This is a genomic window from Pseudomonas sp. TE12234, assembly GCF_054061835.1.
Genome location: NZ_JBSSEP010000002.1, coordinates 461,205 through 517,558, shown reverse-complemented (window position 1 = coordinate 517,558; position 56,354 = coordinate 461,205). Strand labels below are relative to the sequence as shown.

Below are 56,354 nucleotides of genomic sequence, written 5' to 3'. Positions count from 1 at the left end.
GGCTTGCCAAGATCGCCCAGGCCGTAAGCGTTGTAGTCGACCCGGTGCAGTTCGACGAACTTGTCGATGAAACTCTTGCACAAGGCTTCGGTTTTCGCCGAATCCAGGCCCAGCTCCGGCGGCAGCTCGGAGCGCAGGATGATCCCCTTGACCCGTTCCATCACATAGAACTCGGCACCGATCACCGATTCATCGGTGCAGTGCACGTAAGCCTTGGGGCAGTAGGGAAAACCCTCGCGAAGCTGGTTGAGAATGCGAAACTCGCGACCCATGTCATGGGCGGACTTGGCTTTGTGGCCGAAGGGCGGGCGACGCAGGACGAACTCCTGTTCGGGGTATTCCAGCAGGTAGGTGAGGTTCGAGGCACCGCCAGGGAACTGGCTGATCTGCGGCAAGCCGCTGAGGCCCGGAATGTGCGCCTTGAGGTATGGATCGATCAGGCTGGCATCGAGTTCTTCGCCGGTGCGGATACGAGTGGACTGGTCAGTAAGCGCCATGCTTATCCCTTCTGCTTATTCTGGAGGCCTGAAACTATTGGCTAATCTAATGCGCTCACCCGGCCCCCACAACCACGAACCGCCCTTATTGGTGAGCGTGTTGCCGGGCAATCATTGAGTTTGATACACCTGTTTGAATTGTCCTACAGGACCGCATTGCTGAGGCGGCTCGGCAGTTCAACCGGGGTGAGCACCGGTTGCCCGGAAAAGAACGCCACGAGGTTGCGGCCCACCAGTTCGACGGTGCCCTGGGTCGCTTCCGGGGACAATCCGGCGACGTGCGGGGTCAGCACCACATTGGTCAGCGACTTCAGTGCATCCGGCACTTGAGGCTCGGCATCGAAGACATCCAGTGCCGCGCCGGCGATGCGGCGTTGTTCCAGGGCACTGATCAGATCGGCGGTGACCACCACGCTGGCGCGGGCAATGTTGACGACGAACCCCTTGGGGCCAAGGGCGTCGAGCACCTGGCGGTTGATCAGGTGTTTGGTGGCCAGGCCTCCGGGGGTGGCGATGATCAAAAAGTCCGAGGCGCGCGCCAGTTCGGTGGGGGTGGAGCAGAAGCTGTAGGGCACGTCGCTGCGATGTTGCCGGTTGTGGTAGCTCACGCTCATGTCGAAGCCGTTGGCGGCGCGTTTGGCGATGGCCATGCCGACGGCGCCGAGGCCGAGGATGCCCAGGCGCTTGCCGGCCAGGGAAGGGCGCATGATTTTCGGCCACTCGCCCCGACGCACAGCGGCGTCGCAGCGCGGGATGTCGCGCACCAGTGACAGCAGCAAGGCCATGGCATGGTCCGCCACTGAAGAGGCGTTGACCCCGGCGCCATTGGTGACGGTGATGCCGCGGTCGGCCGCCGCTTGCAGGTCGACGTGCTCATAACCGGCGCCGATCACGCAAATGATCTTCAGATTGGGCAGGGCGGCGATTTCATCGGCATACAGGCCTAAGGGGCCGCGGGTCAGGACCGCGTTGATCTGGCCGCTGTGCCGGGTGATGGCCTCGGCGCGTTCGGCAGGCGTAGGCGCCAATATCAGGTGAAAGCCCTGATGTTCGAGGATGGGCAGATAATCATTGATGGTTTCGACCAGTACCAGAACGGTTGCAGGCATGCTTGGCTCCCTGTGGGCATCGGAATATCGGGCTCGAACATCGGTTGAGATGGCTGGTTGCCGGACGTCCTGGCAACAAGCAACATCGGTGCCGCGTCACTCAGTGTAGGAGCTGGCGCGGCAAGCGAGGGTTTTCTGTGGGGAAGCAGCATTCAGCGTGGGGCAGGGGATGCGGGCGCCGCGCCGAGAAAGCCCTTGGCCGCCTCCAGTATTTCATCCGACAGGGCGTCGCCACGGGTGGCGCGGGCCAGCGTCAAGGCACCGACCATCAGCGAATACTGCACCAGCGCCTGTTGGCGGTTGCTCGCCGCGTCGCTTGAGTCCATCAGGTTGGCCAGGGTATCGAACAACCGGTTCAGACCGCCGATGAAGGTCTCGCGCAGGGCGCTGTCGGCGGACTCGTGGCACATGTCGCCGGCAAACGCCACCACCGGGCAGCTGTCCCCCGGGTTGTCGCGGCTGGTGGTCGACAGGTAGGGCTCGATCAAGGCGCGGCGTGCGGCGGCGTGGTCCTCGGCCGCCACAATCCACTCCCGCCAGCGGCCGGCGGCTTGTTCGAAAGCCCGGCCACTGGCTTCAACGGCCAGTGCCTCCTTCGATTCAAAATGACCATAGAACCCGCCATGGGTCAGCCCCGCCGCGCCCATCACATCGACGACGCTGATCCCGTGCAGGCCGCGCTCGCGAAACAGCCGCGTGGCCGCCTCGACGATGATTTCGCGGTTCAGGTCGGCTTGCTTGCGGGAGACTCGGGGCATGGGATGCTCACAGAAATTGAATTGCAAAAATCAGAGGGCGTACTGGGCAACGCCGTTGCCAAACGACCAGTTTTCTTTCTTCACTTCCACCAGATTAATGAAAACGTCTTCCAGGCGCACCGCCAGTTCCGCGTTCAGGCTCTCGGCGATGGTTTTGTAGAGCAGTTTTTTCTGCTCGACGGTGCGGCCTTCGCTCAGGGTGATCTGAATGATGACCAGCTTGTCGCTGCGCGGGATGCCCAGGTATCCGGGATCAAAGATGAAGTGCTGTTCGTCGTGTTCGGCGAGGATCTGGAAGTTATCGTCCTCCGGCACGCCAATGCTGCTGCGCATGGCGGCGTAGATCAGTTGGCCGATACGTTTGGCGTAGCTGGGGTCCTGCTGCTTTTTGATGTCGACGCGAACCAGTGGCATGGGAAGGCTCCGGGAGAGGAACAGGTTTGATCATAAATACATGATGGCGGACCTTTATCAAGCGGGGATTGTGCTTTGGCGATGAAACGCCGATGTACAAACCCTGTGGGAGCGAGCCTGCTCGCGATAGCGATCGAACATACAGAAAGGGTGGTGTCTGAGGCACCGCCATCGCGAGCAGGCTGGCTCCCACACGGGGGAATATATTGTGCAATCTCACCCAGTTGGTACCACCGTTCCTCACCTAAGTCTTTGCTTCTGTTCACTAATCCCGGACAATCGCGCCCCTGTTTCGGCCAGGGCGCTGCCTGTCGGGTACTCCGACGCGTTCTGACCGGGTGGCAAGTGACCGGAATGTGGAGATCCCACCGGATGAATGATCAGGCCAATAGCGTTAACGAACGCTATGTAGACGCGACACCAGCGACCCTTTCGAGCTGGAATCGCCAAGACACCACCTGGATGCTTGGCCTGTTTGGCACGGCGATTGGTGCAGGTACCCTGTTTTTACCAATCAACGCGGGCCTGGGCGGCTTCTGGCCGTTGCTGGTGCTGGCACTGCTGGCATTCCCGATGACTTTCTATGCGCACCGTGGCCTGACCCGTTTCGTGCTGTCCGGGCGTGAAGGCGCGGACATCACCGAAGTGGTAGAGCAGCATTTCGGCATCAAGGCCGGCGCGTTGATTACCCTGCTGTACTTCTTCGCGATTTTCCCGATCCTGCTGATCTACAGCGTGGCGCTGACCAACACCGTAGGCAGCTTCCTGGAGCATCAACTGCACATCATGCCGCCACCGCGGGCGGTGCTGTCGCTGGTGCTGATCCTCGGCCTGCTGGCGGTTGTGCGCTGTGGCGAGCAGATGATCGTCAAGGCCATGAGCCTGATGGTGTATCCGTTCATCGTCGCCTTGCTGTTTTTGGCGGTGTTCCTGATTCCACACTGGAACGGCGGCATCCTGACCACGGCCAGCACCCTGCCTGCGCCGTCGGCGTTGCTGCACACCCTGTGGCTGGCGATTCCGGTGATGGTGTTTTCGTTCAACCACTCGCCGATCATCTCGGCGTTCGCGGTCGATCAGAAGCGTCGTTACGGTGAACACGCCGAAGAGCGCAGCTCGCAGATCCTCTCCCGCGCCCACGCCTTGATGGTGGTGATGGTGCTGTTCTTCGTCTTCAGCTGCGTGCTGACCCTGTCCCCGGCGCAACTGGCCGAGGCCAAGGCGCAGAACCTGTCGATCCTGTCGTACCTGGCCAACCACTTCAGCAACCCGACCATCGCCTTCGCGGCACCGTTGATTGCCTTCGTGGCCATTTCCAAGTCGTTTCTGGGCCACTACATCGGCGCCAGCGAAGGCTTAAAAGGCCTGATCGTCAAGAGCGGCAAACGCCCGGGCGCCAAGGCGCTGGACCGCATCGTCGCGGCGTTCATGCTGGTGGTGTGCTGGATCGTCGCCACCCTCAACCCGAGCATCCTCGGCATGATCGAAACCCTCGGCGGCCCGGTCATCGCGGCAATCCTGTTCCTGATGCCGATGTACGCAATCCGCAAGGTACCGGCCATGGCGCGCTATCGCGGCCAGGCGTCCAACGTATTCGTGGTGGCGGTGGGGCTGGTGGCAATTACGGCTCTCATCTACTCACTGATGGCGTGATTTAAAGATCAAGAGATCGCAGCCTTGGGCAGCTTCCGGAGAAACGGTGTTTTCTCCCGGACACTGTCAGAGGCTGCGATTTTTGCTTCTGATTAAAGCAGGGAAGTGAAAATCCGCTGTCACCTGACCCACCGAAACCCCTCGCCAAAACCGCTTCATCCTTCTACTTACAGTCCTCGTTGCACTTGAGCAAAAATCTCGGTGATGGGCCGTCGCGGCTGGCGCTTTTGCAACTGCCGCACCTGTTCACTCAGCCGCAGCAACTCTTCACTCGGCTTGGCCCATTGCTCTTGCGGCAGCGGCTCCGACCATTCGCGCATGACGTCGGGCAGGGCCTGTTTGCCGATTTGTTCGAGGCGGCGCACTTCCCATTCGACGAGACGGTTGGGAATCGTCCACAAGGTCATCACGTGGTACAGGTACCAGAAGAAGCCGGATGTTCGACTGCGCGAGCCGTCGCGGATCTGTTGGTGCATGCGCGCGCGGGCGTTGCGGAAGGTGTGCAGGCCTTCGTGGGGCGGGTCGTCGGGGCCTTGCAGGTCTTGCAGGTCCTGGATGGATTTGAGGTCGTTGACTTGGTATACCATGTAGCCGCGAATGGCTTCCCAATGGCTGATGGCCAGGGGCAGGCCGGCGCACTGGAATTCGAGGCTGGTAAGGGTTTCGCCGTGGTGGAAACCGATGCCCATGCCGTACTGGCGGTGGATGCCGTACTGGGTGGCGCCCTGGGCTTCGATAACCCAGGCGGAGAGGGATTCCCAGGGGACGAAGACGGGCTCGGTCGTCCCTTCAGGCATGAAGCAGACTTCGCGGCGTTGGCGGTTGAAGCGGGTGGGGATGAGGGTGGAGCGTTTTTTGTGGTTGTGGTGCCAGACTCCCAGGCCGATGAGCAGAATAGGAAAACCAGTCTCCAATGCGAGCCCTTTAGTTTCCTCGAAGATCTCTTCTACGTAGATCCAACTGGTTTCCCAACCATCTCCAAACATTAACCCAAGAAAGCCGCCTAACAGGGGAAAGAGAAAGGCAACTGAGCAAGCGATGCTTAATGGCCCTCCCAATATTACTTGCCATGAAAACACTTGCGGCGAACCTAACCCAAAATCCATGTAAACGTCATTCAGCTCGCCGATATGCGGGCCGTAGGGTGGAAATGGTGTCGGCAACGGTAGCGGTGCCAGATAGGTCATTTTCCCGCTGGGAAACGGTTCGATGTCTCCCGCTTTTTTGGGCTGTTGATGCTGCGCAGCGCCGACTGGCTTGTCGTGATTATTCGGCATGTTTGGTTTGCTCCAGAAACTCGGTTTCGATGTGCAAAACCGGACGTCCTTGTTCTTTCTGGTGGGCAGCAAACCCGCTGAGCACCTCTGAAAAACCACTCATGCGCGACGTTTTCCGGTGGAGGGCGAGCGCTGTACTTCGGCAAAAATCTCGGTGATGGGCCGTCGCGGCTGGCGCTTTTGCAGCTGCCGCACCTGTTCACTCAGCCGCAACAATTCCTCACTCGGCTTGGCCCATTGATTTTCCGGCAGCGGTTCTGACCATTCACGCATGGCGTCGGGCAGGGCCTGTTTGCCGATTGCTTCGAGGCGGCGCACTTCCCATTCGACGAGACGGTTGGGAATCGTCCACAAGGTCATCACGTGGTACAGGTACCAGAAGAAGCCGGATGTTCGACTGCGCGAGCCGTCGCGGATCTGCTGGTGCATGCGCGCGCGGGCGTTGCGGAAGGTGTGCAGGCCTTCGTGGGGCGGGTCGTCGGGGCCTTGCAGGTCTTGCAGGTCCTGGATCGATTTGAGGTCGTTGACTTGGTATTCCATGTAGCCGCGAATGGCTTCCCAATGGCTGATGGCGAGCGGCAGGCCGGCGCACTGGAATTCGAGGCTGGTGAGGGTTTCACCGTGGTAGTAGCCGATGCCCATGCCGTATTGGCGGTGGATGCCGTACTGGGTGGCGCCCTGGGCTTCGATGATCCAGGCGGAGAGTGATTCCCAGGGGACGAAGACAGGGTCGGTGGCGCCTTCGGGCATGAAGCAGACTTCACGGCGTTGGCGGTTGAAGCGGGTGGGGATGAGGGTGGAGCGTTTTTTGTGGTTGTGGTGCCAGACGGCTAGACCGATCGTCAGACTAAAAAAAGCACCGAGATTACCGTATGGATAGATGACAATAAAAAAATCAATTACAAACTCCCACGTATATGCAACGCCGTAGCCAAAAATTAAACCAAGACAACCAATGAAAGCAGGACAAAGAAACGCAATCATTAAGGCGCCACTCAAAGGCCCTCCCAAAATGACTTGCCATGAAAACACTTGCGGCGATCCCAAACCAAAGTCCATGTAAACGTCATTCAGCTCGCCAATATGTGGGCCGTAGGGTGGCACGGGTGTCGGTAAGGGTAGCGGTGCCAGATAGGTCATTTTTCCGCTTGGAAACGGTTCGATGTCTCCCGCTTTTTTGGGCTGTTGAAGCTGCGGCACGCCGACTGGCTTGTCGTGATTATTCGGCATGGTCGGCTTGCTCCAGAAACTCGGTTTCGACATGCAAGACCGGTGGCTTTTCTTTGACTAGCTGGGAAGCAACCACCGAGAAATGCCCTTCACCACGGGGATCTATGTGGATGACCGGTGTTCGCGACGTCCACTCGCCCTTGGCGTTCAACGTCTGAATACAGACGGCCAGTTCCAGTGTTTCTTTCGCTGGCGTGTACTCGGCGCCAGGATTCACCGGATAGCGAAGACAGAGCACCAGGCCTTCGGGGGTTGATTTGACGATGCGCAGGCTGCTTACGACCTCGTCGCTGATTACCTCCTTGCGTTCCCGTGGCGCTCCCTGGCTATGCAGGGGCAGGGAAATACGGTGGGCACCGATACCCAGTCGATGGGTCGGCTTGCCGCCAAAGGGAGGCAGAAGGGTTTCCAGCGTCACTCTTGGCAGCACCAGATGGATATCGCTGGGTCTGGCTTTGAACAGCAGGTTTTTCAGCCAGGAGTCGTAGGGGTTCGGGCCCAGTTGCGCGTAAGGCGCGTGGATCAGGAAAGCCAGATAACTTTGATATTCATCCAGTGAGTGGTCGCCGCGCATTTCGGCATCCCGGCTCCAGGGGGTGGTTTTCAGCCATTTGTCGTGGGCGCTGAGGTTGTAGCGGTTGAACAGCCAAGAGCCACTCAGTTCAAGCACGGTGAACAGTGCGCCTGCCAGATTAAAGCGGAAGAACACGGTGGAAAGGCGCGTGCCGGCGGCGGCCCAGGCGGCTTTTCGTGCGGCACTGTTTGGTGCAGTCAATACCTTGATTCCGGCGTGGAATGTATTGCTCAAGCCATAGGCGTTAGCCGTGACCATGCTGCTTGCACCCAATGTGGCTAGGGCAGCAGCGGCTTGTGCAGGGCGATTGCCGCTTCGAGCCGCCTGTTCCCAGTTTTTTCTTTGGGTGTGAAGGCTGCTCATTGAGGAGACAAAGCCTGAAAAGTATGTGAGGAAGCCCAATCCCACATGCAACTTTCCCATCTGCACAAGCACATTCTGCAGAGCATGGTGCTGAAGACCCAATGCGAGATTTGCACTACGAGCCTTCAACGCGGTGTCGGAGAGACTTTGGGCAGCAGTGAATCCCGCTGCACCTGTGGAAAGCACCGGATTAATCAACGACGTTAACTTACGTTTATCCCGTGTTTGCCTAAAAGCTTCTCGCACGGCCCCCACCAAATTCACCACCTGCACCAACACCACCACCAACCCCATCCCTTCGGTCTTCACCAGACTGCCCGTCGACACCGCACCCAGCCCTGACCGAATATTCCCCAACAACCCCCGCAATTCCTGTTGCTGCGCCGACGGAAACATCACCGTCACGCCAGCCCGTGCCTGCGTTGCGCCGTACAGCCGTGCCGACTCATCCGGCACTTCCGGAATCGGGCTCAATGCCTTGGCCAGCCGAACTTCGATCTGCGCCAATTGCGCCCGCACCCGCACGATTTCGTGCTGCAACTCCACGGCCCGTGGGGTTTTGTGGCCCTGGCGGTTTTTGTTGCGGGTCAGTTGGTTGCGTTCGCGGTCCAGGGTTTTCAGGTAGTCGCGCTCACGGAGCAGGTCCTTGATTTCCCGTTGCAAGGCGGCCTGTTCGGCGGGGCTGGCGACGGTGAAGGTCACGCCACTGGTTCTGGCGGCATCGAGGAGCCGCAGCTTCAGGCCCTTGGGCAGGCGCTGGAACAGTTCGTCCAGGTCGGGGATTTTCTCCGCTGAAAGGTCGAAGCCTTCCAGTACGCGGCTCAGGCCCAGGTTCAGCGCGGGGCTGTAGGTGTGCTGCACGGCTTCGGCGACGGCGCGGGTGGGGTCGGGCAGGTCGTCGAGGGCCGGCAGTTGCGGTTGCTCGATGTTCCGCAGTGTAGCCAGCCACTCCGCCAGGTTGTTGAACATCGCCATGCCGGCGTTGAACAGCGTTGAATACTGCCCGGCCTGTTCGGATTGCAAACGCAGCGGCAAGGTGTAGAACAGCGCTCGGGTCAGCTCCGGGTGTTCTTCCAGGTAGCCGAGCCATTGTTCGGCGGCCGTGTCGCTGCGGCACAGGTCCTTGAGGCAGGCGTATTCGGCGGTGAACGCCTGGCCGAGTTGCGCCGGCACTTGTGCGTCGTAGTACCAGGCCGAGCGATGGTAACGGCCGGCGCACAGCAGTTGCGTGCGGTCGGCGGTGATGCGGTCGAGCAGGCGGTTCCAGCGGCCGAGGTCGTCGCGATGACGGTTCAACGCCTCGTCCATCGCCGGGCGGTCGATCAGGTCGTTGACCCCGCGCTTGCCGCTGAGCGCCGGGCCGTCGAGCACGTTGCGCATGCGCAGGTCCTGATCCTTGCCCAGCTCGACCAGCACCGAAAGGTGCCGCTCGACGAAGTCCCCGGGGGCGACCGCTTCGAAGTACTGACGGGTGTAATAGCGTCGATCCGCGTCGGCCATGGCCCGATCGTGGGCGGTGAAGTCCGGGGCGACACCGTCAAAGCGGTTCAGCTCCAGCGCGCGGTCGAGGGTCTTGTCCCGCAGTTGCTCCAGCTCCGGGGAAGCGGCGGTGTCGCTCGGCTCGACCTTGCCGCCCTTGTTCAGGTAGTCGAGCAAGGCCTGGCGGGTGTTCTCGCGATCCGGCTCGGGCAACTGCTCCAGTTCGGCAAACAGGGTTTTGGCCTGCGGCTGGCCGCTGGCCTTGGCCAGACTGTCGATGTCCTGGTCGCTGAGTTGGCTCAGGGACTCGATGTAACAGGCCAGCAGGTAATCGCGCTGGTTGTTGTCGACCTTGCTCCAGTCATCGACCCAGCCGACCACGGTGTCCTGGTAGTCGGCCAGATCGCGCATCACGCCCAGGTCATCGTTGACCAGCAGAAACAGTGTGTCGTCCTGATAAGGCGCGCGCACCCGCCCCAGAAATTCGCCGATGTGTGCCGCGCGAAAACTCCGGGGCTGCTCCCACAGATAAGGCTCGCGTTCGTGCTCGGGGGCATCGCTGACCTGCACGGCGGGCAGTTCGACCTCGCCCGTTTCCGTGGCGCTGGCCGGTTCTGCGCCGCTCGCCACTTCCGCCAGCCACTGCTGGGCCTGGGCGACGGTGAGCAAGTGTTCGCCGCCCAGCTGGCAATGCACCGGCCCGAGGTCGACCGCCTGCATGAAATGCTTGCGCTCCTTGGCGCTGTCCAGCACCTGACGGCATTTGGCGGCACTCCACTGCACCTCGGCGAAGGTCACGTACAGGGTGCTCTGGCGGGAAAAGATCAGCGCCGGACGCTCCTCAATGGCCGCGCGCTGATCCTCGGAAACCGTTTTGCCTTTGTGCAGCAGCGCGCTGACGACGCCGTCGAGTACCCGGTACTCGTACAACTCGCCGCTGGCGCTGTCGATGAGGTACAGCCAGCCATCGCGCAGCAGGCGGATGCCCAGGGGGCGGGCGGTGAGGGCGTAGGGCATCTCCAGTTTGGCGCCGGGGTCGAGGTTTTTTTCCACCAGGCCGTAACGCAACGGCAGCAGTTGCACATGGGTTTGCCGCAACGGGCAGGCAGCGGGGGCGCCGATGGGCGATTTCGAAGCGGCGGCGGCCGCGAGGTTGGCGGGGTGCTGGTTCATGACAGGCCTCGTTCAGACGCCCACTGATGGGCCAGGGCCGCAGCCAGCGCGACGCGCTCGCCGGGTGATTGCAGGGAGGGCGTGTGGAGCAAGTGGCGGATGTGCGGGTGCCGGTCGAGGTCGTCGCCCTCCAGCCAGGCCACGACATTGGCGTAATAAAACAACTCGGATTGCCCCTGGAGCCCGAGGGCAGAGGCCTGGACCTCCAGCTGTTCGAGCCTGGCCCAGCGCTGAGCCAGACTGTCGCCGGGGTGGCACTGGGGAAAATGGCTGAGTAAATGTGCGTCGAGTTCAAGCAGCGTGCGTCGATGATCCACCTGATCCAGCGCAGCGATCTGTTCCGGGCTGAGTCGATAGGGGGTGGACAACTGGGGGCATTCGGGTCGTCGAGGGCGATGGCTGTGCCAGACCGTGTTGACGCAGTCGGCCGTCACCACCCATGACATCGGGCCGAACAGACTTTGATCGGCACTGGCCAACAAGGCCCGCATCACGGCGGCATCGGCCAGCCTCAGCAGCACCGACAGGCCTTCGGACAACTCCACGGTCAGCAGTTTTTTTAAATGTTCGGCGACGACATGGGGTTGAGCCGGGCTGAACAGCAGCACACCACACTCCATGGGGGCGTGTTGCACGAAAAGCTGCATCACGGCGTCGTCAGGCTGTTCGATGGCCACCAGCAATGGCGAGACATCGCGCAGCGCGTTAAAAGGTGGCTGGTCGTACAGGGGCAGGTTGAGTGCAGCGCGATTGAGCTGTTTTATCCGCGATGGCAAGTCGCTCAGCGTCGCGCCATCGAGCAGCACAAGGGCCTGCTGCTCGCCCCATGGCAGATGTTCAGGCAAGGAAGTCGAAAGGCTCATGCTTGGGCGGCCTCGCAGATCAGGCAGCGCGAGGCGCGGGTCGACAACAATGCGTGGCGCTGCTGAACCGCATCGAACGCCACCTTCAGCAATGGCAACGCGCCCGGTACCAGGGGTTCCGCCAACAGGCCCACCGCCGGAGCGCCGCCTTCGACAATCGCCACGCTGCTGAAAATGCCTTCAGGCCCGAGCGTCAACCAATGCCCGCCGGCCTTGATCGTGACATGGGCGCCACCATCGATGACCACTTGCTGGCCGGCACCGAGGTGCACGTGCTGGCTGGCGCTGAGTCGCTGACTGGCGACACGTATATGGCGGTCGCCTTGCACCCAAAGATGATCGTCCTGCTTGAGCTCGGTCAGGCGATTGCCGTGGGTCAGGTGGTGTTCATCGCTGCGCAGGTCATGGCTGGCAATGCCGCCGACCACCACAGTGAGCTGGTTGTCGACCTGGACCCGTTGGTCGTTGAGCACATGCTGGACAAAGTCGCGTTGGGCGCGAATGGCGATTTCTTCGGCGCCTTTCCTGTCCTCGATCCGCAGCTCGTTGTAACCGCCACCGCCGGGGCTGCTTTGGCTGCGCAGGATGCTGCGCGTCTGTTCGGCCGGAAGGTCCAGCGGCACCGGGGTGACGGCATTGGGCAGGCAACCGAGGACGAACGGTTTATCGGGGTCGCCTTCAGTGAATCCCACCAGCACTTCCATGCCAACCCGTGGAATCTGCACGCTGCCATAGCGGTCGTGGGCCCAGCCCGTCGCCACCCGCAGCCAGCAACTGGCTCGTTCATTGAGTTGACCATTACGATCCCACATCATCCGGACCTTTACCCGGCCGTAGGCATCGCAGTAGATTTCTTCGCCGGGCGGGCCCGTCACCACCGCGTGCTGGTTGCCGGGGATCCGGGGTTTGGCGTGTTTCAGTGCGGGACGGAAAATCACATCCCAGGGCGTGGCGACAAAGTGGTTGCGGTAGCCCTGAATCAAGCCATCACCGTCGACGGAGGTCGCCGCCTCCTCCAGCACTTGTGGCTGTCGACCATCGTGTACTACGCGGGTCAGTAACCATAAACCGTTACAGTCGGGGCGCGGGTGTTCGCTGATTTCGACGTAGCTGCCACTGCGCATCAGGCTCTGGTCGCTGCGGCCGTTGCCCTGACGGTAATCGGCGCGATGCCGCTCCAGGGTGCGCTGGCTCAGGTGCTCGCCCCGATCGCGATGGGTGAACTGCCCGGGAAAGCCGTAATCCTCCAGCACAGGCACGCGCGCCTCGGCGGCTTCGGCCTGCAGTTGCACGTTGGGTTTTTCGAAGTGGTAGTCGCGGCGGCTGACCTGGGTGGTGCGGGTTTCCAGGCGCACATTGAAGCGGTCGATCACCGATGCGTCGGCGACCATGCCGCTATCTTGTGCGTAGGCTGTCGGTGCCTCAGGCAGGGGGAAGACGGTCTGGTCGTCACCGAAGACCAGAATGTGAGCATCGGCGTTGTGCTGGAAATGAAAGTGCAGGCCTTCCTCCTCGCATAACCGGTGGATGAAGTCCAGATCTGACTCGTTGTATTGCACGCAGTACGGGCGGGGCGGGTACTCGGCACTCACCTGGAAGCGCCAGGCGTTGGGTTGCATTCCGTGATCGCTCAGAATGCTTTCGATGATTTGCGGCACGTTCCGGTGCTGAAAGATTCGCTGGTTGTGACGATGCGCCAGATAGGCGAGATGCGGCACCAGCGTCATTTGGTAGCGGGTCAGCCGGGCGCCGGAATCGCCTTGGGCGACGCGATAAACCTGCCCATGAACACCGCTGCCGTCGGGACCGAAAGAGAGATGGGCCGACAGGTGCAAAAGCGATTCGAGATCAAGGTCTCGGCGTTCGCTGACCAGTTCAAGTTGCACCTCATACGTCTCGTTGAGCGCCTCTGTGAACTTGAACTCAAGCACTTGAAAGTCGTGGGAGAAGTCCTGGATATCGAGCCTGTAAACGACGGGTTTGCCGGCAATGAGCATTCACATTTCCCTTTGTTTTTTCAGGCACGGGACTTTGCGCGGGCCCACGGTTTGGCGCAGTCAGGCGAATCGCTTTTATGTGTAGGACGATTCCGGGATTGAGGGGCGCCGCATGGGCAGTCCCTTGGGAGTCTGCGGCGGATCCAGCGGGAACAAATCCTTTCGCCACGGGCGGTGATCGTTTGCTTTTGCGCTACAGTGGCGTTTGTGCGTATCGCACGCGCAGCGGTTTTCTTGTCTGGAGACAGTGGCTTGTCGAGTACCCCCAACCCTGTTGAACCCACCCATCGCTGGCAGGATGTGCTCGCCGGGCTGTCAATTGCCGGGCTGTTGTTGCCCGAAGCGGTCGCCTATTCGAGCATCGCCGCGTTGGCGCCGCAGGCCGGGGTCATTGCGCTGTTTGCCGGTTTGCTCTGTTACGGGCTGTTCGGCACCAGCCGGTTTGCCATTGTCTCGGCCACGTCATCGGCGGCGGCGGTGCTGGCGGCGGCGACCGCGACCATGGCCAACGGCGACCCGCAGCTGCGTTCGACCCTGGCGGTCGGGCTGGTGCTGGTTACCGGCGGGCTGTTTCTGCTGGCCGGGATCTTTCGTTTTGGCAGCGTCACTTCCTTTATTGCCAAACCGGTGTTGCGCGGGTTTGCCTTTGGCCTGGCGCTGACCATCATTCTCAAGCAGGTCGCCAGTGTGGTCGGTGTGCAATTGATCGACGCCAACCTAGTGCGTTTCGCGCCGCAATTGTTCGAACAGTTGCCGCAATGGAACTGGCCGGCCGCCGGTGTGGCGGCGGTGGCGCTGGTGTTGTTGTTATTGTTTTCGCGGTTTCCACGGGTACCCGGCGGCTTGCTCGTGGTGGTGATCGGCATCGCGGCCGGCCAGTGGCTGAACCTGTCGGCGTATGGCGTGAAGATGATCGGACTCATCGACCTGAGCCTGGAAGTGCCGAACCTGCCGGTGTTGCCGTTTGCCGATTGGCTGCGTTTGGGCGAAGTGGCGTTTGCCATGGTGATGATCCTGTACGCGGAATCCTACGGCTCGATCAGCGCCTACGCGCTCAAGCACGGTGACCGGGTGAAATCGAACCGCGACCTGCTGGCCCTCGGGGCCTCCAACCTGCTGTCCGGTCTGTTCCACGGCATGCCGGCGGGGGCGGGGTACTCGGCGACATCGGCCAACGAGGCGGCGGGCGCCACTTCACGGCTGGCCGGTGGCGTGGCGGCGCTGGTGGTGCTGCTGATTGTCATGACGGTGCTGCCGTATATCGCGTTGACCCCGGAACCGATCCTCGCTGCCATCGTCATCCATGCCTTGGCGCGCGGGTTGAGCCTGCAGCCGCTGGGGCGATATTTCATCTGGCGGCGTGACCGCGTGCTGGTGATGTGCGCAGTGGGTGCGGTGCTGGTGCTGGGGGTGCTGGACGGCTTGCTGGTGTCCGTGGCGATCAGCGTGCTGCTGATGCTCAAGCAAATGTCGGCGGCCGATATCCAGATTCTTGGCCGGATCGACGACGGGCACGACTTTGTCGATGTGCAACGTCATCCGGCGGCGAAAATAGAGCCGGGCGTCCTGATCCTGCGACCGGGCGAAGCGTTGTTCTTTGCCAATGTCGAACGGATTCTCGGTGCCGCCTTGCACTTGATCCGGCATTCACCTGCTCCGCTCCATACCGCGATCCTCAGCCTGGAGGAGTCACCGAACCTGGATGGCACCAGCATCGAGGCGCTGCAGGAGTTTTTTGTACGGGTGCATAACGAAGGCAAGAAGCTGGTCCTGGCTCGTCTTAAGGACGAGGCGCAAGGTGCGTTGGCGGTATTGCCCGAAGTCCAGGCTAACGGCGTGACGCTGAGTGGGTTGAGTGTGGATGGTGCGGTGCAACAGGCTCTCAAGGGCTTCGCGGGACCTGAATGATGGAGGGTGGCGAGGTTGAACCGACAGGCATAAAAAAACGCCGCTCATCTCACGATGGGCGGCGTTTTTCATTGCCTTGCAGCGTTAGGCTTGAACGACCGGGATGTTGGCGTTCGCAGCCGCTTCGCGGAACTCGGCGATCTGGTCGAAGGACAGGTAGCGGTAGACATCAGCCGCCATGCTGTCGATCTTGCCAGCGTATTCCATGTACTCCTCGACGGTCGGCAGGCGACCGAGGATGGAAGCCACCGACGCCAGCTCGGCCGAAGCCAGGTAGACGTTCGCGCCGTCACCCAGACGGTTCGGGAAGTTACGGGTCGAAGTCGACACGACAGTCGAGTTCGGCTCTACACGTGCCTGGTTACCCATGCACAGCGAGCAGCCCGGCATTTCCATGCGCGCGCCAGCCTTGCCGTAGATGCCGTAGTAGCCTTCTTCGGTCAGTTGGTGAGCGTCCATCTTGGTCGGCGGCGACAGCCACAGACGGGTAGGCAGCTGACCCTTGACCTGTTCCAGCAACTTGCCGGCCGCGCGGAAGTGACCGATGTTGGTCATGCACGAACCGATGAACACTTCGTCGATCTTCTCGCCAGCAACGCTGGAGAGCAGGCGAGCGTCGTCCGGGTCGTTCGGCGCGCAGAGCACAGGCTCCTTGACGTCGGCCAGGTCGATCTCGATGACTTCGGCGTACTCAGCGTCTTTGTCCGCTTCCAGCAGCTCAGGGTTGGCCAGCCAGGCTTCCATCGCTTGAGCACGACGCTCCAGGGTACGCGCATCGCCGTAGCCTTCGCCGATCATCCAGCGCAGCAGGGTGATGTTCGACTGCAGGTATTCAGCGATCGACTCTTTGGACAGCTTGATGGTGCAACCGGCAGCCGAACGTTCGGCCGAGGCGTCAGACAGTTCGAACGCTTGCTCGACGGTCAGTTTTTCCAGACCTTCGATCTCCAGGATGCGACCGGAGAAGGCGTTTTTCTTGCCTTTCTTTTCTACGGTCAGCAGGCCTTTCTGGATCGCGTAGTAAGGAATGGCGTGAACCAGGTCACGCAGGGTGACGCCTGGTTGCAGTTCGCCCTTGAAGCGAACCAGGATCGACTCAGGCATGTCCAGCGGCATGACGCCGGTGGCGGCGGCGAATGCCACCAGGCCGGAACCGGCCGGGAACGAGATGCCGATCGGGAAACGGGTGTGCGAGTCACCACCGGTACCGACGGTGTCTGGCAGCAGCATGCGGTTCAGCCACGAGTGGATGATGCCGTCGCCCGGACGCAGGGACACGCCGCCACGGGTCATGATGAAGTCAGGCAGGGTGTGGTGGGTGGTCACGTCGATCGGCTTGGGGTAAGCCGCGGTGTGGCAGAAGGACTGCATCACCAGATCGGTCGAGAAGCCCAGGCACGCCAGGTCTTTCAGTTCGTCACGGGTCATTGGACCGGTGGTGTCCTGGGAACCCACGGTGGTCATCTTCGGTTCGCAGTAGGTGCCTGGACGAATGCCAGTCACGCCGCACGCCTTACCGACCATTTTCTGCGCCAGGGTGAAGCCCTTGGTGCTTTCAGCCGGTGCTTCAGGCTTCTTGAACAGCGTCGAAGGTGGCAGACCCAGCTCGGCGCGAGCCTTCTCGGTCAGGCCACGGCCGATGATCAGCGGGATACGGCCGCCGGCGCGAACTTCGTCCAGCAGGACCGGAGTCTTCATTTCGAAGGTGGTCAGGACTTCGTCGGTGCCGTGCTTGCAGACTTTGCCAGCATGCGGGTACAGGTCGATCACGTCGCCCATGTGCATGTTGGAGACGTCGAATTCGATCGGCAGTGCGCCAGCATCTTCCATGGTGTTGTAGAAGATCGGAGCGATTTTGCTGCCGAAGCAGAAACCGCCGGCACGCTTGTTCGGCACGTAAGGAACGTCGTCGCCGAAGAACCACAGTACGGAGTTGGTCGCCGATTTACGCGAAGAACCGGTACCGACCACGTCGCCGACGTAGGCGATCGGGAAGCCGGCATTGCGCATTTCTTCGATCTGCTTCATCGGGCCGGTGACGCCTTGTGCGTCAGGCACGATGCCGTCGCGAGCCATTTTCAGCATGGCCAGGGCGTGCAGCGGGATGTCTGGACGGGACCAGGCATCAGGAGCAGGGGACAGGTCGTCGGTGTTGGTCTCGCCGGTGACCTTGAACACGCGCAGGCTGATCTTGTCGGCCAGCACCGGACGCTTCACGAACCATTCGGCGTCAGCCCAGGACTGCAGCACGCCCTTGGCGTGAACGTTACCGTTCTTGGCTTTTTCAGCGACGTCGTGGAAGGCATCGAACATCAGCAGGGTGTGCTTGAGTTCTTCGGCCGCTACTGGAGCCAGTTCGGCGTCGTCCAGCAGGTTGACCAGGGTCACGATGTTGTAGCCGCCCTGCATGGTGCCGAGCAGTTCAACAGCGCGTTTTTTGTCGATCAGAGGGGATTTGGCTTCGCCTTTGGCGATTGCGGACAGGAAGCCGGCCTTAACATAGGCTGCTTCGTCCACTCCAGGTGGAACGCGATTGGTGATCAGGTCAACGAGGAAAGCTTCTTCGCCAGCCGGGGGATTTTTCAGCAGCTCGACCAGGCCTGCAGTTTGTTCGGCGTTTAGCGGCTGGGGAACGATACCCAGTGCTGCGCGCTCTTCGATATGTTTGCGGTAGGCTTCAAGCACAGTATTACCCTCATCAGTGGTCCCAAATGGGTGTCCGGGACGCTCATCCAGGAATCGCCGTACTCATGCGCTGCATGGCGTTGTGGGCCACTTAGCCAGAATTACCGACAATTCCTTACAGAAGCTGCTTTCAAAGTTTTACGCCTGCAGAACGGGAGCTGATGAGGGTTGGCGCCGGATTTTTCCCCGCTGGAAAAACCCTTCGCCAACACCGCTCTGAAGGAACGACTGTGCTCGTGACGCTTTGAAAACAGCTTCTAACGGACATTGGCGCCTAAAAAGGCTGGCTGATTCTACGGCAAAAAAAAATTAAAGGTAAGTCGGGTGCTATTGGACTTTGGTGGTGCAGGGTTCCCGGCCTGTCGACACGCCGGTGGCGCTGAATGTTGAGGGGTGATCAATGGCGGACAAAGGGCTAACATGCCGGCCTGTTTTGCTTTTTCGCGTTTTCCCCTATGCCCAATCAGACTATCAAGACCCCTTGCGTCGGCCTCTGCTCCACTGTTTACGGTGATCTGGTGTGCCGTGGCTGCAAGCGTTTCCATCACGAAGTGATTCACTGGAACGGCTACAACGAAGAAGAAAAGCGCGCGGTATGGCTGCGTCTTGAGCAGTTGTTGTCCCAGGTGATGGCGGCCAAGGTGGAAATTTTCGATCCGGCGCTGCTCAGGAAGCAGCTGGAGCAACGCAAGATCCGCTTTGTGCCGCATCAGTCGGAATATTGCTGGGCGTATCAGCTGATTGCGCGGGGCGCGCGGGTGATCAACAACCTGGAAGCCTACGGCATGGTGCTGCTGCCGGAGTTTCGCGACTGGAACCTGCCGGAGTTGCGGGACGCCATTGATCGGGAATTCTTTTTGCTGTCAGAAGCGCATTACCAGCGCTACATCGCGCCGGGGTTTCTGAATGATGCGTTTGGCGGCTAGGAGCATCGCGGGCAAGTTCGCTCCCACAAGGTCGACGAAGAACCTGTGGGAGCGGGCTTGCCCGCGATGGCCATCTACCAGGCAGAGCAGGGCTTAATGCTTGCTCGCGATTTCATCCAGGTGATCCTCGACTTCCTGCGGCTTGAGCACCAGCACGTCGCTCTCCACCGCATCGAGCACCACTTCCGCCGTATTGCCGATCAGCGTCCCTGAAATCCCGCTGCGCGCCACGGTGCCGATCACCGTTACCGCCGCCTCCAGCTTGTGCACCATGAACGGAATCAGCACGTCCGCCGGGCCTTCGGCGATGTGCAGGTGCTCATCGTCGACGTCGAATTCGGCCTGGAACGCCTTGCACTGTTCGCGATAGCGCGCCTCGATGGTTTCGCTGAGCTGGAAGGTCGGGTCGGCCGCCGACAGCATGGGCGACGGATGGGCGCTGATGACATGCAAGTGCGCTTTGGCCAGGCTGGCGATGTCATAGCCGTAATCGATGATGGTGTTGTGCAGATGGCGGTGTTCACTGTCGATGTTGCCGACATCGACGGCCGCCAGAATCACTTTGTCCTTCCAGGAACCTGCGGTTTTCACCAGCAGCACCGGGGTCGGGCAGGTGCGCAACACTTTCCAGTCTTCCGGGGTCAGCAGGGCCTTTTTCAGCGCGCCGTCGGGGTAGTGTTGCTTGATCACCAGCCCGCAGCCTTCGGCTTGCTGCACCATGACGATGGTTTCATGCAGGCTGCCTTCCCAGGCCTGTTCGGTGGTGACGCTATAGCCATCCGCCACCAGGGCCGCCTTGAGTACGCCGAGCATGGCGCTGTGGTCGTGCTTGCGGTCGCAGACCAACAGGTGCAAATGGGCCTGGGTCACGCCGGCAATCAGCTTGGCTCGCTTGAGCGCCAGGCTTTCCGAGTGCTCGGGTTCGAGAACCACCAGAATGCTGCGAATGGCTTGCATGATCGGGATCTCCGGAACGTAAAGTTGATGGCGTGGAACAACTATAGTTGCTGGTCGCCCACTCGGGACTTGATGCATATCAACGGTAGCGACTGGTGGTCTTCGGGCAGGCCGGTATAATCGGCGCCCTTCGTTTTGAACCTTTTGTCCGTGGGCCCCATGATCCTTCCCGAAATTCACGAATTCCTTGGCTGCCGCACCCCCGATGGCTGGGTTCAAGCCGCACTGGCCGATCAGGAAACCCTGCTGATCGACCATAAAAACTGCGAATTCAAGGCCGCCAGCACGGCGCTCAGCCTGATAGCCAAGTATCACTCCCAAGTCGATCTGATCAACATGATGTCGCGCCTGGCCCGGGAAGAACTGGTGCACCACGAACAGGTCATGCGCCTGATGAAAAGACGCAAGATCGAACTGCGCCAGCTGTCCGCCGGGCGTTACGCCTCGGGGTTGCGCAAAGTGGTGCGCAGTCATGAACCGGTGAAACTGGTGGATACCCTGGTGGTCGGCGCGTTCATCGAAGCCCGCAGTTGCGAGCGTTTCGAAGCGCTGGTGCCCCATCTGGACGAGGAACTGGGCAAGTTCTATTTCGGCCTGCTCAAAAGTGAGGCCCGGCATTTCCAGGGGTACCTGAAGCTGGCCTATCAGTACGGAGATGCCAAGGATATCGCCCAGGTCATCGACAAGGTCCGCGCCGCCGAGCAGGAACTGATCGAATCGCCCGATGTGGAGTTCCGCTTCCACAGTGGTGTGCCGGCCGCGGCCTGAACAGCATTCCCCTCCGGGGGGATTTTTATGCCTGGCATTTGCCCTTCAAAACACCGCCCCCTGTAGGAGCGAGCCTGCTCGCGAAGAACTCAAAGACACCGCATTAAATCTGAACGTCCGCGTCATCGTTGGCGACCATCGCGAGCAGGCTCGCTCCTACAGGGGCATTGCGGTGGTGCAGGCTTGTCAGCCTAGCGGCTCAGGCCCAGACGCTCATGCCACTGGGCGATGGACTCTTCGGGATAGACATCGAATTGCTGATCCTTTCCATGCGCCTCGATCTCCACCCACGATGCTTTCGAGCCGAGCATCAGGTGCGTGTGCTCCGGCGGGACCGGTAGCGGGGTGTCGATGGCCGAGGCGAACGGGTGAATCAGCTCCGGCCATTCCGGGCTGAACAACCACAGGCCCGAGCCGCACAGCGAGCAGAAATGCCGCTCGGCGGTGCTGCTGTGGGCGCGTTTGTCACCCTCGTCCTTGAGACGCGCATGGTAGATCGCGATGTGCTTGCGTCCGCGTACTTTCAGGCTGGCGGCATCGCCGCCCAGGTTGATCGCGTAGCCGCCACCGCCCTGGGTCTTGCGGCAGATCGAGCAATAGCAGCGTTGATACGGGTAGGGGTGGGCGCTGGTCAGGCTGAATGACACCGCGCCGCAATGGCAGGAGCCTTCGAGTTGCATGGTGCTCTCCAGAGGACTGAATTCGTTCGTTCAGCCTAGAAGGTCCGGGGTGAACTTGCTGGCGTCTTCGCTGGCAAGCCAGCCCACAGGGGGCTTGATCGCGCGCAATATGGGAATCCTTCGATCCCTGTGGGAGCTGGCTTGCCAGCGATGAACGATAACGCGGTGCCACTGGACGGCTACCGACAGCCAAGTCAGCATGGGCAACTCTAATTCCGGACCAGGCCCGATGCGACGACTACCCTCCCTGGCAGCACTGCGAACCTTCGAATGCGCCGCGCGCCATGCCCATTTCGGCCGGGCGGCGGCAGAGTTATGCGTGACCGACAGCGCCGTCAGCCATCAGATTCGTCAGTTGGAAGAACAGCTGGGCGTGTCGTTGTTCGTCCGTGAAGGTCGGCAGATTCGTCCGACGATGGCGGCGGGGCGGCTGATGCAAAGTTTGCAGCAGGCCTTCGAACTGATCGGCGATGCCTGCGATGAATTACGCGACCCCTCGTCCCTCGCGGTGTTGCGCCTGGCGGTGACCGCCGAACTGGCGCAAAAGTGGCTGATGAGCCGCCTCACCGATTTCTATGCGCGCTATCCGCACATCACTTTGCACCTCTACGAACAACCCATCGACGCCACGGCGCCGGGGGAAGACATCGACCTGGCGATCACCTATGGCACCGGCCCGGTGGACAGCAGTGCGTATTTCGTCCGGCCATTGCCGGCGCTGCAGTTTTTTCCGGTGTGCAGCCCCGGTCTGTTCAACCAGGGCACGTTGAAAGCCCCCAGGGATCTGGCACGCCACTGCCTGCTCCACGACGATCAGGACGGCAAGACCTGGACCGCCTGGCTCACCAGCCATGCCGGCGATCAGCGCCCCGAACGGCAGTTGTATTTCGCCCACGCCGGGCTGGCGCTGGAGGCCGCGGCCCAGGGGCAGGGCGTGGCCATGGGCGATAACCTGACCGCCCAGGAAGACTTGCTCAGCGGTCGTCTGGTCCGGCCTTTTACCTCCAGCATGACGGCGTTGGGCCAATACGCCCTGGTGTGCGAACGGGTGCGCCTGGAGCGGCCGGCGGTGGCGCAGATGCTGGAATGGTTCAACGATCAACTGGTCGATTGATGAGTTCAATTCAAGTGTTCCGAAATAATCATCGTTGGCAAGGAGGCCGCCAGCGACCTTAGCCTGTGGTCATTCCAATCCCCGCTGATGAGGTTTGCCCATGGCACGTTTGCTCGATTCAACTCCCAAGCTCGACGGTTTCCGTTTGCCCGGCGAATTCGAAACCAAGTCCGGCTGCTGGCTCGGCTGGCCGGAGCGCACCGACGTCTGGCGCAACGGTGCCAAGCCTGCGCAGAAAGTCTGGGTGCAGATCGTCACCGCGATCGCCCAGAGTGAACCGGTCACCGTGTGTGCCTCCGCTGCGCAATTCGCCACCGCACGCCGCCAATTGCCGCCACACGTGCGGGTGGTCGAAATGACCTGCAACGACACCTGGTTCCGCGACAGTGGCCCGTGCTTCGTGGTCAACGACCAGAGCGGCGAAGTGCGCGGCGTCGACTTCGAATTCAACGCCTACGGCGGCCTCGACGGCGGCTTGTACTATCCGTGGGACAAGGACGACCAGATCGCGAGCAAAATCCTCGAAATCGAGCGCTTCGACCGCTATCGCGCGCCGTTGATTGCCGAACTGGGCGGTATCCAGAGTGACGGCCAGGGCAGCATCCTCACCACCGAGCAATGCCTGCTCAACCGCAATCGCAATCAGCACCTGGGCAAGGATGAAGTCACCCGGCGCCTGACCGATTACCTCGGCGCCGAGCAGGTCATCTGGCTGCCGCGCGGTTGCAAGTTCGACGAAACCGATGGCCATGTCGATGACCTGGCGTGCTTCGTGCGCCCCGGGGAAGTGGTGCTGCAATGGACCGACAACCGCGACGACCCGCAGTGGGAAATCTACCAGGAGGCCTACGACATCCTGCGCAGTACCCGCGACAGCCGAGGCCGTGAGCTGATCGTGCACAAACTGCCGCAACCGGATGTGCTGGAGTGGACCGCCGAAGAGGCCGAAGGCCTGGATCAGCAGGACAGCACCCATACCCGCCAGGCCGGCACGAAAATCTGCGCGTCGTACATCAACTACTACGCGGGTAACACGTCGATCGTGGTGCCGCTGTTTGGCGATCGCAACGACCAGGTGGCGCAGGCGACCCTGGCGGAACTGTTCCCACGGCACACAATCGTCGGCATCGAAAACTCCCGGGAAATCCTCCTCGGTGGCGGCAACGTTGCGTGCATCACCATGCCTCAGTACGCCGGCGCTGCCTGCCAGAAAAAGGGAGTGTGACCATGGGCCTGCACAAACTGACTCAAGCAATACTGCTGGTGCTTGCACCCCTGTGTGTGCAGGCCGCAGACACCCCCAAGCCGGTGGTGAATCTCTATATCTGGGGCGAGTACCTGGCCCCGGATACCCTGAGCAATTTCGAGAAGCAGACGGGTATCCATGTGGTCGCCGATCACTTTGACTCCCTGGAAACCGTCGAGACCAAACTGCTCACCGGCCGCAGCGGCTACGACCTGGTGCTGACCGCCGGCCAGCATCTGTCCCGGGCCATCCAGAGCGGCGCGATCCAGCCCGTGGACAAGCAGCTGCTGCCACACTTTGCCGGCGTCGGCGATGAGTTTCGCCAGCACATGGCGGTGTTCGATCCGGGCAATCGCTATGCCGGGATCTATGCTTGGGGCACCACGGGCGTGGGCTTTCAGGATGAGGCGGTCAAGCAGCGCCTGCCCGACGCGCCGACGGACAGTTGGGCCATGCTGTTCGACCCGGCGGTGGTGGCGAAATTCGCCGATTGCGGGGTCAGCCTGCTCAACGATCCCAACGAGGTGTTCGCGGCGGTCATGAAATACATGGGCCTGGACATCAACCGCCAGAACCTCGATGACCTGAAACGCGCCGAAGCGCAACTGGCGAAGATCCGCCCCTACATTCGCTATTTCGATAACGACCTGAACATCAGCGACCTGGCCAACGGCAACACCTGTGTGGCGATGTCGTGGAACGGCAACGTGGCCATCGCTGCTGGCCAGGCCGAAGCGGCGGGCAAGCCTTACAAGCTCGGTTACCGGATTCCGAAGGAGGGCACGTTGATCTGGTTCGACGCCATGGTCATTCCCAAGGATGCGCCGCATCCGCAGGCCGGCCTGGCCTTGATGGATTACCTGATGACGCCTGAAGTGATGGCGCCGATCACCGACACCATTCACTACGCCAACGCGATCACTGCGGCGGACAGCCTGATCGACCCGGCGATTCGCAATGACCCGGGCACCTACCCGCCGGCCGAAGTTCGCGCTTCGTTGTACAGCAAGAATGACAACGGCAAGGCGTTCAACCGGGCGCTGATCCGGGCGTTCAGCCGGTTGAAATCGGGGTTGTGACTGGCGTTGGAGAGCAAGCTCGCTTCCGAAGGATCGGCGCCGACCCTGTGGGAGCGAGCCTGCTCGCGAAGAACGATAACGCGGTCTACCGGCCCGGCACCCGCCACAAATACCAGGAAGCCACCGTCCGGTAAGGGCTCCACGCCAGGCCGATTTCGATCATCTGCCTGCGCGTCGGCTGTGCTTGCAGGCCTTTTAGTCGCCGATACCCCTCACGCACCCCGAAATCGTCGGCCGGCAGGATGTCCGGCCGTTCGAGGCTGTAGATCAGCAACATTTCCACGGTCCAGCGGCCCACCCCACGCAGGGTGATCAGGCGTTCGATCAGCGCTTCATCGTCCATGGCCAGCGCCGTGGCGTAATCCGGCACGACGCCGTCGAGGGTGGCCTGGGCGATGCCTTGAAGGGTCGCGATCTTGCTGGCGGAGAATCCGCAACCGCGCAGTTGATCGAAGTCGCTGGCCACGATCTGCTCGGGTCTGGGGAACCCGCCTGACGGGAACAGGGCCAGCAAGCGGCCGATGATCGCATCGCCGGCCCGGGCATGCAGTTGCTGATAGGCAATCGCCCGCATCAGCGATTCATAGGGATCGCGGGCGGCGTGGGGTTGGTGCAGGCAAGGGCCGACCGCCGCAATGTGCCGGCGCCAATCCTCATCGATTGACGACAGGAAATCGGTGGCGGGTTGATAGCGCTCGGGCATGGACTCAGGCATTGGCGCAGGGCTTCAACGGCGCGTTTATTTCGTCATGGGTCTTTTCGTGCAATTGCGTGTCGAGCCTGTCCATTGAGGGTCCTTATGAACAACAGTGGGTGGTCAGAAGGCGAGTGGCTGGGTGATCTGCACGGCGGCTTTTTCCAGCCTGAGCAGGAACGCCTTGCGCGGCTGTCCTCCACCATAGCCCGTCAGCGAGCCATCGGCACCGATCACTCGATGGCAGGGCACGACAATCGAAAGGCGGTTGTGCCCATTGGCCAGGCCGACCGCGCGGCTGGCGCCAGGCTTGCCCAGCCTGGCCGCGATGGCCCCGTAGGTGGTGGTCTGGCCGTAAGGGATGGTCGCCAGCACCGCCCAGACCTGACGGGAAAATTCGCTGCCGGGCAGGTGCAGCGCCACGTTGAACTCGGTCAAGTGGCCGGCGAAATACTGCGCCAGTTCCTGCTCGATGTGTTGCAGGTGGCGGTTGTGGCCTGGCGCCACGGCATAGCCGTAACGGTTCTGCAGGGCTTCTATCTCCCGGGTCAACGCCGGCCGGTCGAGGAATTCCAGCAACACCAGTCCGCGTCGTTCGGCCATGGCGATCATCGGCCCCAGCGGCGTGGTCAGGCGCGTGAACAGCAGCGGCTCACTGTTGGCCGCGCGACCGGGAGTGATGTGGAAGGATTTGCGGAAGGCATCGCGAAAACCGCTCAGGGACTCGTAGCCGGAGTCGAATGCCGCACTGTCGATGGAATCGCCCTGTTTGATACCGCCCAGCGCCATGCCCAGGCGGCGCGTGCGCAACCAGGCATGAAAGGTCATGCCGAAATGCTGCTTGAACCAGCGTCGCAGTTTCAGCGGCTCGATACCAGCGGCGAGCAACCGGGCATCGGTCCAGCGCTGCTCGGGATCGGCGTCCACCGACTTGAGCAGCGTCTGTACCCAGTCCGGGGCGATGGCCGCGGCGTCCAGGGGTTTACAGCGCAGGCAGGCGCGATAACCCGCCGACAGGCACTCATCGGCATGGGCGAAGAACTCGACATTCTCCGGCTTTGGCTTGCGTGCCGTGCAGCTGGGGCGGCAGAAAATACCGGTGGTTTTGACCGCGGTAAAAAACACCCCCTCGTAGGCGGTGTCGCGTTCGAGCATGGCGCGAACCATCTCGGCGTGGGGCGGAAGTAGCGTGCTGTGCAAGTTCATGGGGCCAGCATAGAGCGCGAATCCTGTGGTCTCCACCGGAAAATCGACAGGGAATTCCGGACCGTTTCAAGCAGCGATCCGTCAGGCCCTGCCGGTGCTCGACTAGTGCTTGTGACGATGATGGATGTCTGGAAAGTGCGCGTGACTGTGCCGCATGGGCGTGTGTTGGTGTTCATGGCTGTGGGGTTCGGTGCCGTCCCACTCAAATTCATGTTCGTGTTGGTGGTGTTCATCGTGGACGTGTCGATGTCGGTGAAGCAGTGCCTGGTGTTCATGCTCATGGGCATGGCTTTCCTTGAGATGAATCCAGACCCCCAGGCCCATCAGCAATGAGGCCGCCCAAAAACTCGCCGTCACCGATTCGCCCAGCAGCAGGATGGCTATGGCGGCGCCGAGGAACGGCGCGGTGGAAAAGTAGGCGCCCGTGCGTGCCGATCCCAGCCCGCGCAAGGCCAGCACAAACAACACCAGGCTGATACCGTAACCGAGGAAACCGACGATCAGGGTTGGGCCCAGTACCGTCATCTGTGGCAACGATGCGCCGAGTGACAGCGCCAGGGAGCAGTTCACCAACCCGGCGCACAAACCCTTTACACCCGCAATGAACAGCGCGTCGGAGGCTGAGACTTTGCGCGTCAGGTTGTTATCGATAGCCCAACAGGCACAGGCCAGGGCGACCAACAGCGGTCCGGTCCAGCCCTGGGCGTGAACCGCTCCCTGTGGCCAGGCCAGCAGCACGCCCCCTGCAACGATCGCCAGCATGCCGAGGACGATGCGTCGGTCGGCGTTCTCTTTAAACACCACCCACGCCAGCACGGCGGTCAGCACGGATTCGAGGTTCAGCATCAAGGAGGCTGTGGCGCCAGAGGTTGAGGTCAAGCCGAACATCAAGGCCACGGGGCCGAGAATCCCGCCAAAGGCAATTGCGCCGATCAGCCAGGGCCATTCCGCAGCGGTCAGCCCGCTGGGGCGCCAGCCACGGTCGCGGATCAATCGGGCGACGCTCAGTCCCAGGCCGCTGCCCATGTACAGCAGCCCGGCCAGGAGGATGGGCGAAAGGTTCAGCCCCAGCAGCTTGGCCAACGGTGTACTTGCACCAAAGAGCGCAGCGGCGGCAAGGGCATACAGAATGCTTATGTTCATTTGGGGCCTGGCTTTCACGGCAATGGCGGGATGACCTATTTAGTCACAGGCGCGGTTGCCGATCCATGCTGGCGCAGAAGGCCATGAATGAAAACGGCTCAGGCCCGACGCGCCATCAACAACACCGAAGCCGCCGCCGACAGCAGCCCCGCGCAGCAGCGGTTGAAGATGCGCTTGCCCGACGGCTTGGCGAACCAGCGACGCATGTGCAGGCCCATGTAGGCGTAGGCAGCGATGGCGATCCATTCCAGTATCAGGAACAGGGCGCCCAACACCGCGAATTGCGGGGTGATGGCGCGGGTCGAGTCAACGAACTGCGGCAAGAACGCGGTGAAGATCAGGATCGCCTTCGGGTTGCCCGCTGCCACCAGGAACTCTTGCCGGGCCAGCGCCAGCATACCCACGGGCGCGCCGGTCACTACGCTCGTAACGCCGGGGTCGGCGCGCCACAACTGCCAGGCCAGGTAGAACAGGTACGCCGCACCGAGAATCTTGATCCCGTAGAACAACAGTTCCGAGGTTTGCAGCACCACCGCCAGACCGGCCGAGGCCAGGGCGATCATCCCGGCGAACGCCAGCAGGCGGCCGACGCCGGCCAGGCACGCGGTGCGATAGCCGTAGCGGGTCGAGTTGCTCACCGACAGCAGGTTGTTCGGGCCGGGCGCCATGTTCAGGGCGAAGCAGGCCGGGAGAAAGAGGGAGAGGGTGGCGAGGTCCATGATCGGCTCCAGTGACGAGAGCGTATTTTTATCACAGCCCTCGAAGGGGCCGCCCCGTACAGTCACTGACCTAAAGTGCCGTATCAGTGGTTAACGGGCGCATTTTTTCGCCCCGGCGACGCAGAGGATCACCGCGACCGTCACCCCGAGCATGCCCAGGCTGACGTGTTCGTGCAGCAAGGTTGCCGCCAGCGTCAGGCCGAAAAACGGCTGCAGCAATTGCAGTTGGCCAACGGCGGCGATTCCACCCTGGGCGAGGCCGCGGTACCAGAACACAAAACCGATCAACATGCTGAACAGCGACACATACGCCAGGCTGAACCAGGCGGGCGCGCTGATGTTGGCAAAGGTTGCCGGCGCCCGCCACCACGTCACCAGCGCCATGACCGGCAGCGCCAACACCAGCGCCCAGCAAATCACCTGCCAGCCACCCAGCGTCCTGGACAGCTTCGCGCCTTCGGCATAGCCGAGGCCGCAAGCCAGGATCGCCAGCAGCATCAGCAAATCACCCTGGGGCGAAGCGGTCAGGCCTTGGGAGACCGCGAAGCCAACGACCAACAGGCTGCCGAGCACCGAGAACACCCAGAACACCGGTCGGGGCCGCTCGCCACCGCGCAAGACGCCGAACACCGCAGTCGCCAGCGGCAACAGGCCGACGAATACGATGGAATGGGCCGAGGTCACGTACTGCAGCGCCAGTGCCGTCAGCAAGGGAAAGCCGACCACTACACCTGACGCCACGATGGCCAAGGGCAGCAGTTGCTGGCGCGCGGGGCGTTTTTCCTTGAACAGCAGCAACAGGCACAGTGCCAGGATCGCCGCGAGGGTGGCGCGGGCGACGGTGAGGAATACCGGATCGAATTCCAGTACCGCCACCCGCGTTGCTGGCAGCGATCCGCTGAAGATCAGCACGCCGATCAGGCCATTGATCCAGCCGCTGGCATGGCTGTGCAGCGTCTGGTGTTGCAGGTTCGAAGTCCGTTCCATCGCGCTCTCGCTCAAAGTCTGGTTGCACGAAAGCCATCCTATGATCGACTATCGGTACAATCAAAAAATTGTCATGGATACAACTCGACATGCCTCGTTCCCGCTACAAATCCCTGGTAGACGCCTTTGCCGCCGACATCCGCTCCGGTCGCCTGTCGCCCGGCACGCGCTTGCCGACTCACCGGCAGCTCGCCACCGAGCAAGGCCTGGCGCTGGTCACGGCGAGCCGGGTGTACGCCGAGCTTGAGCGCATGGGTCTGGTCAGCGGCGAAACCGGGCGCGGTACCTTTGTCCGGGAGACGTCGCTGCCGCCCGGGCAAGGCATCGCCCAGTCGGTGGTCGCGGCGGGGATGATCGACCTCAACTTCAACTATCCGTCGTTGCCCGGGCAGGCCGATCTGTTGCGCAATGCCCTGCGGCAGCTGGCGTTGTCCGGTGACCTGGAAGCGCTGCTGCGTTACCAGCCCCACGCGGGGCGTCTGCACGAACGGGCCTCGGTGGCGCGGCACCTGATTGAGCGCGGGCTCAACGTGCCGGCCGAACAGGTCATGATCGTCAGTGGCGCCCAGCACGGTCTGGCGGTGACCTTGATGACCTTGCTCAAGCCCGGCGATGTGATCGCTGCTGATGCGTTGACATACCCCGGTTTCAAGACACTGGCCGAAACCCTGCATCTGGAGCTGTTGCCCATTCCGGTCACGGACAAGGGCCCTGATCTGGCTGCCCTCGAAGCCTTGTGCCGGACCCGTTCGGTTCGGGCTCTGTACACGATGCCAACGCTGCACAACCCCTTGGGCTGGGTGATGGCCGCCGACCAGCGGGAGCAGTTGGTGTCGATCGCACGCAAGCATGATCTGAAGATCATCGAAGACGCGGCCTACGCCTTTCTGGCCGAAGACGTTCCGCCACCCCTGGCGTCGATGGCGCCGGAAAGGACGGTGTACGTTTCAGGCCTGTCGAAGAATATCGCCACCGGCTTGCGCGTCGGATTCATTGCCGCGCCCGCGCCCTGGGTCGCGGCCTTCGAGCGCACGATCATGGCGACCACCTGGAACACGCCCGGCGTGATGACCGCCATCGCCTGCGCCTGGCTCGACGACGGCACCGTCCTCAAGCTCGAAGCACAGAAGCGTGCGGACGCCCAGGCCAGGCAGGCCCTGGCGCGCAGGGAGCTGGCGGGACTCAGGACCGTCACTCATCCGTCTTCCTATTTCATCTGGCTGCCACTGACCGACGATGCCCGCGCCGACCAGATCGCCATGGCCTTGATGCGCGAGCAGGTCTCGGTCTCGCCGGCCGACCCCTTTGCGATCTCGGCCCATGTACCCCACGCGATCCGCCTGGCGCTGGGCTCGGTGGACATGGACTCGCTGCGCCAGGCGCTGGTGAAAGTGAAAAGGGTGGTCGGCTTTTACGCCTAGGGCAGTTTTCTTCAATACGCACGCCAGCAGGCGCTTTACCTTGGGGCCTGGTTCAACTGACAGGAACAGGTGTGCGATGAGTCTGATGATGTCCATGGCGGCGTTTGCGTTGGCCGCTTCGATTACGCCGGGGCCGGTGAATATCGTGGCGTTGAGTTCCGGGGCGCGCTTCGGCTTTCGTGCCAGTCAGCGGCATGTGGCCGGGGCGACCCTGGGCTTTGTGTTGCTTCTGGTGTTGATGGGGCTGGGGTTGCATGAGGTGTTGCGACTGTGGCCGGCGATGACCCGGGTGGTGCAGTGGGCGGGCGTGGCGTTCCTGTTGTACATGGCGTACAAGCTCGCCGCCGACAATGGGCAGCTTGAGGCGAAGGACGCAAACCGTGCGCCGTCGATGCTGTATGGCGCCGTGATGCAATGGCTCAACCCGAAAGCCTGGCTGGCCTGCGTGGCTGGTATGGGGGCGTTTGTCGCCGATGGCGAGGCGCGGCTGGTCTGGCAATTTGCGGCGGTGTACCTGGTGATTTGCTACCTGTCCGTCGGCTGCTGGGCCTACGCCGGGACGTTTTTGCGCGGCTACCTCGACAACCCGGCGGGCATGCGCTGGTTTAACCGGGTGATGGCGTTGATGCTGGCGGTCAGTGCGGTTTACCTGATTGCCGAATGACGGGCAGGTCTGTTGTGTTGATGTGTATCTGTGGCGAGCGCCCTCGCCACAGGAAGCTCATTGCCATAGCCATAGGGCTCACCCCCGATACTGCCCCGGCGTCGCCGCCAGATGCTGTTTAAACGCCCGTTGAAAGTGCGCCTGATCGGCGAATCCTGCTTCCAGTGCGACATCGGCGATCAACTTGCCATGGCGCAGTTGGTCCCGGGCGAACTGGATGCGCCGGTTGACCAGGAAGGCGTGGGGCGTCATGCCGTAATGCTGCTTGAACGCGCGGATCAGGTAGGACGGTGACAGCTGTGCCGCTTCGCAGATGTCTTCGAGCTTGAGCATTTGCGTGCAGTGATCGCGGATGAAATCGGCGGCGCGTTCCAGTTTGAAGTTCGGTTCGCGCAGCGGTGGATCGGTCGGGTTGAGGCGCAGCTGCACGTCGCTGAAAAACTCCACGGCCGTGCTCTGCTTGCGCAGCACGTCCTGCTGCGGATCGACCAGCACCTCATACAAGGCCTTCAGCCCATCAAACAGGCTGGCGTCGGCAGTGTGGGTGAGGGCAAAGCGGCGAAACGCCAGATCGTCACTGAACCCGAGCTGGTGCTGCAAATCGGTGAGCCACTCAGTTTCGACGTACAGCATCAGGTACGACCAGGGCTGGTCGTCGATTGGATTGCAGGCATGGACATCGCCGGGGTTCATCAGCACCACGGTGCCGGTGCTGACTTCGAACTGCGATTGCTCGTGGATGTAGGTGCTGCGCCCGGCGGTGATGGCGCCGATGGAGAAGTGTTCGTGGGCATGCCGGCTGTAACAGACCTCGCGCCCGTCGGCGATGGAGCGCGCTTCGATGAAGGGCAGGGCATCGTCGCGCCAGAAGCGCGGGGCCTTGTCGCAGGCCTTGGGCGTGGTGAGCTTCATGGTCAGTCCTTGGCAGTTCAGCGTCGGAGTGTATTAGCTCTCGCCATCAAAGGCTCGTTGCAGCGCGGCAATATCGAGTTTTTTCATGTGCATCATCGCCTGCATGGCGCGCTGGGATTTTGCCGTGTCGGGGTCTTTGATCATTTCCATCATTGCCACGGGCACGATTTGCCAGGACACGCCGAACTTGTCCTTGAGCCAGCCGCATTGCTGCGCTTCGACCGGCCCGCCCGCCGACAGGCGTCCCCAGAAATGGTCGACTTCTTCCTGGGTCTGACAATTGACCTGGAACGAGACCGCTTCGTTGAATTTGAAATTCGGGCCCCCGTTGAGGCCGGTAAAGGTCTGCCCGTCGAGTTCAAAGCTGACAGTCATTACCGAACCGACTTCCCGGCCGTGGAATTCCTGGCCGGCCTTGCCGTAATGGGTGATGGCGGTGATTTTTGCATGATCGAAGATCGCACAGTAGAACTTGGCGGCTTCTTCGGCCTGGCCGTCGAACCACAGGCACGGGGTGATTTTGGGTACGTGTAGCATGGCGGGTCTCCCTGGCAGGTTTTTGTGGGCTGGACTATCAGCGTAGCCAGCCTCTGGTCGTCTGGCGGTGCCGTAGATCGACAAGTTCTTCGTGTTTTTTTGGCTGGATATAGTCAATATGACCGCTAAATGAGTCATTAGGACTATTTGGTGCGGTAGTCGGAATGACTCTTCGCGGCGCAGATGGCTGATTTGTCGGGGTTAAAGTTCTGGCACGGGACTTGATACGCCTCATGTACAACTGAATACCTTCAGGAGTACGGAAAATGTTCGACTTTTTCAGCCATCCTCAGAATGTTCTGCACCTCTCGAGCCGTGTGCTCGGCACGGGCCTGGCCATGCTGCTCGCCGGGATCTACGGCGCTTACCTCTATAACGGTCATCTGCCGATCGTTGCGCTGGTCGCCATGCACGCCATGACCATCATCGGGCCAACCCTGCTGAAAGTCGGTTACGTCATGCGCTTGCTGGCCCAGCATCGGTTGAGCAAGCCTGTGGCCAGGGCGCTGGCCTGATGGGCAATTTCGCAGCCAGGCCCGTTTTCAGTCTCGGTTTTCGCCCGTTCTTTCTGGCGGGAGCCGCGTTTGCCGCGCTGGCGGTGGCCATCTGGGGGCTGTGGCTGTACGGCCAATGGCCCGGCGTTGAACCGGTCGGCGGCATGCTCGCCTGGCATCGACACGAAATGCCGTTCGGGTTTGCCGTGGCAATCATTGCCGGCTTTCTGCTGACAGCGGTGCCGAACTGGACGGGACGCCGGGGGCTAAACGGCTGGCCGCTGATCGGGCTGGTGTTGGTGTGGCTGCTGGCGCGACTGGCGTGGCTGATGCCGATTTCTTCTTCGTTGGTCCTGGTATTTCAACCGCCGTTTCTGCCGCTGCTGGCCTGGGTGCTGGGGCGCGATTTGTTGGCGGCAGGTAAACGCGATAACTACCCGATTTTGCTGATGATCAGCTTGCTCGCCGGGTGTCAGGTGATGACGCTGTGGGGGCTGCAGACCCATGACGATGGCTTGCAACGGCGTGGTGTGCTGGCGGCACTGTGGCTGGTGGCGGCGTTGATGAGTGTGATCGGTGGGCGAGTGATCCCGTTCTTCATTCAACGCGGGCTGAATCGTCCGCCCGCGCCTGCGTCCAGCCCGTTGCCGACCCGGGTGCTGCTGGTCAGTGGCTTGCTGGCCGCCGTGAGCGTTGCCGTCGGCCTGAATGACGCGCCAAGGCCATGGTTGTCGCTGTTGTTTGTGCTGATCGGGGTGTTGCACCTGTGGCGGCTGTGGCGCTGGCATGACCGCGCAATGTGGCGGGTGCCTCTGCTGTGGTCGCTATATGTGGCCTATGCCTGGCTGGTCGTGGCGGTCGTGGCGATGGCGTTATGGCACGCCGGGCTGATGCTGCAACAGAGTCTGGCCACCCATGCGCTGGCGGTTGGCGCAATCGGCGGGCTGATTCTGGCGATGATAGCCCGGGTCAGCCTCGGCCATACCGGGCGGCCGCTGCTGCCTTCGAAGGCGATGGTCGCGGGGTTTGCCCTGGTGCTGCTGGCGGGTGTGTCGCGGGTGCTGCTGGTGCCGTTTTCCGGTGTGGGGCTGGGGTTGGCGGCGCTGCTTTGGTGTTCGGCGTTCGGCCTGTTCCTGTTGGGTTATACCGGGGTTTTGCTCAAGCCACGGGTTTAGATATCGGTTGGCGCCGGCCAGCCGGCTCCTGCAGCTCTGCGTTCTGGACGACCGATGGTCGATACGATTCAGCCTGCTGGTCAAATTGCGCTTAGCTGTAAGGATAACCCGGCGCGCGTAGATTCGCTTCACTCCCTTAAAAATCACCTTTCCCAAGACGCGCGCTCTTCAGAACACCTTGAGTCTGAGGACCATCGCAATGCTGACCCTGAACATCAATGGCAAGGACCAGGAACTGGATGTCCCCGCGGACATGCCGTTGCTCTGGGTTCTACGCGACGTTGCGCACCTGACCGGAACCAAATTCGGTTGTGGCATGGCCCAGTGCGGCGCCTGCACCGTGCACATCGACGGCGCGCCGCTGCGCTCGTGCATCACGCCCGCGACGGCCGTGGCCCACGGGCAGAAAATCCTCACCATCGAAGGCCTGTCCACCGACGGCTCGCACCCGGTGCAACAAGCCTGGGCCGAACTCGATGTGGTGCAGTGCGGTTACTGTCAGTCCGGGCAGATCATGTCGGCGGCGGCGCTGCTGGCGAAGATCCCGAAACCGACTGACAGCGACATCGATCAGGCACTGTCCGGCAACATTTGTCGTTGCGGCACCTATCCACGCATTCGCGCCGCGATCAAACGCGCCGCCGAGTTGGGTTGAGGTGGCCATGGACAGCATCACTGCGTTATCCCGTCGTGGTTTCCTCAAGGGCGCCACGGCGCTGGGCGGCGGCCTGGTGGTGGCGTTTGTCATCCCCGGCGCCCATCGGTTTGCCCGGGGCGCGGACAACCAGGGCAACGTGTTCGCACCGAATGCATTCCTGCGCATTGGCAATGACAACAGCGTCACCGTGCTGCTCGGCCATTCGGAAATGGGCCAGGGTATCTGGACCGGCCTGACCATGCTGATCGCTGAAGAGCTGGACGCCGACTGGTCGAAAATCCGCGTCGAACATTCCCCGGCCTCGGCCAAGGACTATGGCCTGGCCGGGTTTGGCGGAATGCAGATCACCGGCGGCTCGACCTCGACCTGGATGGAGTTCGACCGCTACCGCCAGGCCGGTGCCGCCGCGCGATTGATGTTGATCGAGGCCGCAGCCAAGCGTTTCAACGTGGCGCCGTCCGGGATCCGCACCGAATCGGGGATGGTCATTGCCGGTGACCAGCGCGTCAGCTACGGCGAACTGGCCGATGATGCCGGCAAACTGCCGGTGCCGGATCCGGTATCGATCAAGCTGAAGGACGCCAAGGACTGGAAATTCATCGGCAAGCCCACCAAACGCCTGGACACCCCGGAAAAAATCACCGGGCGCGCGAAGTTCGGCATGGACGTGCAATTCGATGGTTTGATGACCGCGATGGTCGCCCGGTCGCCGGTATTCGGCGGCAGCGTCAAATCCTTCGAAGGCGCCGGCGCGCTGGCGATCCCGGGGGTGCTCAAAGTGGTGCAGGTGCCGACCGGCGTGGCGGTGATTGCCGAGCATTACTGGGCGGCCAAGCTGGGGCGCGATGCGCTGACGGTCGAGTGGGACCTGGGGCCGAACACCGGTCTGGACAGTCAAAAACTGCTGGAAAGTTTCCGCAAGCTCGCCGCCACGCCGGGCCTTCCCGCCAGCCAGGCCGGCGACACCCAGGCGGCACTGGCAAAGGCGAGCAAAACCATCGATGTCGAGTACAGCGTGCCGTACCTGGCCCATGCGCCCATGGAGCCGCTGAACTGCACGGTGAAGATCACCCCCGACAAGTGCGAGATCTGGACCGGTACCCAGTTCCAGACCCTCGATCAGATGATCGCCGGGAAAATCACCGGGCTCAAACCGGAGCAGGTGCAAATCCATACCGAATTTCTGGGCGGCGGTTTTGGCCGGCGTGCCAACCCGACTTCGGACTTTGTCGCTGAAGCGGTGCAGGTGGCCAAGGCAGCGGGCGGGCCGGTGAAAACCGTGTGGGCGCGGGAGGACGACATTCGCGGCGGCTATTACCGCTCGGCGTTCCTGCATCGGGCACGTATTGGTCTGGGGGCCGACGGCCTGCCGCTGGCGTGGAAGCATGTGATGGTCGGGCAGTCGATCATGGCAGGCACCTCCCTCGAAGCCGCAATGGTCAAGAACGGCATCGACAAGACCTCGGTCGAAGGCGTGGCGGACAGTCCCTACCTCGAAGGGCTGGCCAATCATCAAGTCGAACTGCATTCGCCGCAAACCGGTATCAGTGTGCTGTGGTTGCGTTCGGTGGGGCACAGTCACACGGCGTTTGTCATGGAGTCGTTGATCGACGAACTGGCGACAGCGGCGGGCAAGGACCCGGTGGAGTATCGCCGTACCTTGCTCAAGGACCATCCGCGACACCTCGGTGTGTTGAACCTGGCGGTGGAGAAAGCCAACTGGAAGGCGCCACTGCCCCAGGGCCACGCCTTGGGTGTGGCGGTGCATGAGTCTTTCGGCAGTTACGTGGCGCAGGTTGCCGAGGTGTCCCAGGACAACCTGGCGATCCGCGTGCATCGGGTGGTGTGCGCGGTGGACTGCGGGATTGCGGTCAACCCGCAGAGCATCGCGGCGCAGATGGAATCGTGCATCACCTTTGGCCTCGGCTTTACCTTGCACAGCAAACTGACCTTCAAGGACGGGCAAGTGGTGCAGTCGAACTACCACGACTATCAGGTGTTGCGGCTCAACGAGATGCCGGTAGTGGAGGTGCATATCCTGCCCAGCAGCGATAAACCCGGTGGCATCGGCGAGGCGGGCGTGCCGCCCACGGCGCCGGCCGTGGCCAACGCGGTGTTTGCCTTGACCGGCCAGCGCCTGCGTGAATTGCCGCTGCAGTTGTCGGGGGTGTGAGATGAAACGACATCACTGGTTGCTGGGCTCGTTATTGCTGATTTGCCTTTTTATCTATGCCACCGAGCTGTTTGCCGATGATCGCGAAGCCTTGAAAGCCTTCGAAACCGTGCAGAAGGTTTTCCAGAGCCCGCGTTGCCAGAACTGCCACATTCCCGGCGATTCGCCGTTGCAGTTCGACGCCGGAAAACCCCATGGGATGAATGTGGTGCGTGGCTTGGATGGCAAGGGCGCAGCCGGGTTGCCCTGCGCGACCTGCCACGCCGAGGCCAATCCACCGCCCAGTTATGGCCCCAAGGCACCACCGGGGGCGCCCCATTGGAGCCTGCCACCGGCGGCGCACAAAATGGCCTGGATTGGCCTGCCACCCGACAAGTTGTGCGCCATGATCAAGGACCGTTCCAGCAACGGCGATCGTGATTTCGCGGCGCTGATCAAGCACGTCAGCGAGGACAAATTGGTGTTGTGGGGCTGGAATCCCGGGGGCAATCGCGAGCCCGTGCCGGTGCCCCACGATATTTTCGTCGAGCAATTCAAGGTGTGGGCGGACGCGGGAGGGCCATGTCCGCTGGGTAGCTGACCAACGGTGCCTCAACCGGGAGTCAAACCGGTTCTGTGCGACTCTAAAGTACATAGTCGCCACAGGAGCAACTTATGCTGATCCCAGGCAAGACTTACCCATCAAGCGTCTGCGCAGACCCTTTGCGCACGCCATTGCAGGAGCGCGAACTGCTTCGCGACCTGGCCCGCCAGGCTGAGCAGGAAGTGATCGGCGTGCAGATGGCGAGCATGGATGAGTTGACGCTGCTGTCCAATCGGCACGGGTTCATTGCATTGGCCCAACTGGGGCTGAACGTCTGCCAGCAACTGGGCCGGCCGGCGACCCTGCTGTTTTTCAACCTCGATGAGTTCAAGCGCATCAACTACCTGTTCGGTCGCGCCGAGGGCGACGATGCCCTGAAAACCTTTGCCGACGTGCTGCGCATTGGCTTCAGGGAAAGTGATGTGATCGGTCGACTGGAAGGCGCCACCTTCGTCGCCTTGCTGACCGGTTCCAGCGCGGTGGACATCAAGGCGATCAAGGCGCGACTCGAAGAAATGCTCGACGAGCGCAACGCCACGGTGCATCGCGGTTATGACATCCGCTTCAGCATGGGGCAGATCGAGTACGACACTGTGCAGCATGGCTCGATTGAAGAGCTTTTGGTTGAGGCGGAATCGGTGTTGGGCCGCTAGAAGTGTATTGGCTGGACTGGCCCCTTCGCGGGCAAGCCCGCTCCCACAGAGGCTTGGTGTACACCGCTCGTGTGAACGACAGAAATCACTGTGGGAGCGGGCTTGCCCGCGAAGGCGTTCTTGCTGTCACCGCTTATTTGGCAAACAACTGCCCGATATCCTTGAACGCCTTGAATTCCAGCGCATTGCCGCAGGGATCAAACAGAAACATGGTCGCCTGCTCACCCACCAGTCCCTGAAAACGAATGCCCGGTTCGATCACAAAGCGCGTCCCCAGCGACTTCAGCCGTTCGGCCAGCGCCTCCCACTCCGTCATGCCCAGTACCACGCCAAAATGCGGCACCGGCACGTCATGGCCGTCCACGGCGTTGGTGTGGGCGGCTTCCTGGGTCGCGTTTTTCGGTGCCAGGTGAATCACTAACTGGTGTCCGAAAAAATTGAAATCGACCCAGTGCTCGCTGGAGCGACCTTCTTCCAGACCGAACACGCTGCCATAGAAGTGCCGCGCGGCCGGCAGGTCATAGACGGGAATGGCGAGGTGAAACGGGGAGAGTTGCATCGGGTGGGCCTCCATCTGCTGAATTCAGGCTGAGTGTAGTCCTGTGCTTTTCGATTAAAAGACGATAGTTTTTGCGCCGAGCTCAAATTATTTCGATCAATCGGGGGCCCTATGCTGCGGGAACTGAAAACCTTTATCGCGGTGACGCGTTACGGCACGTTTGCGGCCGCGGGCCTGCATATCGGCCTGACACAGTCGGCCATCAGTGCGCAGATGCGCAATCTGGAACAGGCCCTCGGCATTCGCTTGTTCGATCGCACCGGACGTCAGGCGCTGCTCAATGCGGCGGGGCAGCGCGCGTTGCCCATGGCCCGCGAGATCCTGGACACCTTCAGCCGCATGGCGGTCAGCGACGATGTCAGCGAATACCGTGGCGAGCTGAAAATCGGCGCGGTGGCCACGGCCCAGACCGGATTGCTGCCCCAGGCGCTGCTGCGTTTGCGTCAGCAAGCGCCGTTGCTGGAGCCGAAACTGGTGCCGGGGGTGTCGCTCAATCTGCTGAGCCAGGTGGACACTGGCGAAGTCGATCTGGCGATCCTGATCAAGCCACCGTTCGACCTGCCCAAGGAACTGTCGGCACAAGTCATTCGCCGCGAGCCCTTTGTTTTGATCGTCCCGGCGGAACTTGAAGGCGACGAGCCGCTGCAGTTGCTCGCCGAGCATCCTCACGTACGCTACGACCGCAACTCGTTCGGTGGACGCCTGGTGACCCGGTTTCTGCGTGAACAGCAGATTGATGTGCAGGTGGCGCTGGAGCTGGATGAGCTGGAAGCCATCGTCAAGATGGTCGAATGCGGTTTGGGGATTTCGCTCCTTCCCGAAGCCGGTTTATGGCTCGAGCACGGGGCGAAGGTCAGGGTGGTCCGCTTGGGTGAGTTGACGTTTTATCGCGAAATTGTGCTGTTGCAGCGCTATGGCCAGCGGACTCAGCCGATTCAGCAGTTGTTTGCAGACTGCCTCATGCACAACCCCCTGTAGGAGCGAGCCTGCTCGCGATGGACTTCAGACCACCCCGTTTCATCCTAACAAAACGCATCATCGTTAACGACCATCGCGAGCAGGCTCGCTCCTACAAAGGGCGTGCCGTCCTGACATCACAGGCACAAAAAACCCGCCTGAAGAGGCGGGTCCTTTTTATCGGCTAACCGAAGATCACTCTTCGATGTTGCCCATGGCCGTGGTGTTGAAGCCACCGTCCACGTACATGATTTCACCGCTGATGCCGGACGCCAGGTCCGAGCACAGGAAGGCGCCGGCGTTGCCGACTTCTTCGATGGTGACGTTGCGACGCAGCGGGGTTTGCGCTTCGTTGGCGGCCAGCATCTTGCGGAAGTTCTTGATGCCGGAAGCGGCGAGGGTACGGATCGGGCCAGCCGATACGCAGTTGACGCGGGTGCCGTCCGGGCCCAGGGAGCCGGCCAGGTAACGTACGCCGGCTTCCAGGGAGGCCTTGGCCATGCCCATGACGTTGTAGTTCGGCATGGTGCGCTCGGCGCCCAGGTACGACAGGGTCAGCAGGCTGCCGTTGCGGCCTTTCATCATCTCGCGACCGGCCTTGGCCAGGGCCACGAAGCTGTAGGCGCTGATGTCGTGAGCGATACGGAAACCTTCACGGGTGGTGGCTTCGGTGAAGTCGCCGTCCAGTTGGTCGCCCGGGGCGAAGCCGACGGAGTGCACGATGCAATCCAGGCCGTCCCACTTCTTGCTCAGCTCTTCGAAAACCTTGGCGATTTCCGCATCGCTGGCCACGTCGCACGGGAAGCACAGCTCAGGGCTCGAACCCCAGCCTTGTGCGAACTCTTCGACACGACCTTTCAGTTTGTCGTTCTGATAAGTGAAGGCAAGCTCAGCGCCCTCGCGATGCATGGCGGCAGCGATGCCGGATGCGATGGACAGCTTGCTGGCGACACCGACGATCAGTACGCGCTTACCGGCGAGAAAACCCATGTGTTGCTCCTCTCTTTCAGGTTATTGCGCAGTGGCTGGAGCCAGGAAAGCGGCTTCCAGCAACTGCTGTGTATACGGATGTTGGGGGGCGGCAAAAATGCTTTGCGCGTCTCCCTGTTCGACCACTTGGCCATGCTTGACCACCATCAGCTGGTGGCTCAGCGCTTTGACGACAGCCAGGTCATGGCTGATAAACAGATACGTCAGGTTGTACTTGCTTTGCAGTGAACGCAAAAGCTCCACCACTTGGCGTTGCACGGTGCGGTCGAGGGCCGAAGTCGGCTCGTCCAGCAGAATCAACGCCGGTTTTAGCACTAATGCCCGGGCAATGGCGATTCTCTGCCGCTGCCCACCGGAAAATTCGTGGGGGTAGCGGTGCCGGGTTTCCGGGTCCAGACCTACCTCCTTGAGTGCCGCAATGATTGCTTGTTCCTGTTCCGCCTCGGTGCCCATCTTGTGGATCCGCAGGCCCTCGCCGACGATCTGGCTCACGCACATGCGCGGGCTCAGGCTGCCGAAGGGGTCCTGAAACACCACCTGCATCTCCCTGCGCAACGGCCGCACCTGTTGTTGCGTCAGGCAGTCTAGCTGTTTGCCTTCAAAACGGATGGCGCCTTTGCTGCCGATCAACCGCAGGATCGCCAGACCCAATGTCGATTTGCCGGAACCGCTTTCTCCCACAATCCCCAGGGTCTGCCCCTGAGGCAGGCTGAAATTGATGCCATCCACCGCCTTGACGTAATCCACCGTCTTTTTCAGCAGGCCTTTCTTGATCGGGAACCAGACTTTCAGGTCCTCGACCGTCAGCAACGGCGGGCCAACCACGTTGGTTGCCGGCGTGCCGCTGGGCTCTGCGGCCAGCAGGATGCGAGTGTACGGATGCTGCGGTGCGCGGAACAACTCTTCGCACGATGCCTGTTCGACGATGCAACCGCGCTGCATGACACATACGCGATGCGCAATTCTTTTCACCAGGTTCAAATCGTGGCTGATCAGCAGCAATGCCATGCCCAGGCGGGCCTGTAATTCCTTGAGCAATTCGAGGATTTTCAGCTGAACGGTTACGTCCAGGGCGGTGGTTGGCTCGTCGGCGATCAGCAGCTCTGGCTCGTTGGCCAGGGCCATGGCGATCATCACGCGCTGACGTTGACCGCCGGACAACTCATGGGGCAGGGCCTTGAGGCGCTTGTGCGGCTCGGGGATGCCGACCATTTCCAGCAGCTCCAGGGTACGCTTGGTCGCGACTTTACCAATCAGCCCCTTGTGGATGCCCAGTACCTCGTTGATCTGTTTCTCGATCGAGTGCAGCGGGTTGAGCGAGGTCATCGGCTCCTGGAAGATCATCGCGATCCGGTTGCCGCGGATGTGCCGGATGGTTTTTTCTTTCAGGCTCAGCAGATCCTGCCCGGAATAGGCGATGGTGCCCGATGGATGCCGCGCGAGCGGGTAGGGCAGCAGACGCAGGATCGAGTGGGCGGTCACCGATTTGCCGGACCCGCTTTCGCCCACCAGGGCCAGGGTTTCACCGCGTTTGATGTCGAAGCTGACCCCTTCGACCACGCGCTGGCAGTGGTCGCCGACGACGAATTCGACGGCGAGGTCGCGCACTTCGATCAGATTGTCCTGATTCATTTCACTTCCTCGGGTCGAAGGCATCGCGAGCGGACTCGCCGATAAACACCAGCAAACTCAACATCAAGGCCAGCACCGCAAACGCGCTCATGCCGAGCCAGGGCGCCTGCAGGTTGGATTTGCCCTGGGCCACCAGTTCACCCAGGGACGGGCTGCCCGCCGGCAGGCCGAAGCCGAGGAAATCCAGGGCGGTCAGGGTACCGATGGCGCCGGTCAGGATGAACGGCATGAAGGTCATGGTCGAGACCATGGCGTTGGGCAGGATATGGCGGAACATGATCGCACCGTTTTGCATGCCCAGGGCCCGGGCCGCGCGCACGTATTCCAGATTACGCCCGCGCAGGAATTCGGCGCGCACCACGTCCACCAGGCTCATCCAGGAAAACAGCAGCATGATGCCCAGCAACCACCAGAAATTCGGCTGGACGAAACTGGCCAGGATGATCAGCAGATAGAGCACCGGCAACCCGGACCAGATTTCCAGGAACCGCTGGCCGGCCAGATCGACCCAGCCACCGTAGAACCCCTGCAAGGCACCGGCGATGACGCCGATCAGCGAACTGAACAGGGTCAGCGTCAGGGCAAACAACACCGAAATGCGGAAGCCGTAGATCACCCGAGCCAGCACGTCACGACCCTGGTCGTCGGTGCCGAGGAGGTTATCGGTCGACGGGGGGGCCGGTGCCGGCACTTTCAGGTCGTAATTGATGCTCTGGTAGCTGTAGGGAATCGGCGCCCACAACACCCAGGCGTCCTTGGCCTTGAGCAGTTCGCGGATGTACGGGCTCTTGTAGTTGGCCTCCAGCGGGAATTCGCCACCAAAGGTGGTTTCCGGGTAGCGCTTGAGCGCCGGGAAGTACCAGTGGTTGTCGTAATGCACCACCAGGGGTTTGTCATTGGCGATCAATTCGGCGCCAAGGCTGGCACCGAACAGGATCAGAAACAGCCAAAGCGACCACCAGCCACGCTTGTTGGCCTTGAACAGCTCGAAACGGCGGCGATTGAGCGGGGACAGGTTCATCTCAATGCTCCCGGCTTTCGAAGTCGATGCGCGGATCGACAAAGGTGTAGGTGAGGTCGCCGATCAGTTTCACCACCAGCCCCAGCAGGGTGAAGATGAACAGGGTGCCAAAAACCACCGGGTAATCGCGGTTGATCGCCGCTTCAAAACTCATCAGGCCGAGGCCGTCGAGGGAGAAGATCACTTCGACCAGCAGCGAACCGGTGAAGAAGATGCCGATGAACGCCGACGGGAACCCGGCGATCACCAGCAGCATGGCGTTGCGGAACACATGGCCGTAGAGCACGCGATGGTGGGTCAGGCCCTTGGCCTTGGCGGTGACCACGTATTGCTTGTTGATTTCGTCGAGGAAGCTGTTTTTGGTCAGCAGGGTCATGGTCGCGAAGTTGCCGATCACCAGTGCGGTCACCGGCAGCGCCAGGTGCCAGAAGTAATCGAGCACCTTGCCGCCCATGCTCAGTTCATCGAAGTTGTTCGACGTGAGCCCGCGCAAGGGGAACCAGTCGAGGTAACTGCCGCCGGCAAACACCACGATCAGCAGGATGGCGAACAGGAACGCCGGGATGGCGTAGCCGACGATGATCGCCGAACTGGTCCAGACGTCGAAGTGACTGCCGTGGCGCGTCGCCTTGGCGATTCCCAGGGGAATCGACACCAGGTACATGATCAGGGTGCTCCACAGCCCCAGGGAGATCGACACCGGCATCTTTTCCTTGATCAGGTCGATGACCTTGGCGTCGCGGAAGAAGCTGTCGCCGAAATCCAGGGACGCATAGTTCTTGACCATGATCCACAAGCGTTCCGGTGCCGACTTGTCGAAGCCGTACATGTGCTCGATTTCCTTGATCAGGGCCGGGTCCAGCCCTTGGGCGCCGCGATAGGCCGAGCCGGCCACCGAGACTTCGGCACCGCCACCGGCGATGCGGCTGGTGGCGCCTTCGAAACCTTCGAGCTTGGCGATCATTTGCTCCACCGGCCCGCCAGGGGCGGCCTGGATGATCACGAAGTTGATCAGCAAAATGCCGAACAAGGTCGGGATGATCAGCAGCAGTCGCCGAAAAATATACGCCAGCATCTGATTACTCCGTGCCCGCAGGGTCGGCTTGCAATTTGGTTTCGATCTCTATTGCAGGTTTGGCATCGGGCTTGACCCACCAGGTGGCGGTGCCGATGTCGTATTTAGGCGAGACCTTGGGATGGCCGATGTGGTTCCAGTAGGCCACGCGCCAGGTCTTGATGTGCCAGTTGGGAATCACGTAATAGCCCCATTGCAACACCCGGTCCAGTGCCCGGGCATGGGCCACCAGGCTTTTGCGCGAATCGGCGTTGATCAGTTGTTCGACCAGTTGGTCCACCACCGGATCCTTGAGGCCCATGGTGTTGCGGCTGCCGGGTTTGTCGGCGGCAGCGGTCATCCAGAACTCGCGCTGTTCGTTGCCCGGTGAGTTGGACTGCGGGAAGCTGCCGACGATCATGTCGAAGTCCCGCGAGCGCACGCGGTTGATGTACTGCGAGACGTCGACCCGGCGGATCACCAGGTCGATGCCCAGGTCGCTCAGGTTGCGCTTGAACGGCAGCAGCACCCGCTCGAACTCGGTCTGGGCCAGCAGGAACTCGATCTTCACCGGTTTACCGGTGGTATCGACCATTTTGTCATCGACGATGCGCCAGCCGGCCTCTTGCAGCAGTTGATAGGCCTTGCGCTGCTGGGTGCGGATCATGCCGCTGCCATCGGTAATCGGGTTCTGGAAGGCTTCGCTGAACACCTGTTCGGGGATCTTGCCGCGGAACGGATCGAGGATCGCCAGTTGATCGGCATCGGGCAGCCCGGTGGCGGCCATTTCCGAGTTCTCGAAATAGCTGCGGGTTCGCGCGTAGGCGCCGTTGAACAATTGCTTGTTGGTCCACTCGAAGTCCAGCAACAGCGTCAGGGCCTGGCGCACTCGCACGTCCTGGAACAGCGGGCGACGCAGGTTGAACACGAAGCCTTGCATGCCGGTGGGGTTGCCGTTGGGGATCTGCTCCTTGATCAGGCGGCCCTCGGTGACCGCCGGGATGTTGTAGGCGTTGGCCCAGTTCTTGGCGGTCATTTCCAGCCAGTAGTCGAACTGCCCGGCCTTGAGCGCCTCCAGCGCGACGGTGTTGTCGCGGTAGTAGTCGGTGGTCATCACGTCGAAATTGTAGAAACCACGGTTGGCCGGCAGGTCCTTGCCCCAGTAGTCCTTGACCCGCTCATAGCGCACCGAACGCCCGGCCTTCACTTCGCTGACCCGATAGGGGCCACTGCCCAGGGGGATTTCGAGGTTGCCCTTGTTGAAATCGCGGGTCGCCCACCAATGCTTGGGCAGGACCGGCAACTGACCGAGGATCAGCGGCAGTTCGCGGTTGTTGTTGTGCTTGAACTTGAACAACACCGTGAGCGGATCTTCGGCGACCACTTCGTCGACATCGCTGTAGTAGCCGCGGTACATCGGGGCGCCATCCTTGATCAGGGTCTGGAAGCTGAACACCACATCTTCGGCGCGTATCGGATGACCATCATGGAATCGCGCTTCCGGGCGCAGGTAGAAACGCACCCAGGTATTGTCCGGTGCCTTCTCGATCTTGCCGGCGACCAGGCCGTATTCGGTGAAGGGTTCGTCCAGGCCATGTTTGGTCAGGGTGTCGTAGATCAGATTGATGTCGTCGGCGGCCACCCCCTTGCTGATGAACGGGTTGAGGCTGTCGAAGCCGCCGAACCCGGCCTGGCGGAATTTTCCTCCCTTTGGGGCGTCCGGGTTGACGTAATCGAAGTGCTTGAAATCGGCCGGGTACTTTGGCGGCTCGTTGTACAGGGTCAGGGCATGCTGCGGGGCGGCACAGGCCAGCCCGGCGAACAACAGGGCGCTGGCCTGCAGGAGCAGGGCGCTTGCAGGTTTCATTGATCTTTCTCCGAAGATTTCAGCCACCACGCGCTCAGGCCCAGGGTGTAGGGCGGTGTGGTGACGAAGGCCAGCCGGTTGCGGTAGGCCAGGCGATGATAGTTGAGGTACCAGTTGGGAATGCTGTAGTGCTGCCACAGCAGTACCCGATCCAGAGCCCGGCCGGCGGCGACTTGCTCATCGCGACTCTTGGCGGCGAGCAGTTGTTCGAGCAGATGGTCGACCACTGGATTGGCGATGCCTGCGTAATTCTTGCTGCCCTTGACCCCGGCCTGGCTGGAGTGGAAGTACTGCCACTGTTCAAGGCCCGGGCTGAGGGTCTGGTTGAGCGTCATCAGAATCATGTCGAAGTCGAACTGGTCGAGGCGCTGCTTGTACTGCGCACGATCGACCGTTCGCAGCCGCGCGTCGATGCCGATGCTGGTCAGGTTCTCGACATAGGGCTGAAGAATGCGTTCCAGGTTCGGGTTGACCAGCAGGATCTCCAGGCGCAGCGGTTGTCCGGCGGCGTTTTGCAGGCGTTGGCCGTTGAGCTTCCAGCCGGCCTCGGCGAGCAGCCCCAGGGCTCTGCGCAGGGTTTCCCGGGGAATGCCGGCACCTTGGGTCTGCGGCAGGCTGAAGGGCTCGGTGAACAGCCTGGCGGGCAACTGCTCGCGCCAGGGTTTGAGCATCAGCCATTCATGCCCGACCGGCAGCCCGGTGGCGGAGAACTCGCTGTTGGGGTAATAGCTCATGGCGCGCTGGTAGGCGCCGCTGAACAGCGTGCGGTTGGTCCATTCGAAGTCGAACATCAAGCCCAACGCTTCACGAACCTTCACGTCAGAGAACGTCGGGCGGCGGCTGTTCATGAACAGGCCCTGGCTCTGGGTCGGAATCTGGTGCGGGATCTGCGCCTTGATCACTTCACCGCGGCGGATCGCCGGGAAGTTGTAGCCGGTGTCCCAGTTCTTCGCCTGGTGCTCGATATAGATGTCGAACTCGCCGGCCTTGAACGCTTCGAATGCCACATCGCTGTCGCGGTAGAACTCGACTTCCATGCGGTCGAAATTGTACTTGCCTCGATTGACGGCCAGATCCTTGCCCCAATAGTCCTTGACCCGCTCGAAAACGATCTGCCGTCCCGGTGTCACCGACGTGATGCGATACGGTCCGCTGCCCAGCGGGGGCTCGAAGGTGGTGGCCTTGAAATCGCGACCCTTCCAGTAGTGTTGCGGCAGGACCGGCAACTCGCCCAGGCGCAGGATCAGCAGCGGATTGCCGGCGCGCTTGAAGACGAACCGTATGCGCTGCGGGTTGAGGATATCGACCCGCGACACTTCCTGCAGGTTGGTGCGGTACTGCGGATGACCTTCCTTGAGCAGCAGACGGTAGGAGAACGCCACGTCGTAGGCGGTGATCGGCGTGCCATCGTGGAAGCGCGCTTCGGGGCGCAGGTTGAACACCACCCAGCTGCGGTCCTCGTTGTACTCCACCGACTGGGCTATCAGGCCATAACTGGATGTCGGCTCGTCACCGGAGGGGGCGTACTGGCCGGTGCCGACCATCAGCGGTTCGTTGAGTTCGTTGATGCCGTATTGCAGGAAGTTCGGCGTAGTCACCGGGCTGGTGCCCTTGAAGGTGTAGGGGTTGAGCGTATCGAAGGTGCCAAATGCCATCACCCGCAACGTACCGCCCTTGGGCGCTTGCGGGTTGACCCAGTCGAAGTGGGTAAATCTGGCCGGATACTTGAGCGTGCCGAACTGCGCATAACCATGGCTTTCGCTGATCGTCGCGCTTGCGGTGGAGCTCAAGGCCAGGCTGATCAGGAGCAGGAGGAGGGGACGCTTCAAGTCAGAGATCCGATCCAGGCGGCTTGGGCTTTGTGGGCCGTACAGTAACAGCTTGTCTGGACAGGAAAAAGACAGGGGTTTAAAGCAGATCTGATCCGTTGCAGGAGTCGGCTTGCTCGCGGTGGTTTGGGAGATTACGCGTAAAACTGGAAGCGTGGCGGCGCTCTCTGGTTTTTCGCGAGCAGGCTCGCTCCTACAGAAGGGGTGAAAAAATTCGCGGACAAAAAAAGCCCCTGAATGCAGGGGCTTGTTTTTAATGCGGGTTGGCGACGATGAGCATTTGACCGGGTTTCAGCGCCTGGCCAACGCGCGGGTTCCAGCGCTTGAGGTGTTGCATTTCAACGTTGAAGCGCTTGGCCACGATGTACAGCGAGTCGCCTTGCTGAACCTTGTATTGGGTTTGTGGCTTCCTGGTCTCGCTCTTGTTCCTGGCGTTGGTCGCGACCACAGTATTGATGCGTCCGGAGCCGCGCTTGCCGGTGTCCTGAATGACCAGGGTCTGGCCAGGCTTGAGGTTCTTGCCACTGAGCTTGTTCCAGCGCTGCAGGTCCTTGATGTCGACGTTATTGGCCTTGGCGATGGAGCCCAGGTTGTCACCCCGCTTGACCCGGTAGTTGCGTTTGACACTCGCCACCCGGATGTCATCAGCGCCCTCGAAGACCGGTTTGCGCGGTTTCTTGCTGATCAGCTCTTCAGGACGCATGGTCTGCAGGCTGGTGGTCAGCAACTGCGCCTTGGAGGTCGGCACCAACAGATGCTGGGGGCCGTCGAGGGTGGTGCGCTGTTTGAACGCGGGGTTGAGCTGGAACAGTTCGTCTTCGTCGATGTTGGCGACTTCTGCGACCTTGGACAGGTCCATGCGCTGGTTGATTTCGACGACCTTGAAGTAGGGTTCGTTGGCGATCGGGTTGAGGTTCACGCCATAGGCTTCTGGCGCCAGCACCACTTGCGAGAGGGCCAGCAGCTTCGGCACATAGGCCTGGGTCTCAGCAGGCAGCGGCAGGTTCCAGTAGTCGGTGGGCAGGCCGAGCCTTTCATTGCGCTCGATGGCCCGGCTGACGGTGCCTTCGCCCGCGTTGTACGCGGCCAGGGCCAGCAGCCAGTCGCCGTTGAACATGTCGTGCAAGCGGGTCAGGTAATCCATTGCCGCAGTGGTCGAGGCAGTGATATCGCGACGACCATCATAGGAGCGGGTTTGACGCAGGTTGTAGTAACGCCCGGTGGACGGGATGAACTGCCAAAGACCCACCGCGTCGGCCCGGGAGTAGGCCATCGGGTTGTAGGCGCTTTCAATCACCGGCAACAGCGCCAGTTCCAGCGGCATGTTGCGCTCTTCGAGGCGTTCGATGATGTAGTGAATGTAAAGGCTGCCACGAGAGCCGGCGTTTTCGAGGAAGGATGGATTGCTGGCGAACCACAGACGCTGTTGCTCAATGCGCGGATTGACGCCCAGGCCGTCCTGCAGCTGGAAACCCTGGCGCATGCGTTCCCAGACGTCCTGCGCCGCCTGCGGGCTCGGCTTTTCACTGAGCCAGACAGGTTTTTGCTTGGCACGAGCGGCAATATTCGGAGTGTGTGCCGCATCGGTTTGCGGCACATGGCTTGAGCAGCCCGCCAATGTCGCGGACACAGCCACCGCTATGGCTTGAGCCAGGCGGGTCAATGCATCCGAATTGATGGCTTTGCGAATAGGTGACGACATTGGCTGGAAGTAAGTTCCGGGCAAAAATGTCGGGGGATTCTAGAAAGCGCACCCCCTGCGGTCAACCATTCAGAATTTGCGGAACCTCGGGGACTCTGTTCAGAACGTGTCTTTCCAGGCTCGCAAAACCGCAAAAACCATATCGGGCGCCGGGTTATGCGTGCCGGTCCGTTCGTCAGCTTTTTCTTTAACGGATGTTTCAGCGGTGCGCAAGAACGGGTTTGTGCGTTTTTCCAGGCCCACCGTGGACGGCAACGTAATGACGCCGGCTTCCCGTTGGCGGGTCACGGTGGCCAGGCGCTCGAGGGTGTCGGGATTGCCGGGCTCGACCGCCGCGGCGAAGCGCAGGTTGCTCAGCGTATATTCGTGGGTGCAGTACACCCGGGTGTCCTCGGGAAGGGCCGCGAGGCGTGACAGCGAGGTGTACATTTGCAGGGGGGTGCCCTCGAACAGGCGGCCGCAACCGGCCGCGAACAGGGTGTCTCCGCAAAACAGCAGGCCGCGATGATAATAGGCAATATGCCCCAGGGTATGGCCAGGCACGGCGATGACATCGAAGTCATGGCCCAGCACGCTGATACGGTCGTTATCCTTGAGGGCAATGTCCCGCGCCGGAATGTTTTCGCTGGCCGGACCGTAGACGGTGGCGTCGGTGGCTTTTTTCAGCTGCTCGACGCCACCGACATGGTCATGATGGTGGTGAGTGATCAGAATATCGCTCAACACCCATCGCGGATTGGCTGCAAGCCAGGCCTGCACGGGGGCGGCATCGCCAGGGTCGACCACTGCACAGCGCTGGGTATCGTGGTCCTGTAACAGCCAAATGTAGTTGTCGGTAAAGGCGGGCAGGGCAGTGATCTGTATCATCGTCGGATTCGCCAATTGGAAAGCAATGGCGCATCTTAGAGCTTCCTGGCGCGTTGGAGAATGCAATGACCGATAAAGCGTTCGCTCAGGCTGATCCTGACTGGCTGGCGTTGATCAGCGCGGCCCGTGAATGGCTGTCCGGCCCCATCGGGCAGTTTTTGCTGGATGAAGAACGACGCATGCTCGAAGAAGAGCTGGGTCGTTTTTTTGGTGGCTATCTGGTCCATTACGGCCCGTCTGCGCAGACGCCGCCGTCAGCGCCGCAGGTACAGCGCAATGTACGCCTGGGTGCACCGTTGCCGGGGGTCGAGATTGTCTGCGAAGAACAGGCCTGGCCGTTGAGCGAGCATGCCGCCGATGTGGTGGTCATGCAGCATGGGCTGGATTTCTGCCTGTCGCCCCATGGCTTGCTGCGCGAAGCGGCGAGCAGCGTACGCCCTGGCGGTCACCTGTTGATCATCGGGATCAATCCCTGGAGCACTTGGGGGCTGCGCCATTTGTTCGCTCACGATGCATTGCGCAAGGCTCGCTGCATTTCCCCCTCGCGTGTGACCGACTGGCTGAACCTGCTGGGCTTTGCGCTGGAGAAACGTCGTTTCGGGTGCTATCGTCCGCCGCTCGCGTCACCGGCCTGGCAGACCCGTCTGGCCGGTTGGGAGCGCATGGCCGGTCAATGGCAGTTGTCTGGCGGCGGCTTCTATTTATTGGTGGCGCGCAAGATAGTGGTGGGCCTGCGCCCATTGCGTCAGGAGCGTCGCGAACCAATGGGCAAGTTGATTCCTTTGCCCATGGCCAAGGTCAACCGTCGTCGTATCGAACCGTAATTCACCTTGTATTTCCTGGCCGGGGTTGCCCCGGTCTCGGGCGTTGTCGATCACCGATCGGCGAGCCACCGCATTTTCTGGATAGATTGGCATGAGCGATAGCGTAGAACTCTTCACCGACGGCGCCTGCAAAGGCAATCCTGGCCCTGGCGGCTGGGGTGCATTACTGGTGTGCAAGGGGGTTGAAAAGGAACTTTGGGGTGGCGAAACCAACACCACCAACAACCGCATGGAGCTGATGGGCGCGATCCGTGGCCTGGAAGAACTCAAGCGTCCCTGTGACGTGCTGCTGGTGACCGACTCCCAGTACGTGATGAAAGGCATCAACGAGTGGATGGCCAACTGGAAGAAACGCGGCTGGAAAACCGCTTCGAAAGAACCGGTCAAGAATGCCGACCTGTGGAAACTGCTCGACGAACAGGTCAATCGTCACAACGTCACCTGGAAATGGGTGCGCGGACACATTGGCCATCACGGCAACGAGCGGGCCGACCAACTGGCCAACCGCGGCGTGGATGAAGTGCGCGGGTTCAAGCAGGCCTGATGACCGGGTCGTCGCCATCGCGAGCAGGCTCGCTCCCACAGGAAACTTACGAACCATGAAGATCCAGCGTGGAGCCTGCTCGCGATGGGGGCAACACGGCGTACCTGAAAGACCTTGGCGAGCGTGTTAACATCGCCGCTTTTGCACGATTGACCGATTGAGAGCTGAGCATCAGATGGCCACCAGATCCGTTGTACTCGACACCGAAACCACCGGCATGCCGGTGACCGACGGCCACCGGATTATCGAAATCGGTTGCGTCGAGTTGATCGGTCGGCGCCTGACCGGGCGGCATTTCCACGTCTACCTGCAACCGGATCGCGAAAGTGATGAAGGCGCCATCGGCGTCCACGGCATCACCAACGAATTTCTGGTGGGCAAGCCGCGTTTTGCCGAAGTGGCCGAAGAATTCTTCGAATTCATCAAGGGCGCGCAGCTGATCATCCATAATGCGGCGTTCGACGTTGGCTTCATCAACAACGAATTCGCACTGATGGGCCAGCACGACCGTGCGGACATCACGCAGCACTGCTCGATCCTCGACACCCTGCTCATGGCCCGGGAACGTCACCCTGGCCAGCGCAACAGCCTCGATGCCCTGTGCAAACGCTACGGCGTCGACAACTCCGGCCGTGAACTGCACGGCGCCTTGCTCGACTCCGAGATTCTTGCCGACGTTTACCTGACCATGACCGGCGGCCAGACCAGCCTGTCGCTGGCCGGCAATGCGTCCGATGGCAATGGTTCCGGCGAAGGCGCGGACAACTCCGCCACGGAAATCCGCCGTCTGCCCGCCGACCGCCAGCCGACCCGTATCATTCGCGCCAGCGAAGACGATCTGGCCCGGCATGTGGCACGCATGGAAGCCATCGCCAAGTCGGCCGGTGCGCCGGCGCTGTGGGTGCAGTTGGCCGAGGCGGAGGCACAGGCCTAGGTCTTTTCCCACTGTGGATGACCCGTTTTGGGGCGTCGCACTCGCTACATCCGCTGCAACCCTCTAACCTGAGGGTATTGGCAGGCTCTGGTCTGCCGCCTCAGGACACTGAGCCCCATGTATAAAGATTTGAAATTCCCGGTCTTGATCGTCCATCGCGACATCAAGGCCGACACCGTTGCCGGTGACCGCGTGCGGGGCATTGCCCGGGAGCTGGAGCAGGAAGGTTTCAGTATTGTCTCGGCCGTGGATTACACCGAGGGGCGTTTGGTGGCTTCGACGCATCACGGTCTGTCGTGCATGTTGATCGCGGCGGAAGATGCCAGCGCCCATACGCATTTGTTACAGAATATGGCCGAGCTGATCGGGCTGGCGCGGGTGCGTGCGCCGGACCTGCCAATCTTCGCCCTGGGCGAGCAAGTCACCCTGGAAAACGCCCCGGCCGACGCCATGGCCGAGCTCAATCAGCTGCGCGGGATACTTTATCTGTTCGAAGATACCGTGCCCTTTCTCGCTCGCCAGGTGGCGCGGGCGGCGCGCAAATACCTCGATGGCTTGCTGCCGCCGTTTTTCAAAGCCCTGGTGCAGCACACCGCGGACTCCAATTATTCCTGGCACACCCCTGGGCATGGCGGTGGCGTGGCGTATCACAAAAGTCCGGTGGGGCAGGCATTTCACCAGTTCTTCGGGGAAAACACCCTGCGTTCGGATTTGTCAGTGTCGGTGCCGGAGCTCGGTTCGCTGCTGGATCACACCGGGCCGCTGGCCGAAGCAGAGGCCCGTGCGGCCCGTAACTTCGGTGCGGATCACACCTTCTTTGTGATCAACGGGACGTCGACCGCGAACAAGATCGTCTGGCACTCCATGGTCGCGCGCGATGACCTGGTGCTGGTCGATCGCAACTGTCACAAGTCGGTACTGCATTCGATCATCATGACGGGCGCGATCCCGCTGTACCTGTGCCCGGAGCGCAATGAGCTGGGGATCATCGGTCCGATTCCGCTGAGCGAATTCAGCCGCGAAGCGATCCAGGCGAAGATCGATGCCAGTCCATTGACCAAGGGGCGCGCGCCCAGGGTCAAGCTCGCGGTGGTCACCAATTCAACCTATGACGGCCTGTGCTACAACGCTGAGCTGATCAAGCAGCAATTGGGCACCAGCGTCGAGGTGCTGCATTTCGACGAGGCCTGGTACGCCTATGCGGCGTTTCACGAGTTTTTCGCCGGACGCTACGGCATGGGCACCTCACGCAGTGAGGACGGCCCGCTGGTGTTCACCACCCATTCCACCCACAAGTTGCTGGCAGCATTCAGCCAGGCCTCGATGATTCATGTGCAGGACGGTGGTGCGCGTCAACTCGATCGAGACCGTTTCAACGAAGCCTTCATGATGCACATCTCCACGTCGCCGCAGTACGGCATCATCGCTTCGCTGGACGTCGCTTCGGCCATGATGGAGGGCCCGGCCGGGCGTTCGCTGCTTCAGGAAATGTTCGATGAGGCCCTGAGTTTTCGCCGGGCGCTGGCCAACCTGCGCCAGCACATCGCCGCCGATGACTGGTGGTTTTCCATCTGGCAGCCGCCTTCGGTGGAAGGCATCGACCGGGTTGTCACACAAGACTGGCTGCTGCAACCGGAGGACGACTGGCACGGCTTTGGCGGCGTGACCGACGATTACGTGCTGCTCGATCCGATCAAGGTGACCCTGGTGATGCCGGGCCTGACCGCGGGCGGCGCCCTGAGCGAGCGCGGGATTCCGGCGGCCGTCGTCAGCAAGTTCCTGTGGGAGCGCGGGCTGGTGGTGGAGAAGACCGGGCTGTATTCGTTCCTGGTGCTGTTCTCCATGGGCATCACCAAGGGCAAGTGGAGCACGCTGCTCACCGAATTGCTGGAATTCAAGCGCAGCTACGACGCCAATGTCAGTCTGGCCCATTGCCTGCCGTGCGTGGCGCAGGAGAATGTCGCGCGTTATCAGGGCATGGGCCTGCGTGATCTGTGCGATCAATTGCACGCCTGTTATCGCAGCAATGCCACGGCCAGGCATCTCAAGCGCATGTACACCGTCCTGCCGGAAATCGCCATGAAGCCGGCAGACGCCTATGATCAATTGGTGCGCGGCGAAGTTGAAGCGGTGTCGATCGATGCTCTGGAAGGGCGTATCGCTGCCGTGATGTTGGTGCCATACCCGCCGGGGATTCCGTTGATCATGCCCGGCGAGCGTTTTACCGAGTCGACCCGCTCGATCATCGACTACCTGAAGTTTGCTCGCACGTTCGACAGCAGCTTTCCCGGGTTTGTCGCCGATGTGCACGGCTTGCAACACGAAGATGAGGGCAATGGACTGCACTACACCGTCGATTGCATCAAGGAGTGAGGACCTTTCCCAGTATGCAACCGGTCATAAATCCGATTTACCCAGGGCTGTCGGTGCGCGTCGCCGATGAAGGTTTTGCCGCCTATATCTGGGGCAGCGATTTCAGTTTTGAAGTTGCCGCCTACGGCGTACCTGAAATAGGCAAGCCCGTGGAGCAATGGCACGTCACGCCGATCACCCCCTACCGCAAGTGCTATGGCATCGACCCCGAGGAGTTCAGCAGTTATCGCGACGCCGCCGACAGCGCGATTTTCATGGCCTATCTGGATGACGAGCCAGTGGGGCATCTGGTGGTCAGCACCAACTGGAACGGCTTTGCCCATATCGACGAATTGGCGGTGCATGCGCCTGCCCGGCGTCATGGCGTGGCCAAGGCGCTGCTGGATGTGGCGCAGTTCTGGAGTCGCAAGAAGAAGCTGCCAGGCATCATGC

The 56,354-nt window shown here is 61.4% G+C and carries 49 protein-coding genes (2 of these 49 cut by a window edge); 21 read left to right on the top strand and 28 right to left on the bottom strand.

The features are described from left to right. The 4 genes from ACVWYU_RS05965 to ACVWYU_RS05950 form a co-directional block, all read right to left on the bottom strand. A protein-coding gene (locus ACVWYU_RS05965; RefSeq protein WP_247257991.1) for a phosphotransferase family protein crosses the window boundary here: on the bottom strand, window positions 1–497 show its 5' end (the start). It extends 571 nt beyond the left edge of the window; only the first 497 of its 1,068 coding nucleotides appear in the window; it begins with the start codon at window positions 495–497; the stop codon falls past the left edge of the window. A gap of 143 nt (window positions 498–640) precedes the next feature. Then, window positions 641–1,606 (bottom strand): 2-hydroxyacid dehydrogenase, encoded by a 966-nt coding sequence (locus tag ACVWYU_RS05960; RefSeq protein WP_390956359.1) that lies wholly within the window; start codon window positions 1,604–1,606, stop codon window positions 641–643. Between the two features lie 152 nt (window positions 1,607–1,758). Beyond that, window positions 1,759–2,364: a TetR/AcrR family transcriptional regulator gene (locus tag ACVWYU_RS05955; protein WP_457372205.1), complete on the bottom strand. Its 606-nt coding sequence runs from the start codon at window positions 2,362–2,364 to the stop codon at window positions 1,759–1,761. 30 nt (window positions 2,365–2,394) lie between these two features. Next, on the bottom strand, window positions 2,395–2,778 hold the full coding sequence (locus ACVWYU_RS05950) for a tautomerase family protein (RefSeq protein ID WP_457372204.1): 384 nt from the start codon (window positions 2,776–2,778) through the stop codon (window positions 2,395–2,397). Window positions 2,779–3,150: 372 nt separating this feature from the next. On the opposite strand from ACVWYU_RS05950, the gene ACVWYU_RS05945 reads away from it, so the two are divergent. After that, window positions 3,151–4,431, top strand: a complete 1,281-nt coding sequence (locus ACVWYU_RS05945; RefSeq protein WP_247257987.1) for a serine/threonine transporter — start codon at window positions 3,151–3,153, stop codon at window positions 4,429–4,431. Between the two features lie 167 nt (window positions 4,432–4,598). On the opposite strand, the gene ACVWYU_RS05940 is transcribed toward ACVWYU_RS05945, so the two are convergent. From ACVWYU_RS05940 to ACVWYU_RS05920, 5 genes are all read right to left on the bottom strand, one after another. After that, a complete protein-coding gene (locus tag ACVWYU_RS05940) occupies window positions 4,599–5,708 on the bottom strand; it encodes a hypothetical protein (RefSeq protein WP_457372203.1) in 1,110 nt (369 codons plus the stop codon). A gap of 99 nt (window positions 5,709–5,807) precedes the next feature. Beyond that, a complete protein-coding gene (locus ACVWYU_RS05935) occupies window positions 5,808–6,938 on the bottom strand; it encodes a hypothetical protein (RefSeq protein ID WP_457372202.1) in 1,131 nt (376 codons plus the stop codon). Then, complete coding sequence (locus ACVWYU_RS05930) at window positions 6,928–10,527, bottom strand: toxin VasX (protein WP_457372201.1); 3,600 nt, start codon at window positions 10,525–10,527, stop codon at window positions 6,928–6,930. The genes ACVWYU_RS05935 and ACVWYU_RS05930 overlap by 11 nt, the downstream gene beginning before the upstream one ends. After that, the gene (locus ACVWYU_RS05925) at window positions 10,524–11,390 is read right to left on the bottom strand and encodes a DUF4123 domain-containing protein (RefSeq protein WP_457372200.1); all 867 of its coding nucleotides are present in this window, start codon (window positions 11,388–11,390) and stop codon (window positions 10,524–10,526) included. Before ACVWYU_RS05925 ends, ACVWYU_RS05930 begins: the two co-directional genes overlap by 4 nt. After that, on the bottom strand, window positions 11,387–13,387 hold the full coding sequence (locus ACVWYU_RS05920; RefSeq protein ID WP_457372199.1) for a type VI secretion system Vgr family protein: 2,001 nt from the start codon (window positions 13,385–13,387) through the stop codon (window positions 11,387–11,389). Before ACVWYU_RS05920 ends, ACVWYU_RS05925 begins: the two co-directional genes overlap by 4 nt. A gap of 252 nt (window positions 13,388–13,639) precedes the next feature. On the opposite strand from ACVWYU_RS05920, the gene ACVWYU_RS05915 reads away from it, so the two are divergent. Beyond that, a complete protein-coding gene (locus tag ACVWYU_RS05915) occupies window positions 13,640–15,295 on the top strand; it encodes a SulP family inorganic anion transporter (protein ID WP_457372198.1) in 1,656 nt (551 codons plus the stop codon). Between the two features lie 84 nt (window positions 15,296–15,379). On the opposite strand, the gene acnB is transcribed toward ACVWYU_RS05915, so the two are convergent. Beyond that, window positions 15,380–17,980: a bifunctional aconitate hydratase 2/2-methylisocitrate dehydratase gene (gene acnB, locus ACVWYU_RS05910; RefSeq protein ID WP_090320730.1), complete on the bottom strand. Its 2,601-nt coding sequence runs from the start codon at window positions 17,978–17,980 to the stop codon at window positions 15,380–15,382. A gap of 455 nt (window positions 17,981–18,435) precedes the next feature. Between acnB and ACVWYU_RS05905 the strand changes: the two genes are divergently transcribed. Further along, window positions 18,436–18,906, top strand: a complete 471-nt coding sequence (locus tag ACVWYU_RS05905; protein WP_247258213.1) for a DUF1289 domain-containing protein — start codon at window positions 18,436–18,438, stop codon at window positions 18,904–18,906. A gap of 93 nt (window positions 18,907–18,999) precedes the next feature. Here the strand turns inward: ACVWYU_RS05905 and ACVWYU_RS05900 are convergent, their stop codons facing one another. Beyond that, window positions 19,000–19,863 carry a universal stress protein gene (locus ACVWYU_RS05900; RefSeq protein ID WP_247258214.1) on the bottom strand — a complete coding sequence of 288 codons (864 nt, stop codon included), beginning with the start codon at window positions 19,861–19,863 and terminating at the stop codon, window positions 19,000–19,002. A 159-nt stretch (window positions 19,864–20,022) separates the two neighbouring features. Here ACVWYU_RS05900 and miaE point away from each other — a divergent pair, with 159 nt between their 5' ends. Then, entirely contained in the window at window positions 20,023–20,631 is a 609-nt protein-coding gene (gene miaE, locus ACVWYU_RS05895) for a tRNA isopentenyl-2-thiomethyl-A-37 hydroxylase MiaE (RefSeq protein WP_457372197.1), read from the top strand. 191 nt (window positions 20,632–20,822) lie between these two features. Here the strand turns inward: miaE and ACVWYU_RS05890 are convergent, their stop codons facing one another. Further along, window positions 20,823–21,311, bottom strand: coding sequence for a GFA family protein (locus tag ACVWYU_RS05890; RefSeq protein ID WP_457372196.1), 489 nt, complete (start codon window positions 21,309–21,311; stop codon window positions 20,823–20,825). Between the two features lie 229 nt (window positions 21,312–21,540). On the opposite strand from ACVWYU_RS05890, the gene ACVWYU_RS05885 reads away from it, so the two are divergent. The 3 genes from ACVWYU_RS05885 (at window position 21,541) to ACVWYU_RS05875 (ending at window position 24,750) form a co-directional block, all read left to right on the top strand. Continuing rightward, window positions 21,541–22,425, top strand: a complete 885-nt coding sequence (locus tag ACVWYU_RS05885) for a LysR substrate-binding domain-containing protein (RefSeq protein ID WP_090320742.1) — start codon at window positions 21,541–21,543, stop codon at window positions 22,423–22,425. Between the two features lie 100 nt (window positions 22,426–22,525). Further along, a complete protein-coding gene (aguA, locus tag ACVWYU_RS05880) occupies window positions 22,526–23,650 on the top strand; it encodes an agmatine deiminase (protein ID WP_457372195.1) in 1,125 nt (374 codons plus the stop codon). Between the two features lie 2 nt (window positions 23,651–23,652). After that, window positions 23,653–24,750 (top strand): extracellular solute-binding protein, encoded by a 1,098-nt coding sequence (locus ACVWYU_RS05875; RefSeq protein ID WP_457372194.1) that lies wholly within the window; start codon window positions 23,653–23,655, stop codon window positions 24,748–24,750. Between the two features lie 85 nt (window positions 24,751–24,835). Here ACVWYU_RS05875 and ACVWYU_RS05870 read toward each other — a convergent pair whose 3' ends face one another. From ACVWYU_RS05870 to ACVWYU_RS05850, 5 genes are all read right to left on the bottom strand, one after another. Next, window positions 24,836–25,453, bottom strand: coding sequence for a DNA-3-methyladenine glycosylase family protein (locus ACVWYU_RS05870; protein ID WP_247258226.1), 618 nt, complete (start codon window positions 25,451–25,453; stop codon window positions 24,836–24,838). Window positions 25,454–25,567: 114 nt separating this feature from the next. Further along, window positions 25,568–26,650, bottom strand: coding sequence for a bifunctional transcriptional activator/DNA repair enzyme AdaA (locus tag ACVWYU_RS05865; protein WP_390956344.1), 1,083 nt, complete (start codon window positions 26,648–26,650; stop codon window positions 25,568–25,570). Between the two features lie 102 nt (window positions 26,651–26,752). Beyond that, the gene (locus ACVWYU_RS05860) at window positions 26,753–27,793 is read right to left on the bottom strand and encodes a DMT family transporter (protein WP_457372193.1); all 1,041 of its coding nucleotides are present in this window, start codon (window positions 27,791–27,793) and stop codon (window positions 26,753–26,755) included. Between the two features lie 98 nt (window positions 27,794–27,891). Continuing rightward, window positions 27,892–28,512: a LysE family translocator gene (locus ACVWYU_RS05855; RefSeq protein ID WP_390956342.1), complete on the bottom strand. Its 621-nt coding sequence runs from the start codon at window positions 28,510–28,512 to the stop codon at window positions 27,892–27,894. Window positions 28,513–28,602: 90 nt separating this feature from the next. Next, a complete protein-coding gene (locus ACVWYU_RS05850; protein ID WP_247258218.1) occupies window positions 28,603–29,499 on the bottom strand; it encodes a DMT family transporter in 897 nt (298 codons plus the stop codon). An 89-nt stretch (window positions 29,500–29,588) separates the two neighbouring features. Between ACVWYU_RS05850 and ACVWYU_RS05845 the strand changes: the two genes are divergently transcribed. Then, a complete protein-coding gene (locus ACVWYU_RS05845) occupies window positions 29,589–30,920 on the top strand; it encodes an aminotransferase-like domain-containing protein (RefSeq protein WP_457372192.1) in 1,332 nt (443 codons plus the stop codon). Window positions 30,921–30,996: 76 nt separating this feature from the next. Then, window positions 30,997–31,584 carry a LysE family translocator gene (locus tag ACVWYU_RS05840; protein WP_090320770.1) on the top strand — a complete coding sequence of 196 codons (588 nt, stop codon included), beginning with the start codon at window positions 30,997–30,999 and terminating at the stop codon, window positions 31,582–31,584. A gap of 78 nt (window positions 31,585–31,662) precedes the next feature. Here the strand turns inward: ACVWYU_RS05840 and ACVWYU_RS05835 are convergent, their stop codons facing one another. Both ACVWYU_RS05835 and ACVWYU_RS05830 read right to left on the bottom strand, forming a co-directional pair. After that, window positions 31,663–32,496: a helix-turn-helix domain-containing protein gene (locus tag ACVWYU_RS05835; protein WP_457372191.1), complete on the bottom strand. Its 834-nt coding sequence runs from the start codon at window positions 32,494–32,496 to the stop codon at window positions 31,663–31,665. Window positions 32,497–32,529: 33 nt separating this feature from the next. Then, entirely contained in the window at window positions 32,530–33,033 is a 504-nt protein-coding gene (locus ACVWYU_RS05830; protein WP_247258221.1) for a VOC family protein, read from the bottom strand. Window positions 33,034–33,299: 266 nt separating this feature from the next. On the opposite strand from ACVWYU_RS05830, the gene ACVWYU_RS05825 reads away from it, so the two are divergent. The 6 genes from ACVWYU_RS05825 (at window position 33,300) to ACVWYU_RS05800 (ending at window position 38,769) form a co-directional block, all read left to right on the top strand. After that, window positions 33,300–33,548 carry a transmembrane sensor/regulator PpyR gene (locus ACVWYU_RS05825; RefSeq protein WP_090320782.1) on the top strand — a complete coding sequence of 83 codons (249 nt, stop codon included), beginning with the start codon at window positions 33,300–33,302 and terminating at the stop codon, window positions 33,546–33,548. Continuing rightward, window positions 33,548–34,702 (top strand): NnrS family protein, encoded by a 1,155-nt coding sequence (locus tag ACVWYU_RS05820; protein WP_457372190.1) that lies wholly within the window; start codon window positions 33,548–33,550, stop codon window positions 34,700–34,702. The genes ACVWYU_RS05825 and ACVWYU_RS05820 overlap by 1 nt, the downstream gene beginning before the upstream one ends. A 199-nt stretch (window positions 34,703–34,901) precedes the next feature. Continuing rightward, a complete protein-coding gene (locus ACVWYU_RS05815; RefSeq protein WP_090320788.1) occupies window positions 34,902–35,357 on the top strand; it encodes a (2Fe-2S)-binding protein in 456 nt (151 codons plus the stop codon). Window positions 35,358–35,364: 7 nt separating this feature from the next. Then, window positions 35,365–37,533 carry a molybdopterin cofactor-binding domain-containing protein gene (locus ACVWYU_RS05810; protein WP_457372189.1) on the top strand — a complete coding sequence of 723 codons (2,169 nt, stop codon included), beginning with the start codon at window positions 35,365–35,367 and terminating at the stop codon, window positions 37,531–37,533. 1 nt (window position 37,534) lies between these two features. Beyond that, complete coding sequence (locus tag ACVWYU_RS05805; protein WP_247258224.1) at window positions 37,535–38,113, top strand: hypothetical protein; 579 nt, start codon at window positions 37,535–37,537, stop codon at window positions 38,111–38,113. Window positions 38,114–38,187: 74 nt separating this feature from the next. After that, window positions 38,188–38,769 carry a GGDEF domain-containing protein gene (locus ACVWYU_RS05800; protein WP_247258225.1) on the top strand — a complete coding sequence of 194 codons (582 nt, stop codon included), beginning with the start codon at window positions 38,188–38,190 and terminating at the stop codon, window positions 38,767–38,769. A 133-nt stretch (window positions 38,770–38,902) separates the two neighbouring features. Here the strand turns inward: ACVWYU_RS05800 and ACVWYU_RS05795 are convergent, their stop codons facing one another. Beyond that, entirely contained in the window at window positions 38,903–39,328 is a 426-nt protein-coding gene (locus tag ACVWYU_RS05795) for a VOC family protein (protein ID WP_130210701.1), read from the bottom strand. A gap of 111 nt (window positions 39,329–39,439) precedes the next feature. Between ACVWYU_RS05795 and ACVWYU_RS05790 the strand changes: the two genes are divergently transcribed. Continuing rightward, a complete protein-coding gene (locus ACVWYU_RS05790; protein WP_457372188.1) occupies window positions 39,440–40,306 on the top strand; it encodes a LysR family transcriptional regulator in 867 nt (288 codons plus the stop codon). A gap of 174 nt (window positions 40,307–40,480) precedes the next feature. Here ACVWYU_RS05790 and fabI read toward each other — a convergent pair whose 3' ends face one another. From fabI to gloB, 8 genes are all read right to left on the bottom strand, one after another. Then, a complete protein-coding gene (gene fabI / locus ACVWYU_RS05785) occupies window positions 40,481–41,275 on the bottom strand; it encodes an enoyl-ACP reductase FabI (protein ID WP_007937760.1) in 795 nt (264 codons plus the stop codon). Window positions 41,276–41,296: 21 nt separating this feature from the next. Beyond that, the gene (locus ACVWYU_RS05780; RefSeq protein WP_457372187.1) at window positions 41,297–42,907 is read right to left on the bottom strand and encodes an ABC transporter ATP-binding protein; all 1,611 of its coding nucleotides are present in this window, start codon (window positions 42,905–42,907) and stop codon (window positions 41,297–41,299) included. A 1-nt stretch (window position 42,908) separates the two neighbouring features. Continuing rightward, the gene (locus tag ACVWYU_RS05775; protein ID WP_247255739.1) at window positions 42,909–43,928 is read right to left on the bottom strand and encodes an ABC transporter permease; all 1,020 of its coding nucleotides are present in this window, start codon (window positions 43,926–43,928) and stop codon (window positions 42,909–42,911) included. A gap of 1 nt (window position 43,929) precedes the next feature. Further along, the gene (locus ACVWYU_RS05770; RefSeq protein ID WP_090320812.1) at window positions 43,930–45,003 is read right to left on the bottom strand and encodes a microcin C ABC transporter permease YejB; all 1,074 of its coding nucleotides are present in this window, start codon (window positions 45,001–45,003) and stop codon (window positions 43,930–43,932) included. A gap of 4 nt (window positions 45,004–45,007) precedes the next feature. Next, window positions 45,008–46,849, bottom strand: coding sequence for an extracellular solute-binding protein (locus tag ACVWYU_RS05765; RefSeq protein WP_247255740.1), 1,842 nt, complete (start codon window positions 46,847–46,849; stop codon window positions 45,008–45,010). Beyond that, window positions 46,846–48,660: an extracellular solute-binding protein gene (locus tag ACVWYU_RS05760; protein WP_390959977.1), complete on the bottom strand. Its 1,815-nt coding sequence runs from the start codon at window positions 48,658–48,660 to the stop codon at window positions 46,846–46,848. The genes ACVWYU_RS05765 and ACVWYU_RS05760 overlap by 4 nt, the downstream gene beginning before the upstream one ends. Before the next feature lie 271 nt (window positions 48,661–48,931). Next, window positions 48,932–50,380: a transglycosylase SLT domain-containing protein gene (locus ACVWYU_RS05755; RefSeq protein WP_247255742.1), complete on the bottom strand. Its 1,449-nt coding sequence runs from the start codon at window positions 50,378–50,380 to the stop codon at window positions 48,932–48,934. A 99-nt stretch (window positions 50,381–50,479) separates the two neighbouring features. After that, a complete protein-coding gene (gloB, locus tag ACVWYU_RS05750) occupies window positions 50,480–51,247 on the bottom strand; it encodes a hydroxyacylglutathione hydrolase (RefSeq protein WP_390956326.1) in 768 nt (255 codons plus the stop codon). Between the two features lie 65 nt (window positions 51,248–51,312). On the opposite strand from gloB, the gene ACVWYU_RS05745 reads away from it, so the two are divergent. The 5 genes from ACVWYU_RS05745 to ACVWYU_RS05725 form a co-directional block, all read left to right on the top strand. After that, window positions 51,313–52,071, top strand: coding sequence for a class I SAM-dependent methyltransferase (locus ACVWYU_RS05745; RefSeq protein ID WP_090320827.1), 759 nt, complete (start codon window positions 51,313–51,315; stop codon window positions 52,069–52,071). Between the two features lie 91 nt (window positions 52,072–52,162). Continuing rightward, complete coding sequence (rnhA, locus tag ACVWYU_RS05740) at window positions 52,163–52,615, top strand: ribonuclease HI (protein WP_090320830.1); 453 nt, start codon at window positions 52,163–52,165, stop codon at window positions 52,613–52,615. 175 nt (window positions 52,616–52,790) lie between these two features. Next, the gene (gene dnaQ, locus ACVWYU_RS05735) at window positions 52,791–53,549 is read left to right on the top strand and encodes a DNA polymerase III subunit epsilon (protein WP_090320833.1); all 759 of its coding nucleotides are present in this window, start codon (window positions 52,791–52,793) and stop codon (window positions 53,547–53,549) included. 117 nt (window positions 53,550–53,666) lie between these two features. Then, window positions 53,667–55,922 (top strand): Orn/Lys/Arg family decarboxylase, encoded by a 2,256-nt coding sequence (locus ACVWYU_RS05730; protein ID WP_457372186.1) that lies wholly within the window; start codon window positions 53,667–53,669, stop codon window positions 55,920–55,922. 14 nt (window positions 55,923–55,936) lie between these two features. Next, a protein-coding gene (locus ACVWYU_RS05725) for a GNAT family N-acetyltransferase (RefSeq protein WP_457372185.1) crosses the window boundary here: on the top strand, window positions 55,937–56,354 show its 5' portion. The gene runs 197 nt beyond the window's last position; 418 of the gene's 615 nt are visible here — the first part of the coding sequence; its start codon is at window positions 55,937–55,939; its stop codon lies off the right edge, out of view.

What these genes read in the sequence shown, in the direction of transcription:
- ACVWYU_RS05960 (WP_390956359.1), bottom strand. Translation starts at nt 1,606, where the DNA reads ATGCCTGCAACCGTTCTGGTACTGGTCGAAACCATCAATGATTATCTG.
- ACVWYU_RS05955 (WP_457372205.1), bottom strand. Translation starts at nt 2,364, where the DNA reads ATGCCCCGAGTCTCCCGCAAGCAAGCCGACCTGAACCGCGAAATCATC.
- ACVWYU_RS05950 (WP_457372204.1), bottom strand. Translation starts at nt 2,778, where the DNA reads ATGCCACTGGTTCGCGTCGACATCAAAAAGCAGCAGGACCCCAGCTAC.
- ACVWYU_RS05945 (WP_247257987.1), top strand. Translation starts at nt 3,151, where the DNA reads ATGAATGATCAGGCCAATAGCGTTAACGAACGCTATGTAGACGCGACA.
- ACVWYU_RS05940 (WP_457372203.1), bottom strand. Translation starts at nt 5,708, where the DNA reads ATGCCGAATAATCACGACAAGCCAGTCGGCGCTGCGCAGCATCAACAG.
- ACVWYU_RS05935 (WP_457372202.1), bottom strand. Translation starts at nt 6,938, where the DNA reads ATGCCGAATAATCACGACAAGCCAGTCGGCGTGCCGCAGCTTCAACAG.
- ACVWYU_RS05930 (WP_457372201.1), bottom strand. Translation starts at nt 10,527, where the DNA reads ATGAACCAGCACCCCGCCAACCTCGCGGCCGCCGCCGCTTCGAAATCG.
- ACVWYU_RS05925 (WP_457372200.1), bottom strand. Translation starts at nt 11,390, where the DNA reads ATGAGCCTTTCGACTTCCTTGCCTGAACATCTGCCATGGGGCGAGCAG.
- ACVWYU_RS05920 (WP_457372199.1), bottom strand. Translation starts at nt 13,387, where the DNA reads ATGCTCATTGCCGGCAAACCCGTCGTTTACAGGCTCGATATCCAGGAC.
- ACVWYU_RS05905 (WP_247258213.1), top strand. Translation starts at nt 18,436, where the DNA reads ATGCCCAATCAGACTATCAAGACCCCTTGCGTCGGCCTCTGCTCCACT.
- ACVWYU_RS05900 (WP_247258214.1), bottom strand. Translation starts at nt 19,863, where the DNA reads ATGCAAGCCATTCGCAGCATTCTGGTGGTTCTCGAACCCGAGCACTCG.
- miaE (WP_457372197.1), top strand. Translation starts at nt 20,023, where the DNA reads ATGATCCTTCCCGAAATTCACGAATTCCTTGGCTGCCGCACCCCCGAT.
- ACVWYU_RS05890 (WP_457372196.1), bottom strand. Translation starts at nt 21,311, where the DNA reads ATGCAACTCGAAGGCTCCTGCCATTGCGGCGCGGTGTCATTCAGCCTG.
- ACVWYU_RS05885 (WP_090320742.1), top strand. Translation starts at nt 21,541, where the DNA reads ATGCGACGACTACCCTCCCTGGCAGCACTGCGAACCTTCGAATGCGCC.
- aguA (WP_457372195.1), top strand. Translation starts at nt 22,526, where the DNA reads ATGGCACGTTTGCTCGATTCAACTCCCAAGCTCGACGGTTTCCGTTTG.
- ACVWYU_RS05875 (WP_457372194.1), top strand. Translation starts at nt 23,653, where the DNA reads ATGGGCCTGCACAAACTGACTCAAGCAATACTGCTGGTGCTTGCACCC.
- ACVWYU_RS05870 (WP_247258226.1), bottom strand. Translation starts at nt 25,453, where the DNA reads ATGCCCGAGCGCTATCAACCCGCCACCGATTTCCTGTCGTCAATCGAT.
- ACVWYU_RS05865 (WP_390956344.1), bottom strand. Translation starts at nt 26,650, where the DNA reads ATGAACTTGCACAGCACGCTACTTCCGCCCCACGCCGAGATGGTTCGC.
- ACVWYU_RS05860 (WP_457372193.1), bottom strand. Translation starts at nt 27,793, where the DNA reads ATGAACATAAGCATTCTGTATGCCCTTGCCGCCGCTGCGCTCTTTGGT.
- ACVWYU_RS05855 (WP_390956342.1), bottom strand. Translation starts at nt 28,512, where the DNA reads ATGGACCTCGCCACCCTCTCCCTCTTTCTCCCGGCCTGCTTCGCCCTG.
- ACVWYU_RS05850 (WP_247258218.1), bottom strand. Translation starts at nt 29,499, where the DNA reads ATGGAACGGACTTCGAACCTGCAACACCAGACGCTGCACAGCCATGCC.
- ACVWYU_RS05845 (WP_457372192.1), top strand. Translation starts at nt 29,589, where the DNA reads ATGCCTCGTTCCCGCTACAAATCCCTGGTAGACGCCTTTGCCGCCGAC.
- ACVWYU_RS05840 (WP_090320770.1), top strand. Translation starts at nt 30,997, where the DNA reads ATGAGTCTGATGATGTCCATGGCGGCGTTTGCGTTGGCCGCTTCGATT.
- ACVWYU_RS05835 (WP_457372191.1), bottom strand. Translation starts at nt 32,496, where the DNA reads ATGAAGCTCACCACGCCCAAGGCCTGCGACAAGGCCCCGCGCTTCTGG.
- ACVWYU_RS05830 (WP_247258221.1), bottom strand. Translation starts at nt 33,033, where the DNA reads ATGCTACACGTACCCAAAATCACCCCGTGCCTGTGGTTCGACGGCCAG.
- ACVWYU_RS05825 (WP_090320782.1), top strand. Translation starts at nt 33,300, where the DNA reads ATGTTCGACTTTTTCAGCCATCCTCAGAATGTTCTGCACCTCTCGAGC.
- ACVWYU_RS05820 (WP_457372190.1), top strand. Translation starts at nt 33,548, where the DNA reads ATGGGCAATTTCGCAGCCAGGCCCGTTTTCAGTCTCGGTTTTCGCCCG.
- ACVWYU_RS05815 (WP_090320788.1), top strand. Translation starts at nt 34,902, where the DNA reads ATGCTGACCCTGAACATCAATGGCAAGGACCAGGAACTGGATGTCCCC.
- ACVWYU_RS05810 (WP_457372189.1), top strand. Translation starts at nt 35,365, where the DNA reads ATGGACAGCATCACTGCGTTATCCCGTCGTGGTTTCCTCAAGGGCGCC.
- ACVWYU_RS05805 (WP_247258224.1), top strand. Translation starts at nt 37,535, where the DNA reads ATGAAACGACATCACTGGTTGCTGGGCTCGTTATTGCTGATTTGCCTT.
- ACVWYU_RS05800 (WP_247258225.1), top strand. Translation starts at nt 38,188, where the DNA reads ATGCTGATCCCAGGCAAGACTTACCCATCAAGCGTCTGCGCAGACCCT.
- ACVWYU_RS05795 (WP_130210701.1), bottom strand. Translation starts at nt 39,328, where the DNA reads ATGCAACTCTCCCCGTTTCACCTCGCCATTCCCGTCTATGACCTGCCG.
- ACVWYU_RS05790 (WP_457372188.1), top strand. Translation starts at nt 39,440, where the DNA reads ATGCTGCGGGAACTGAAAACCTTTATCGCGGTGACGCGTTACGGCACG.
- fabI (WP_007937760.1), bottom strand. Translation starts at nt 41,275, where the DNA reads ATGGGTTTTCTCGCCGGTAAGCGCGTACTGATCGTCGGTGTCGCCAGC.
- ACVWYU_RS05780 (WP_457372187.1), bottom strand. Translation starts at nt 42,907, where the DNA reads ATGAATCAGGACAATCTGATCGAAGTGCGCGACCTCGCCGTCGAATTC.
- ACVWYU_RS05775 (WP_247255739.1), bottom strand. Translation starts at nt 43,928, where the DNA reads ATGAACCTGTCCCCGCTCAATCGCCGCCGTTTCGAGCTGTTCAAGGCC.
- ACVWYU_RS05770 (WP_090320812.1), bottom strand. Translation starts at nt 45,003, where the DNA reads ATGCTGGCGTATATTTTTCGGCGACTGCTGCTGATCATCCCGACCTTG.
- ACVWYU_RS05765 (WP_247255740.1), bottom strand. Translation starts at nt 46,849, where the DNA reads ATGAAACCTGCAAGCGCCCTGCTCCTGCAGGCCAGCGCCCTGTTGTTC.
- ACVWYU_RS05755 (WP_247255742.1), bottom strand. Translation starts at nt 50,380, where the DNA reads ATGTCGTCACCTATTCGCAAAGCCATCAATTCGGATGCATTGACCCGC.
- gloB (WP_390956326.1), bottom strand. Translation starts at nt 51,247, where the DNA reads ATGATACAGATCACTGCCCTGCCCGCCTTTACCGACAACTACATTTGG.
- ACVWYU_RS05745 (WP_090320827.1), top strand. Translation starts at nt 51,313, where the DNA reads ATGACCGATAAAGCGTTCGCTCAGGCTGATCCTGACTGGCTGGCGTTG.
- rnhA (WP_090320830.1), top strand. Translation starts at nt 52,163, where the DNA reads ATGAGCGATAGCGTAGAACTCTTCACCGACGGCGCCTGCAAAGGCAAT.
- dnaQ (WP_090320833.1), top strand. Translation starts at nt 52,791, where the DNA reads ATGGCCACCAGATCCGTTGTACTCGACACCGAAACCACCGGCATGCCG.
- ACVWYU_RS05730 (WP_457372186.1), top strand. Translation starts at nt 53,667, where the DNA reads ATGTATAAAGATTTGAAATTCCCGGTCTTGATCGTCCATCGCGACATC.